This window comes from Flavobacterium pectinovorum (assembly GCF_022802975.1).
Lineage (GTDB): Bacteria > Bacteroidota > Bacteroidia > Flavobacteriales > Flavobacteriaceae > Flavobacterium > Flavobacterium pectinovorum_B.
The window spans coordinates 1-57,671 of record NZ_JAFEVZ010000013.1; the positions used below are offsets into that span (position 1 = coordinate 1).

The 57,671-nt window shown below is 34.6% G+C and carries 38 protein-coding genes (1 of these 38 running past the window's edge); 13 read left to right on the plus strand and 25 right to left on the minus strand.

Annotation, left to right across the window (positions count from 1 at the left end; genetic code table 11):
• Positions 1-170: 170 nt before the first annotated feature.
• Both FLV_RS16445 and FLV_RS16450 read right to left on the minus strand, forming a co-directional pair.
• Positions 171-782: a thioredoxin family protein gene (locus FLV_RS16445; protein WP_243235306.1), complete on the minus strand. Its 612-nt coding sequence runs from the start codon at positions 780-782 to the stop codon at positions 171-173.
• 11 nt (positions 783-793) lie between these two features.
• Positions 794-1,273: a redoxin domain-containing protein gene (locus FLV_RS16450; protein ID WP_243235307.1), complete on the minus strand. Its 480-nt coding sequence runs from the start codon at positions 1,271-1,273 to the stop codon at positions 794-796.
• 214 nt (positions 1,274-1,487) lie between these two features.
• On the opposite strand from FLV_RS16450, the gene FLV_RS16455 reads away from it, so the two are divergent.
• Both FLV_RS16455 and FLV_RS16460 read left to right on the plus strand, forming a co-directional pair.
• Positions 1,488-3,095 (plus strand): murein L,D-transpeptidase, encoded by a 1,608-nt coding sequence (locus FLV_RS16455; RefSeq protein ID WP_243235308.1) that lies wholly within the window; start codon positions 1,488-1,490, stop codon positions 3,093-3,095.
• A gap of 189 nt (positions 3,096-3,284) precedes the next feature.
• Positions 3,285-4,655, plus strand: a complete 1,371-nt coding sequence (locus FLV_RS16460; RefSeq protein WP_243235309.1) for a GH1 family beta-glucosidase — start codon at positions 3,285-3,287, stop codon at positions 4,653-4,655.
• 219 nt (positions 4,656-4,874) lie between these two features.
• Here the strand turns inward: FLV_RS16460 and FLV_RS16465 are convergent, their stop codons facing one another.
• From FLV_RS16465 to rhaT, 16 genes are all read right to left on the minus strand, one after another.
• On the minus strand, positions 4,875-5,456 hold the full coding sequence (locus FLV_RS16465; protein ID WP_243235310.1) for a DUF4136 domain-containing protein: 582 nt from the start codon (positions 5,454-5,456) through the stop codon (positions 4,875-4,877).
• A 158-nt stretch (positions 5,457-5,614) separates the two neighbouring features.
• Positions 5,615-6,670, minus strand: coding sequence for an NAD(P)-dependent alcohol dehydrogenase (locus tag FLV_RS16470; RefSeq protein WP_243235311.1), 1,056 nt, complete (start codon positions 6,668-6,670; stop codon positions 5,615-5,617).
• Between the two features lie 110 nt (positions 6,671-6,780).
• Positions 6,781-7,188 carry a cupin domain-containing protein gene (locus FLV_RS16475; protein WP_243235312.1) on the minus strand — a complete coding sequence of 136 codons (408 nt, stop codon included), beginning with the start codon at positions 7,186-7,188 and terminating at the stop codon, positions 6,781-6,783.
• Positions 7,189-7,419: 231 nt separating this feature from the next.
• The gene (locus FLV_RS16480) at positions 7,420-8,301 is read right to left on the minus strand and encodes a helix-turn-helix domain-containing protein (protein ID WP_243235313.1); all 882 of its coding nucleotides are present in this window, start codon (positions 8,299-8,301) and stop codon (positions 7,420-7,422) included.
• A 102-nt stretch (positions 8,302-8,403) separates the two neighbouring features.
• Entirely contained in the window at positions 8,404-11,226 is a 2,823-nt protein-coding gene (gene galA, locus FLV_RS16485) for a beta-galactosidase GalA (RefSeq protein ID WP_243235314.1), read from the minus strand.
• A gap of 499 nt (positions 11,227-11,725) precedes the next feature.
• The gene (locus FLV_RS16490) at positions 11,726-13,318 is read right to left on the minus strand and encodes a family 43 glycosylhydrolase (RefSeq protein WP_243235315.1); all 1,593 of its coding nucleotides are present in this window, start codon (positions 13,316-13,318) and stop codon (positions 11,726-11,728) included.
• A gap of 167 nt (positions 13,319-13,485) precedes the next feature.
• Positions 13,486-14,640, minus strand: coding sequence for a mannonate dehydratase (gene uxuA, locus FLV_RS16495; protein ID WP_243235551.1), 1,155 nt, complete (start codon positions 14,638-14,640; stop codon positions 13,486-13,488).
• Positions 14,641-14,667: 27 nt separating this feature from the next.
• Positions 14,668-15,486 carry an SDR family oxidoreductase gene (locus tag FLV_RS16500; protein ID WP_243235316.1) on the minus strand — a complete coding sequence of 273 codons (819 nt, stop codon included), beginning with the start codon at positions 15,484-15,486 and terminating at the stop codon, positions 14,668-14,670.
• A 20-nt stretch (positions 15,487-15,506) separates the two neighbouring features.
• The gene (locus tag FLV_RS16505; protein WP_243235317.1) at positions 15,507-16,094 is read right to left on the minus strand and encodes a lactate utilization protein C; all 588 of its coding nucleotides are present in this window, start codon (positions 16,092-16,094) and stop codon (positions 15,507-15,509) included.
• Complete coding sequence (locus FLV_RS16510; protein ID WP_243235318.1) at positions 16,084-17,487, minus strand: lactate utilization protein B; 1,404 nt, start codon at positions 17,485-17,487, stop codon at positions 16,084-16,086. The genes FLV_RS16505 and FLV_RS16510 overlap by 11 nt, the downstream gene beginning before the upstream one ends.
• Positions 17,488-17,528: 41 nt before the next feature.
• Positions 17,529-18,899 carry a glycoside hydrolase family 28 protein gene (locus tag FLV_RS16515; RefSeq protein WP_243235319.1) on the minus strand — a complete coding sequence of 457 codons (1,371 nt, stop codon included), beginning with the start codon at positions 18,897-18,899 and terminating at the stop codon, positions 17,529-17,531.
• Positions 18,900-19,076: 177 nt separating this feature from the next.
• On the minus strand, positions 19,077-19,817 hold the full coding sequence (locus tag FLV_RS16520; protein WP_243235320.1) for a (Fe-S)-binding protein: 741 nt from the start codon (positions 19,815-19,817) through the stop codon (positions 19,077-19,079).
• A 325-nt stretch (positions 19,818-20,142) separates the two neighbouring features.
• Entirely contained in the window at positions 20,143-21,504 is a 1,362-nt protein-coding gene (locus tag FLV_RS16525) for an FGGY-family carbohydrate kinase (RefSeq protein ID WP_243235321.1), read from the minus strand.
• A gap of 10 nt (positions 21,505-21,514) precedes the next feature.
• Positions 21,515-22,789, minus strand: coding sequence for a TIM barrel protein (locus FLV_RS16530; RefSeq protein ID WP_243235324.1), 1,275 nt, complete (start codon positions 22,787-22,789; stop codon positions 21,515-21,517).
• A 219-nt stretch (positions 22,790-23,008) separates the two neighbouring features.
• On the minus strand, positions 23,009-25,150 hold the full coding sequence (locus FLV_RS16535) for a bifunctional aldolase/short-chain dehydrogenase (RefSeq protein WP_243235325.1): 2,142 nt from the start codon (positions 25,148-25,150) through the stop codon (positions 23,009-23,011).
• Between the two features lie 20 nt (positions 25,151-25,170).
• Positions 25,171-26,241: an L-rhamnose/proton symporter RhaT gene (rhaT, locus tag FLV_RS16540; RefSeq protein WP_243235334.1), complete on the minus strand. Its 1,071-nt coding sequence runs from the start codon at positions 26,239-26,241 to the stop codon at positions 25,171-25,173.
• A 286-nt stretch (positions 26,242-26,527) separates the two neighbouring features.
• Between rhaT and FLV_RS16545 the strand changes: the two genes are divergently transcribed.
• The 8 genes from FLV_RS16545 (at position 26,528) to FLV_RS16580 (ending at position 38,659) form a co-directional block, all read left to right on the plus strand.
• The gene (locus tag FLV_RS16545) at positions 26,528-27,568 is read left to right on the plus strand and encodes a GntR family transcriptional regulator (protein ID WP_031453522.1); all 1,041 of its coding nucleotides are present in this window, start codon (positions 26,528-26,530) and stop codon (positions 27,566-27,568) included.
• Between the two features lie 156 nt (positions 27,569-27,724).
• Positions 27,725-28,324 (plus strand): RNA polymerase sigma-70 factor, encoded by a 600-nt coding sequence (locus tag FLV_RS16550; RefSeq protein WP_243235336.1) that lies wholly within the window; start codon positions 27,725-27,727, stop codon positions 28,322-28,324.
• 67 nt (positions 28,325-28,391) lie between these two features.
• Positions 28,392-29,495, plus strand: coding sequence for a FecR family protein (locus tag FLV_RS16555; RefSeq protein WP_243235339.1), 1,104 nt, complete (start codon positions 28,392-28,394; stop codon positions 29,493-29,495).
• Between the two features lie 12 nt (positions 29,496-29,507).
• Entirely contained in the window at positions 29,508-32,858 is a 3,351-nt protein-coding gene (locus tag FLV_RS16560; protein WP_243235348.1) for a SusC/RagA family TonB-linked outer membrane protein, read from the plus strand.
• Between the two features lie 4 nt (positions 32,859-32,862).
• Positions 32,863-34,341 carry a RagB/SusD family nutrient uptake outer membrane protein gene (locus FLV_RS16565; RefSeq protein WP_243235355.1) on the plus strand — a complete coding sequence of 493 codons (1,479 nt, stop codon included), beginning with the start codon at positions 32,863-32,865 and terminating at the stop codon, positions 34,339-34,341.
• Positions 34,328-35,809: a hypothetical protein gene (locus FLV_RS16570; protein ID WP_243235357.1), complete on the plus strand. Its 1,482-nt coding sequence runs from the start codon at positions 34,328-34,330 to the stop codon at positions 35,807-35,809. Before FLV_RS16565 ends, FLV_RS16570 begins: the two co-directional genes overlap by 14 nt.
• A 1-nt stretch (position 35,810) precedes the next feature.
• Positions 35,811-36,962: a cytochrome-c peroxidase gene (locus FLV_RS16575; protein ID WP_410745977.1), complete on the plus strand. Its 1,152-nt coding sequence runs from the start codon at positions 35,811-35,813 to the stop codon at positions 36,960-36,962.
• Positions 36,963-37,267: 305 nt separating this feature from the next.
• Complete coding sequence (locus FLV_RS16580) at positions 37,268-38,659, plus strand: T9SS type A sorting domain-containing protein (RefSeq protein WP_243235359.1); 1,392 nt, start codon at positions 37,268-37,270, stop codon at positions 38,657-38,659.
• 389 nt (positions 38,660-39,048) lie between these two features.
• On the opposite strand, the gene FLV_RS16585 is transcribed toward FLV_RS16580, so the two are convergent.
• The 5 genes from FLV_RS16585 to FLV_RS16605 all read right to left on the minus strand — a co-directional run bounded on the left by FLV_RS16585 (position 39,049) and on the right by FLV_RS16605 (position 50,489).
• A complete protein-coding gene (locus FLV_RS16585; protein ID WP_262916467.1) occupies positions 39,049-40,899 on the minus strand; it encodes a rhamnogalacturonan lyase in 1,851 nt (616 codons plus the stop codon).
• A 256-nt stretch (positions 40,900-41,155) separates the two neighbouring features.
• Complete coding sequence (locus FLV_RS16590) at positions 41,156-43,351, minus strand: hypothetical protein (protein ID WP_243235360.1); 2,196 nt, start codon at positions 43,349-43,351, stop codon at positions 41,156-41,158.
• 65 nt (positions 43,352-43,416) lie between these two features.
• Positions 43,417-44,415, minus strand: a complete 999-nt coding sequence (locus tag FLV_RS16595) for a TlpA disulfide reductase family protein (RefSeq protein WP_243235361.1) — start codon at positions 44,413-44,415, stop codon at positions 43,417-43,419.
• Between the two features lie 55 nt (positions 44,416-44,470).
• Positions 44,471-46,705, minus strand: a complete 2,235-nt coding sequence (locus FLV_RS16600) for a hypothetical protein (RefSeq protein ID WP_243235362.1) — start codon at positions 46,703-46,705, stop codon at positions 44,471-44,473.
• A gap of 157 nt (positions 46,706-46,862) precedes the next feature.
• Positions 46,863-50,489, minus strand: a complete 3,627-nt coding sequence (locus FLV_RS16605) for a DUF4450 domain-containing protein (protein WP_243235363.1) — start codon at positions 50,487-50,489, stop codon at positions 46,863-46,865.
• 289 nt (positions 50,490-50,778) lie between these two features.
• Here FLV_RS16605 and FLV_RS16610 point away from each other — a divergent pair, with 289 nt between their 5' ends.
• The 3 genes from FLV_RS16610 (at position 50,779) to FLV_RS16620 (ending at position 56,730) form a co-directional block, all read left to right on the plus strand.
• A complete protein-coding gene (locus FLV_RS16610; protein WP_243235364.1) occupies positions 50,779-52,056 on the plus strand; it encodes a rhamnogalacturonan acetylesterase in 1,278 nt (425 codons plus the stop codon).
• Positions 52,057-52,079: 23 nt separating this feature from the next.
• Positions 52,080-54,935, plus strand: a complete 2,856-nt coding sequence (locus FLV_RS16615) for a glycoside hydrolase family 2 protein (protein WP_243235365.1) — start codon at positions 52,080-52,082, stop codon at positions 54,933-54,935.
• Positions 54,936-55,227: 292 nt separating this feature from the next.
• Complete coding sequence (locus FLV_RS16620) at positions 55,228-56,730, plus strand: rhamnogalacturonan acetylesterase (protein WP_243235366.1); 1,503 nt, start codon at positions 55,228-55,230, stop codon at positions 56,728-56,730.
• 173 nt (positions 56,731-56,903) lie between these two features.
• Here the strand turns inward: FLV_RS16620 and FLV_RS16625 are convergent, their stop codons facing one another.
• Entirely contained in the window at positions 56,904-57,080 is a 177-nt protein-coding gene (locus tag FLV_RS16625) for a histone H1 (protein WP_031453507.1), read from the minus strand.
• A gap of 197 nt (positions 57,081-57,277) precedes the next feature.
• Positions 57,278-57,671, minus strand: partial view of a sulfatase-like hydrolase/transferase gene (locus tag FLV_RS16630; protein WP_243235368.1) — the final stretch only. It continues 974 nt past the right edge of the window; the window shows 394 of its 1,368 coding nt (coding positions 975-1,368); its start codon lies beyond the right edge, outside the window; it ends in the stop codon at positions 57,278-57,280.

Sequence of the window (57,671 nt, forward strand, 5' to 3'; positions counted from 1 at the left end):
ACTAGTTAAAGGTCGATGTTTTTTTAAAACTTCTTCTACACAGAGAAGCTTAAACTCATATGAATATTTGACTTTTCGTTCCATAAAAATGCCCCCAAATAGTGTCTAACTTTTTGGGGGCAGTTCAATGAATTGAGGCGTTTTTTTGTATAAATGAAGAGCCAAATAAATTAAGCTTTTGCTTTTCTTTTTACTGTACAGCCAATTTCTTTAGTCTGTGTAATAGTTGGTTTTTGATTGTTTTTTAATGATGCTATAACATCTTCAGCATATTTAATTTTTTCTGTTTTAGTTCCTTCCGGATCATTATCGATTGCACCAACATATTCTACTACATTACCTTTAGCTGTTTTCGATACGATAAAAATATGTGGTGTACGTTTTGCTCCAAATTGATCGGTAACTTTTTGCCCTGCATCAAATAAATACGGGAAAGGATATTTTTTTTGTTTTGCTAAATCCTGCATTTTAGTAAAAGTATCATCTGGCTGGGCTTCAGGATCGTTTGGGTTAATTGCAATTACAGGATACCCCTGTGGTCTGAATTTATTGTCTAAATCAATTATTCTTTGCTCATAAGCAACCGCATACGGACAGGTATTACAAGTAAAAACAACGATAAATCCTTTTGCTTTTGGGTAGCTTGCAAATGAAACCTCTTTTCCATCTACATTTTTTAATTTAAATTCCGGTGCAGCATCTCCGGCTTTAAGAGTTGCTGTTTGCGCCTGAGAAAAAAAGGCAGAAAATGCCAGTACTAATAAAAGAATTATTTTCTTCATGATTTAATAGTTTACAGATTTTTATATTCAGTTAATAATTGTTCATAAGTAAATTCGCTTTCGACAAATTTTCGTTTGTCGCCTTTGATAAAAATGGTTGCCGGGATGCTGCCCGACCACGAAGGATCAATTCGGTCAATATATTCCTGCGGACTGCTTTCATTCAATAATAAAACTTCATTTTTAAGGTTTTTTCTCTTGACAAATGGCTCCACAGCCGAACTCAATTTGGATTTAAAATCGACACTAATCAATAACACGACTAATTTCTCCGATTTGTATTCTGCACCCAGCTTTTCAAAATGTGGCAGTTCCTTAATGCATGGCGCACACCAGGTTGCCCAAAAATTGACAACATAAGTACTGTCTTTTCCTGTCTTTATTCTTTCATTCAGTTGGTCAATATTAATTAGTTTTATATTCTGGCAGTATGCCGTAACTGAAAAAGTCAGAAAGAAAAAAATAACTATTTTAAAAACGTACAACCTCATAGATTTCAAATTTTCATTTTTTGTCTTACAAATATAAATTAATGAAGCTTTGACTACTGTTAATAAAAGTTAAATACGAAAAATTCTTCCGGTATTTTTAATCTTTTCATTACAACTACTTTATCATATTTTTCTTAAATTTAACTCCCAAATAAAAGAATTTGTCATTCGCAAATTTCTCATTAATTGTTTTATCATTCCTAAATTAAAAAAAATGAAAAACTTTACATTCTCCACAGCTTTAGTAATCTGTTTATTAATTGCACCGTCTGTAATTTCTAAAAATATTTTTTCAGATAAAAACACAATTACTTTAGAATACACGTATGGAATTCCTGTTATTAACGATGGTATATTAGCAGCATTTTTTAAAAAATATTCCAGTTTAAAAAAGTATCAAAGCGAAGTTACAGCACTTTATAAAGACAAGGCATATCAGTCAATTTGGTACGAATCTAATGAAATAAACGAACTAGGATATTTATTATATCATAAATTGAATATGATTGATGATGAAGGTGTTGAAATCAGCCTGCCTTATAAAACCAAAATCGATGAAATTTTTGATGAAAGCCCTGAAGAAAAAATTTCTGAAACTGATACAGAACTGCTTTTGAGCAGCATGTATATTATTTATGCCAAAAGTGTTTATGAAGGGCTTGATGCAAAAACAGTTAACAATCTGGAATGGTTTTTACCAAAGAAAAAAATTGCTTATGCAACTTTACTGGATTCCTTAATCGTTAATCCTAAACTGCTTAATAATAACAATCAGGTCCTTTTTAGTCAATACTACAAACTTCATGAGGTTTTAAAAAAATATAGAGCAATCGAAAAAAATAATACCTGGACACCTATCACAATAGATTCTCCTTTCAAAGAATTAAGACCTGATGACACTTCTAACACTGTGGCACAAATACGGCAAAGACTTGCTGTTGTTGGCGATTTGGCAAGAGACTCTAAAAGCAATGTTTATGATGAAGAATTAATGACAGGAGTATTAAAATATAAAAAAAGATATGGGCTGACACTTAATTACAAAATCACCAAAGATCACATCGATCAGATGAACGAACCGGTAAGTGACCGCATAAAAACTCTTATGCTCAATATGGAACGCTGCCGATGGATTCCGCCTTCATTAGAAAAAGGTCATGAGTATGTAATGGTAAATATTCCTTCGTTTATGCTATATTATATCAGAGACGGTAATTTTGAAATTGAATCGAATGTATTTATTGGTACTCCGCTGACCAAAACAGTTATTTTTAGCGGACAGATAGATAAAATCGTATTCAGCCCTTATTGGTATGTTCCAGCCAGTATTATACAAAACGAACTGAAACTAAAAATGGCAGAAGACAAAAATTATTTGGCCGATCATAATATGGAATGGAATAATGGCAAGGTCAGACAAAAACCGGGTCCTAAAAACTCTCTGGGACTCGTAAAATTTATGTTTCCTAATCCAAATGATATTTATTTGCATGATTCCCCCGCCAAGAGCCTTTTTACATTTGAAAAACGCATATTTAGCCATGGATGCATCAACGTGATGAAAGCAAAAGAACTGGCAATTTCTATGCTGAAAGAATATAATGACTGGCCTATAGAAAAAATTAATAATGCTATGAGCGGTGAAAAAGAAATCACTTGCAGACTTACTACAAAAGTTCCTATATACATAGGATATTTTACTGCATGGGTAGACAGAGAAGGTCAAATCAATTTTTTTCCTGATGTATATGACAGAGATACTCATCTGAATAATGTTTTATTTCCGGAAGACAAATCTTTCAAAACAGAACTTATGAAATAAAAAAAGTTAACTATTTGATAACATTTAAGTTACTGTAAATTTATATTTGTTTGCTTATTTTGAATAAAACAAATAGTTATGAAATTCTTTAGCTTACATTTTTTGGATTCATTTAAAGAATGGCTTTTTTTAAGAGCTATGCACTCATCATTCATTCATTAATTTTCATAATAAGGAAAATATATTTGAATGAATAAATTAGAGAAGTCATTTTTAAATAAGGACCAATTTGGAGAAGATTTTCTTTGGGGGGTATCTACTGCTGCTTTTCAAATAGAAGGAGCGCATGATGCTGATGGAAAAGGACCTTCGATATGGGATGTTTTTACCAGTCAAAAAGGTAAAATAAAAAATAGTCATCATGCTATAAATGCATGCAATTTTTACAATTGCTACAAAGATGATATTCATCTAATTAGAGAACTGAATATTCCTAATTTCAGGTTTTCTATCAGTTGGTCACGAATTATGCCTACAGGGCTTCACCCAGTCAATCAGGCTGGTATAGATTACTATAATAAAATAATCGATTTTTTACTGGAATGCAATATTGAACCATGGGTGACACTTTACCACTGGGATTTGCCTCATGCTCTTGAAGTAAATGGCGGATGGACAAACAGAGAATGTGCCACATGGTTTTCAGATTATGCAGAAGTATGTGCACAGCATTTTGGAGATCGTATAAAAAACTGGATGGTTATAAATGAGCCTTCTGTTTTTACAGGTGCAGGATATTTTCTTGGAATTCATGCTCCGGGAAAAAAAGGCATAACCAATTATTTAAAAGCTATACATCACGTAACATTAGCAACTGCAGCCGGTGCAAAAAAACTAAGACAATACATCCCTGATGCAAATATCGGCACTACTTTTTCCTGTACTCATATCGAACCATTTTCAGATAAACCGGGAGATATCCAGGCAGCTAAGCGTGTCGACACCTTATTAAACAGAACTTTTATAGAACCAATTTTAGGCTTAGGTTATCCTCAGAATGACCTTCCTGTACTTAAAAAACTTACTAATTATATTCAGGGCGATGATTTAGACAATTTAGCATTTGACTTTGATTTCATAGGCCTGCAGTGTTATACACGTGAAATTGTAAAAAACTCATTATTAACTCCGTATATTGGGGCCGAATTAGTAAGTGCCGAAAAAAGAAATGTTATATCTACTGATATGGGCTGGGAGATTTATCCTCCTGCCCTATACTATATCCTTCAAAAATTTAATTCTTATAATGGAATTAAAAAGATTATAATTACCGAAAACGGTGCTGCATTTCCTGATACCGTAATAAACGGAAAAGTATATGATATTAAGCGAACACATTATATACAAGACCATTTAGAGCAATTATTTAAAGCAAAACAAGAGGGCTGCAAAGTTGACGGTTATTTTGTATGGAGCCTTACCGATAATTTTGAATGGGCAGAAGGTTACAATGCAAGGTTTGGATTAGTACATGTTGATTTTGAAACTCAAAAAAGAACCATCAAACAATCGGGAATCTGGTTTCGGGATTTTTTAGAACCAAACAAAAAAAACATATAGATTACCTTTTAAATTATACAAAAAAATCAGCATAATTCATCTTTAAATTAGTATTCAATCTCTAAATTAAGAATGGATGTAACAACAAAAATCTCTGGTAGATAAAATTTAAATCATTCAATATTAAATTCGTATATAAAATAACCCTTGGGTATAATTAGATTTTAATAATTACACCCAAGGGTTATAAACAAATATTTTATATCAAAAATCTATAAACTATTTTTTTACAGCATCAGGAGGAAAACCTGCTAATATTTTTTTTATAGCGCTATTGATAAATTCTTCAGGATTTTTAAGTTTACTATCTATTTCAGCATTACCCAATCCTTGCCAAACCAATTTACCGGTTTTAGCAGATACTATGTCAATTATTAAGGAACCATCCAGGTAATCATCGGTATTCAATGTTACGGTATTGTTGTTTAATAACATTGAGCCACTGCCCCAATATCTATATGGACGGTGCATAGTTCCATAATCGTAGTAACTGTTAGCAGTAACCGAAGTTTTATTTTTTAAGATCGAAACCGCATTTACTTTTAAATCAGGATTAGTAGTCGATTCTGTAAAACCTTTAGCGATCATCTCGGCACGTATTGCTTTAGTGATACGATCAGCATTTAATTCGTTTACCTGACCTTCCTGAGCCTTTAAATCATAAACTGTAAAAGTCTTAAATTCACTAAAATTAACTGCATAGTCATAATCTCTCGTTACATTAACTGTTGGCGAACAGCTAAAAAACAAACCCAATAAGAACATTGGAATTATGCGGACATTTTTACTTTTAATATTCATTTATGTTATTTGTTAAATTAACGATTAAATTTAGTTCAATGTGAATTTGTTAAAATTACAATAAATTTTTAATGAATAAAAAGTAAGATTCAAAAATTACATAAAAGCTGCATTTCTTTATTAGAAATGCAGCTTTTATAATATAGTAATCTGTATTTTTAGTTCTTCAAAGATGCCATATCAATTACAAAACGATATTTGATATCCCCTTTTAATAATCTTTCATAAGCATCATTAACATCGTTCACGCCAATTAATTCAATATCGGCAATAATATTGTGTTCAGCACAAAAATCAAGCATTTCCTGCGTTTCTGCAATACCCCCAATCATAGATCCGGCAAAACTTCTTCTTCCTAATATAAGGCTGAAAGATGTTACAGGAAGCGGTTCCATTGGAGCGCCCACTAAAACCAGATTTCCGTCAACTTTTAATAAATTTAGATAAGAATCTATACTATGTTCTGCCGATACACAATCTAAAATAAAATGCAGACTTCGGGCATGCTGTGCCATTTGTTCCGGATCTGAAGATAAAACTACTTCATCAGCTCCTAAACGTTTAGCATCTTCGGTTTTAGACAATGAAGTGGTAAAAACTACTACATGAGCTCCCATAGCTTTTGCTAATTTTATCCCCATGTGTCCTAAACCACCTATCCCTACAATACCAACTTTTTGACCAGGACCAACTTTCCAGTGTTTTAAAGGAGAATAAGTTGTAATTCCGGCGCAAAGCAATGGAGCAACTCCGGCAAGATCAAGTTTATCTGAAATATGCAATACGTAATTTTCATCCACAACAATACTTTCTGAATAGCCTCCAAAAGTTTGTCCTCCTAAATGTGCGTCAGGAGAATTAAAAGTCAAAATGCTTCCTTCATCACAAAATTGTTCCAAATCGCTTTTACAATGCTCACATTCTCTGCATGAATCAACCATACAACCTACTCCTGCAAGTTCTCCAACTTTAAAATTCTTAACATGATCTCCTACTTTTACAATTCGTCCCACAATTTCGTGACCCGGAACTATCGGATAAATTGTTCCATGCCATTCGTTTCTCGCCGAATGAAGATCTGAATGACAGATGCCGCAATATAAAATTTCAATTTCTACATCGTGTGCCTGTACTGTACGGCGTTTGATATCTAGTGTTTGTAACGGAGCTTCGGCAGCTTCTGTACCAAAGGCTTTTATGTTTTTTGTTTCCATATTGTTTTTTATTTGTTTCAGGTTTCAAGTTTCAGGTTTCAAGTTTCAGGTTTCAGGTTTCAAGTTTCAGGTTTCAAGTTTCAGGTTTCAAGTTTCAGGTTTTAAAAAACTTAGTGGCTGCTTAACAGAAAATATTCTCCGTCAGTTACTTTTTCTAACCAGATTCCATAGCCTTTATCTACTTCGGTGATAATGGCAACGTAGGAGAATTTATCAAAAGGAGTTGCTCCATACCAATGCTCTACTCCTGGTAAAATTGTCACAACTTCATCTTTTTGAAGCTTTCGAACGGCGCTTCCTCTTTCCTGATAATATCCAATTCCTTCTTTCGCAATGAGCATGTGCAGACCTGCGTTGCTATGCCAATTACTTCTTGCACAAGGCTCAAAAGTAACTTCCTTAATAACAGTGTTTTCCGGATGAATGTCACTAGTTTGTTTTTTATAGAAAACGTCACCCGTCATATAAGTATTCGGGACTTTTCCTTCTTCGATAACGGCTGCATAATTTGTTGACATAAATTTAGTTATTTTTTTGAGATTAACTTTATTTGAAACTACTTTACAACAGCCAACAATATCATAATCAATAAACTAAATTTAAGAAAGCCAGAAGTTGCTTTGTGAAGTATTATTTAGTCTGTTAAAAACTGAAAAGGATTAATACTGTAATTTCAGAGGCAAAATTAGAATAACAATGCTTCTTAAAAATAACAATATTCAAACAAAAAATTATGAAATTGAAACAATTTACATTCTGAGCGACTTTGGAACTGTTCCAGTAAGTCTTTTAAAGTAATTATTAAAATAACTCGGATAGTCAAATCCAAGCGAATAACCAATATCAGCAATACTCCAGTCTGTATGCTGTAATAAAGCTTTGGCTTCGTTGATAATTCTTTCGGTAATATGTGCAGTTGTCGGTTTTCCTGTAACTTCTTTTACCGAACGGTTTAAATGATTTACATGAACGGCAAGGCTTTGCGCATAATCCTGCGGTGTTTTTAAAGCCAACGGTTCGTTTTTGGTTTCTATCGGAAATTGTCTTTCTAATAATTCTAAAAATAAAGAAGTAATTCTCGAAGAGGCATTTTTATGTTTAAAAAAGTTTTCTGATGGCTGCATTTTCATTGATTCATGAATAATCAGGTTGATGTAATTACGCATTAAATCATCTTTAAAAACATAATCAGTTTCTTGTTCTTCGATCATTTTTTGAAAGAGCGAATCGATAAAAACCTTTTGTTCAGGTGTTAATGTAAAAATTGGAGTTCCGCCTATTTTAAACAAAGGCGATTCATGAAGTGTTTCTGAGCGGTCTTTTACTTTTAAAAATTCTTCGGTAAAAACGCAGGCATAACCTTCATATTCAGGAGAAACTATTTCCCATGAATACGGAATAATCGGATTACCAAAAAACAAAATGGTACCGTCAGTTTCTATTCCGCGATCAGCATAATGTATAAGACTTTTACTTGTATTGATACATATTTTATAAAAGTCCCTTCTGTTATAAGTTGGTATCTTGCTTACGTCACCGCCAACTTCGTAAACTTTAAAACCTTTTAGTTTTAAATCCGAAGTATTAAAATCACAATTTTGATTTTCCTGAATTTCTGCCTGATTACTCATTCTGCAAAGTTATGAAAATCAAACAAAACAATTTTACTCGTTTCAGGTTTCTTTTGTTTCAGGTTTGAAGTTATCGAAATTTCAAAAATCTGAAACTTTAAATTACTTTTTCAAAATTAAAGTTCCTGCATTTAAACCATTGGCTGTAGCCGATAAAACTAGTTCAGCAGCATTTTCCTCTTTTTGAATGATAATCTGAGCGTATCCGTTAAAGAGTTTTCTTTTCCAGACTTCAGCCGGTGTAATCACCTGAATGATTCCCGGATCTGTATTCATTACGTCCCAATCTCTTATTTTTTGTAAAGGCGGTGCAATAATCTGAATGGTATTTGTTCCCTGCTTTAAAAAATTACTATTCAAAACATACTTTTGATCATCCTCTGTACTGGCAGTAATTTTATTTCCGTTTACAAAAACAACTGCATCTGTTCCTATTTTTTTGTAAAAGAAATTAACGGTATTTGTACTTAAATTGTTGCTTAATTCAAATTTACCACGATACACGTATGACGGAGCCTGATTTTTATAATCCCGGTCTTTAAAGGCTTCTTTCCAATTGTTATCATCAGAAGATATCTGATTTGTAGTATTAGCCGAAGCTAATTTCTTTTCTTCAAAATTCGTAATTGGTACAAGCTCAATATTATCTATGAACTGGTCTTTTTCTAAAGAAGTCGGATTCCCGTTTCCAACACCCAAAATCTTTCCTCCTTTTACAGCAAATGTAATTTCATGGTTGGAGGTTGGAACATGTAATCCCTTTTTGTCTGTGGTTTCAACAGTTACGACCACAACATTTGCATTAGGCTGATTTTCTTTATCTGCAGAAAGCTTTATATTTTGAGGAATCTCAGTAGTTTTTTGAACTTCAGAAAGCAGTTTTTTACCATTTTTATACCCAATGGCTTCAAGAGTTCCTGCTGCATATTTTACTTTCCATTCTAAATGGCTGTTTTGTACCATTTTCTTTTTACCAAGACTTTTTTTGTTCAGAAAAAGTTCGACTTCATCACAGTTTGAATGTACCCAGACATCAATTTCTTTATTTTCCATTCCAACCCAGTTCCAGTGTGGCATGATATGTAAAACGGATTTATTTCCCCACCATGATTTTAAATAATAAACATTGTCTTTTGGGAAACCGCAAACATCCATCATTCCAAAATAAGACGTAACCGACGGCCAGCCATAAGGTGTAGGTTCTCCCCTGTAATCAAAACCGGTCCAGATAAACATTCCGGCTAAATAAGGTCTTTCAGCATAAAATTTCCAGCCTTCTTCGATGCTGTAAAATGTTGGACGTGGTTTTTTGTCATAAGCACTTTTATAATGTTTGGCTTCATCATCAAAATAAATACCGCGTGTTGCAAACGTAGAACCTTCTTCTGTGCCCATTCCCGGTTGTTGTTTGAATTGATTTCGGTGTGCATCAATATCTCCGTTACCCAAATAATTATAGCCCATAACTTCGACTACAGAAGATATTCCGCTTTTAAAACCGCTGCTTATTCCAACCGTAACAGGTCTTGTAGCATCAATACTTTTTGTAAATCCCTGCATCACATTGGTAATGCGTTCACCTACAATTCCGCCTTCAATATTCCACTCTTCATTTCCAACCGACCAACAAAAAATACTCGGATGATTGCGGTCACGCTCTATCATTCGTTTTAAATCATTTAGGTGATAATCGTTAATTCCCATCAAACGGGTTTCATCAATAACCAGCATTCCGAGTTTATCACAGGCGTCAAGCAATTCAGGTGTTGGCGGATGATGTGAACAGCGATAGGCATTCGATCCCATTTCCTTTAACTTTTTGATTCGGTAATATTGTAATTCATCCGGCAAGGCTGTTCCAATTCCGGCATGATCCTGATGATTATTCGTTCCTTTTAATTTTACCGGTTTTCCGTTAAGAAAAAAACCTTTCTCAGCATCAAACTTAATTGTACGAATTCCGAAAGAAGTTTCATAGCGGTCAATTAATTTTCCTTCCTGCTTAATTTCAGTTATTAAACGATATAAATTGGGGTTTTCAATATCCCACAATAATGGATTATTGACTTGTAGTTTTGAACTGTAATTCGATGTTTTATAAAAATCCGGAGCAGTTTTAGTTTCAGAAATAATTGCAATTTGCTTGCCCGAAGTGTCTAAAATACTTTGGAGAATTTCAATTTGACCTTTATAATTCCCTTTATTTTCAACATAAACTTCAGTGGTAACTTCAGCAATGTTTTCTTTTATTTCGGAAGTAACATAAGTTCCGTTTGCTACAACGTGAATTGGGTTTGTTTTTTGCAGATACACATGTCTGTAAATTCCGGCTCCTTCATAAAACCAACCTTCTTCCATCGAAGCATCTGCACGCACTACAATTGTATTTTCTCCGCCGTAATTTACATAAGCGGTAACATCATATTCAAATCCATTATAACCACTTTCTTCGGTTCCAAGAAAATAACCGTTAAAGAAGACTTTAGAATTTCTAAAAACGCCATCAAATTTTAAAGAAATGATTCGACCTTGATCGCTTTCAGGAATATTGATTTTTTTTCGGTACCAGCCGATGCTTTTTTCAGGGAAATTTTTTCCGGCAGTTTTAAATCCGTGGCTATAACTCGCTTTTTCGCTAAACGATTGCTCAACCGCCCAATCATGCGGAAGATCTAATTTTCTCCACGCACGGTCATCAAAATTTTGCGCAGCAGGACCATCACCAAATCCGGTTTTGGTTAAATACGAAAAATAGCCTGTCGCATGATTAAAATCTTTCTGGGTATCGTACAAATGACCGAAAGAAAAACGCCAGTCCTTATCAATTAAAATTAAATCTCGTTCAGCCTGCTTTTGTGCCGAAGCTAAAAGAGATATTAAAAAAATAATACAGAGAAAAAATCGATTAAGAGCAATAGATTTCATAAATAATTCCGGTTAATTTGATGGTTATGTAAAGTTTATAAATATACCTTTTTAAAAGCACCGGAATTAATAGTATTTTATCAAAGTTTAATGAATTTTAGTTATTAAAAACTGAATTACAAATTTCACCTTTTAGTCATTTTTAATGGTAATTTTAAGAAGCTGATCCCGCTATCCGTTTCAATCTTTTATGGCGAACCCCGCCACAAAAGGATTTTCACTTCTATCGGGGCTAGGGCAATTATTTTCAAAAGATTTTTTATTCAGTATAGTTTGTCAATTTCGACGTAAGAAGAAATCAGATCCAGAGAGCAACGTACTTTGTGGTTACGTTATGTGATTTCTCCTTCGTCGAAATGACAAGATTGCGCATTTCCCAACAGTTCAAAATCTAATTTAATAAATACTATCACCCTGAGCGGAGTCGAAGGCTTATTTAGAAAGGGCTTCGACTCCGCTCAGCCTGACACCTGTTTTCAATTATAATTAATTAGTTCTCTTATTTCCTAACCAGCATAACATCGTCAACCTGACAAGAAGCATTTGCTTCTCCATCAAACAGAAAACCAATCTCAACTTTGCCAGCCTTAATAGCTATGTTTTTTATGATTATGGTTTTCCATAAGGCATTTTCTTCCTTTATATTGTATGCATTTTTTTTACCATTACTTAAAGCATACATTTCTAAGTTAGTAAAACCTTTGGTATTCCTAACTTTGGCTATAAGCGTATATAAACCCTCTTCGAGTTTTACATAAGGAGACGAAGTAATAGTTTGAAACGTTTTTCTTTTAAAATTAATCTTATCGGTAATATTTAAACTTTTTTCGCCAATCACAATCTTTCTGTCATTTTCAGTATTAAAATAATTGATTACCGGAGAAGTTATAGTATCCAAGCTAATTTTATTTCCTTCAATAACCTCATTAGTCCAGCCTGTTAATTCAATTTGTACAGGTTTAACAGGACTTGGAATATGTCTGCGATCGGCTTCAAAACTTCCGTTTTTAACGTAATTATTATCTTTGGCGACTTTCCATTCGCCTGTTTTAGCATTAATATTCCATGAACTAAGCGAATTAAAATAAGGTGTTTTTCCATCAAAAGACATTGGACACCATTGATTGTATCCTAAGCCGTTACCTGCAAAATCTGCCCATCGGTCTCCGCAATATAGTATGGTTTCCTGCTTACTTCCTTTTACAGAAAAGAAAAAACCGGTTTGTGAAACATGGGCAAAATCATCTGAAGCCCCCTTCATAACCAACATATCATTGACTGGAAGATAGGGCCCTCTGATATCATCGGCAACTAAATAATAGGCAAACGAAGCATCCCAGCCATAGATATTGGATGCAAACATGTAGTATTTATTTTGGTACTTGAACATGCAGTTTCCTTCACGACTCTCGCCTTTAAAAATCTGAGTACAGTCTAAAAGGTTTACTTTACCTTCTTTAATACCAATTTCTGAAACATATATTTTATTCCTTCCTTTTCCGTAAGAATAAATTAAATACGATTTTCCGTTATCTTCATCGGTAAATACCGTCTGATCGCCGGTATTGCTTGTTCCGATCATTTTTTCCATGTTGATTTTCTGATGCCAGATAAATTGCCCTGTTGGAGTATCTGAAAGCATAATCAATACTTCACTATCATGCTGTACAAACATGGCATACTTATTCAGTTCTTTTATGTACGCTACTCCTAAACGGCCAACCCAGGTTTTACCTGATTTATTTACATCCTCTTTGGTTACAACATCTCCTTCAAACGTCCAGTTTACCAAATCAGTTGAACTGTAACAGGTAACCGATTTAAAAGTGGCATTGGGCAAAGTAATATAGGGAGCATTTCTGTAGATATTCGCTTCTTCATACTGAACACCGTACCAGTAATATTTTTGTACTCCGCCAACCGGCTTTGAAAATTTAAAAATACCTCCCCCCTGACTGTTTAATGGCTGTCCGTCTTTTGTATTCCAAAAAACATCATTTTTGATATTGTCTTTTTGTGCATTAACATTCATAATGATGCTTAAAGCCAAAATAGTCATCAATAAAACAGAGGGTGTTTTTTTAATTTTCATGTTTTTATCTTTTAATTAGAATCTTATACATATAAATAAGTCATATAAGTTCATCTATTTTTAAATGTACTTATATGACTTATATTCTAAAATCTACATCAAATGAAGATTTTTTACTTTAACAAAAAGTTTATCGTTATCCAATTATTCAATTGAAAATAAACAAATTAAAGCGATCTGATAATCCCTTCTTCAAGTCCTCTTAATTCGGCTAAACCTCTTAATCTTCCAATAGCAGAATATCCCGGATTGTTTACTTTTCCTAAATCATCCAACATTTGGTGTCCGTGATCAGGTCTGAACGGAATGGACAGATTATTGTTTTTTTGAATTAGCAATAATTCTTTTACTACTGCATACATATCCACATTTCCGTCTAAGTGATCTGCTTCGAAAAAATTTCCTTCTTCATCCCTGCGTACATTTCGCAAATGAATAAAATGTATTTTATCGCCTAAAGCTTTTGTTATTTCCGGTAAATCATTCTTTTCTGATGCTCCAAGAGAACCTGTACAAAAACAAATTCCGTTTGACTTATAAGGCGCTTTTGAAAGAATAAAATCATAATCTTCCATTGAGTTTACAATACGCGGTAATCCTAAGATATCAAAAGGAGGGTCATCCGGATGAATGGCCAGTTTTACTCCAACTTCATCAGCAACAGGACAAATTTCATTTAAAAAGTAACTTAAGTTTTCTCTTAAAGTCGCTCTGTCAATGTTTTTATAAGGTTTTAACTTGGCCTGCATATCGGCAACAGTCATCTTTTTTTCTCCCGGAATTCCAAACATCACCACATCAGACAATGCTTGTAATTGCTCTTCGCTTAGCGAATTAAAGCGTTCTTTTGCCTTTGCAGCGATATTTTCAGGGAAACTGTTTGCTGCATTTTCTCTCTTTAAAATATAAATATCAAAAATGGCCAGATCCACCCAATTGAAATACAAAGCTTCAGAACCGTCCGGCATTTTGTAATCTAACTGTGTTCTTGTCCAGTCATTAACCGGCATGAAATTATAGGTAATAATTTTGATTCCACAAGCCGCAACGTTACGAATGCTCTCTTTGTATTTATCGATATAAAGCTGATAATCTCCTGTTTTTGTTTTAATATCTTCGTGAACCGTAATGCTTTCCACAACATCCCATGTCAGTCCGTATGCTTCAACTTCGGCTTTTCTTTTATTTATTTCTTCAACCGTCCATACATCTCCGTGAGGAACGTGGTGAAGGGCTGTTACAATTCCGGTAGCACCGGTTTGTTTGATATGCTGTAAACTTACCGGATCATTTGGTCCGAACCATCTCCAGGTTTGTATCATTCTGTTCATACTTTTCTTTTCTTAAAATTATACACCACTAAAGATTGTAAAACCACCATCTATAGTTACTTTTGAACCTGTTGCGAATTTTGAAGCATCACTAAGCAACCAGATCAAAGCTCCAATTAATTCATCAGGATTTCCAAAACGTTTGTAAGGGGTATTGGCAATGATTAAATTTCCTCTTTCAGTCAAACTTCCATCAGGATTCGTTAATAAAGTACGGTTTTGTTCTGTTAGGAAAAATCCCGGTACAATAGAGTTCATTCTGATTTTATCTCCATATCGTTTTGCCAGTTCAACCGAAAACCATTTTGTGTACGAATCAATAGCTGATTTCGCCAGACTGTATCCTAGAACTTTTGTGATAGCCTGTTCTGTTGCTACCGATGAAATATTTACGATGCTTCCAATGCTTTCATTGTTTTTAATAACCTCTCCAAAAACCTGCGTTGGCAAAAGTGTTCCGAATAAATTCAGATTCATCACTTTTTGTAAAGCATCCATATTCAGTTTAAAAATATCCTGATCGGACTGAATTACAGCCTCCGGCATATTTCCTCCTGCTGCGTTTACCAAACCATCAATTTTTCCGTATTTTGAAAGTACCAAATCACGAGCTTTAATTAAATCACTTTCAATCGTTACATCTGCAATTAAAGCGATAGCCTCGCCTCCGTTTTTGATAATCAATTCCGCTCTTTCGTTGGCTACTTTTTCATTTCTTCCTAAAACACCAACAATACCGCCTGCAGCAGCGATACCGTTAACAAAAGCTTCACCTAAAACTCCGGTAGCTCCTGTAACAATTATTACTTTTCCTTCTAATGTAAAATCTGTTTTCAATTTTTTAGTTTTTAGTTTTTTTAATCCAGTAAAAATACAATTAATCCTCTAGCACCATGCGCTCCCAACACTAAAGATTGTTCAATATCTGCTGTTTTTGAAGGACCTGCAATAAAAGTCCCAAAACCGTATTCCAGATTTCCAATTCTTTTGTAAGCCTGATGCATCATTGGCAATATGTCATTTTTATTGACAATAATCGCTAAATATTGTGCAATGAAAGGGGCCACACGCTGTCCTAATATATCATCCGTTACCCAGATTGCGCTGTTTTCGGCAACGCCAAAATGACCTTTTACTATTGCTAATTCCACATTCTGAAGCGTATGCGGATCGTCATTTTTCCAGTCCAGAGCAGCCACTTCAGCAAGTTCCGGAATGGTTGTGATTATTCTTTTTTCCAGTGCGTAATTATTTTTTAAGAAATCTATAATTTCATTATAATCAGCAACTTCAACACTTTCTCCTCCAATGTTTTTCAAAACCGTTTTATAGGTTTCCAAAACATTCGGGTTTTCTGATCCTAAAACCTCTAAATCAGGCAAATCAGTCACAAAATCAGGCTGATTTTGTTTTATTTTTTTTAATATTTCAGCTTTACTGCTCATTGTCCTTCGCTTTAGATTCACGTGAATTTTTCTTGTACCATTCTCTAAAAGATTCTTCAGGAACAGCCGGCATTTCACGCTGATCATACCATTTATTCATTTTATTATTTACTGCTGCAGGAACATTTTTCATCATAAATCTTCCTGATTTTCCTGCCAGATTAAATATCGTTGGATTTGCCAAAACCGTTGCCATCGTTTTCATCGCTACTGTTTTTGCAGCTGGCGTATGTCCTTCTTTTACCAATACCTGACGCCATTTGTATAGCTGATCGTGAATATCAATTTTTACAGGACAAACATTGGTACAGGAACCGCAAAGTGTACTGGCAAAAGGCAGATCGGCATTTTTGCTCATGTCCAGATTTGGAGCCAGAATAGAACCAATTGGCCCTGCAACTGCATTGTGATAACTGTGCCCGCCGCTTCGTCTGTAAACCGGACATGTATTCATGCACGCTCCACAACGGATACATTTTAATGAGTTTCTGAAATCTTCTCTTCCTAATTGTGTGCTTCTTCCGTTATCCACGATAACGATATGCATTTCCTGTCCGTCTCTTGGTTTTTTAAAATGGCTTGAGAAAGTGGTAATCGGCTGTCCGGTTGCACTTCTGGCCAATAATCTAAGGAAAACACCAAGATGTTTGCGCTGTGGAATCAATTTTTCGAATCCCATACAAGCAATGTGTACATCTGCAAGATGCGCACCCATATCTGCATTTCCTTCATTCGTACATACAACGAATTCTCCGGTTTCTGCTACGGCAAAATTTACTCCGGTTAAAGCAACTTTACGAGTTAAAAAGGTATCTCTTAAAGTCTGACGTGCTGATTCTGTTAAATATTGCGGATTGAAATTTCCCTTTTCTGTCCCCAGATGTTCATGAAAAGTTTCACTTACATCTTCTTTTTTAAGGTGAATAGCCGGTAAAACAATATGACTTGGCGGTTCTTTACGAAGCTGAACAATGAATTCTCCTAAGTCAGAATCGATAACTTCAATACCTTTTTCTGCCAGATAATCGTTTAAATGGCATTCTTCGGTAAGCATTGATTTTGACTTTACCATTTGCTTCACATCGTGCTTCGCCATTATAGCATGTACAATCTCATTATGCTCTTTTGCATCGGCTGCCCAGTGAACAGTGATTCCGTTTTTTTGAGCATTTTCTTCAAATTCAATCAAATAATCATGAATATTTGAGAGTACATTATGTTTAATTTGTGAAGCTGTTTCCCTAAGCAATTCCCAATCCGGAATCTGGTGCGCGGCCTTATCACGTTTTTCACGAACAAACCAAAGTGTTTCATCATGCCAGTTTACCCGTTCAACATCTTTGTTAAAACGAGTTGCGACTTCGCTATGTGGTATTGTTTTTTTTGAAGACATTTTTATTAGTTTAAAATAACCCGGTCTGGATCAGTTTAGAATCAATTTTTATTTACAAAATTCGAAACATTTTCATGAATGTTCTGGTTTTCCTGAACAACATCAGCAGCAACATTTTTCAGAAATATATTTTCTACCGGAAGTTCTTTCTGACCTGAAATTTTCGAAATAAATTTCACATCTGTAGCTTTTACATTCTCCAGATATACATTTTTTATTGGCGTAAGTCTGCGTTCAATTGTAGGAACCAAAGTTCTCCATTGGTACAAAACATCTGTATCTATACCAAGGATTCCTGCATCAATTTTACCAGAAACAATATTACTCATGTAAATATTGTTTACAAATCCGCCTCTTCGTTCGTTAGTTTTTATGTAAAGAAGATGATTCAGTTTTGCTCCATCAACAACCGAACAATTATCAATAAATACATTTTCTATTCCGCCTGACAATTCACTTCCGATAGCCACTAACTGGTGGCCGTTTTTTACAGTACAATTACGAATAACAATGTTTTTTGAAGGAGTATTTAATAACCATGCATTTTTTCCACAGCCTGATTTTATTGCAATGGCATCATCTCCCTGATCAAAAACACAATTTTCAATTAATACGTTTTGACTCATTTCAGGATCAACTCCGTCATTATTATGTCCGTGTGCATATACTTTTAAATTTCTAAGTACAACATCTTTGGATAAAAAAGGATGAATCGTCCAGAAAGGGCTGTTTGTAATCGAAATGCCATCCATCAAAATATTTTCGCAACGGTTAAACTGAATGAAATGTGGACGAAAGCGGGCAGTATCATTTGCCATTTGTCTTTCTTTCATTGGTTTATTGTACGAAGCCAGATTATACAATTTTTTCAGGCTCTCCATGTGTGATTTTGGACGCGTGAACCATTGTTTCCAGATATCCATTTTAGCTTTCAGTTCACCTTCACCTGTAATGGCAATGTTTTTACATTTGTAAGCATAAATTAATGGCGAATAATTAAAGCATTCGTATCCTTCCCAAGTTGAGTTAACGGCTGGTAAATAATCATTTGGATCTTCAGAAAAAAGTAAAACGGCTCCTTTTTTTAAATGAAGGTTCACATTGCTCTTAAAGTGAACTTTTTTTGTCAGCCATTCGCCTTCCGGGATGACAACAATTCCTCCACCTGCTTTATTTGCTTTGGCAATCGCCTTATTTATGGCTTCAGAAGTTTTGTCTTTATTTCCCTGAACAGCTCCAAAATCAACAATTGAAAATTCTTTACATTTACTAAAATCCGGAATTTTTATAGCCGGCATTTCAAAAGGCGCTTTTACCACTACTTCTTTTAACGTTACCAAAGACGGATCTCTTTTAAACGATAAAAAAATAAGCGAAAGTAATAATGCAAAACTGAGCGTTAATTTTTTCATGAATAAGTTATTTTTAACACATAGAAACATAGATTTTTATAACTTAAAAAAGGCGTTACACTTTGCTAAAAAAAACATAGCTATGTGTAAATGATTTGTCATTTATTTTAATCTTAATTTAAAAAAAAATAAAACTATGTTTCTATGTGTTTAAATTTTTTGGCACAATTTATTAAACTATTCTATTCCTGAATTTAATATCTCAGCAATATGAATGGTTTTTATAGGACTTTTTTGCCTATTCAGAATTCCTTCCAAATGCATCAGGCAAGACATGTCGCCACCTGTAATATAATCAACATCATGCTTTTCATGATCTTTGATTCGGTCCTGACCCATTTTTACAGAAACTGCTTCTTCAGTGACACAAAATGTACCTCCAAAACCACAGCATTCGTCTTTTCTGCTTAAAGAAACCAATTCCAAACCCTTTATTTTACTTAATAATTGTCCGGGTTTAGAGAAAAACGGAGCATTCAATTCGGTCATCTGCGAAAGTTTAAGTCCACGTTGTCCGTGACAGCTTTGGTGCATTCCTACTTTATGCGGAAAATTTCCTTCAATATGGTCTACCTTAAGTACATCAGTAATAAATTCTGTTAATTCAAAAACTTTTTTGCGCATTTCTGCCGCCAGTTCTTCCTGTTTTTCATCATGTAGATGATCCTTAACATGTAAAACACAACTTCCTGAAGGACAAACGATATAATCAAATTCTGAAAAATTAGCTATAAAGTTAGCATCACAGCCTTTGGTTAAATGTGCATAACCGCTGTTTGCCATAGGCTGTCCGCAACATGTCTGTTTCATCGGAAAACGGACATCGCATCCCAATTTTAGTAATAGCTCATAGGTTGCAATTCCTACTTTAGGATAAAATTGGTCGACGTAGCACGGTATAAAAAGTCCAATTTTCATATTCTGGATAATTATTTTTAAACACATAAAAATCTATTTTCTATGTGCTAAATATTTTTTCACGCAGATTTTAAAAAGATTTAAGCAGATGTGAGCAGATTGTTTTAAAATTAATTTGCTGTAATTTTCTAAATCAGTGTGAAACAAAAATCTATATTTTTCTGCGGTAATCTTTTTTACGCAGTTTATTTTAAAATTATATCTGCTTGATCTGCAAAATCTGCGAGAAACAAAAATCTATACTTCTCAATATTAAATCTCTCGCAGATTTTGCAGATTTAAGAGATTTTTTTTCTCTAATCCTTTAATTTGTTGCAATATTTTTTTAATGCTTGTAAAACTTCAAATCAATTAAATCATTCTGTATCGGTTTAGGATTCCAGTTTTGGTGTATTGCTAATGCTGCACCTAAAGCACTTGCCTGTGCCATCGAGGCTGCATAAACTTCTACATCCGGGAAAGCTTCGGCCAGTAAATTCATGAAAATGGAGTTTTTACTAAAACCTCCATCTACAAAAATTTTCTTTACAGGACTGTTATGAATCACTAAATTAGTTGAAAAAACCTGTTGTTCAACGAGATCCAGCATTAACTGATGATACGCGATTTCATAGGTTTTAAAAACAGACAGGTCTCTTTTTTGAAAAGGACATTCCTTAAGAATATCAAAATCGTATTTTTTCGGATAAACGATTTGAAAATTTACCGCTCTTAAATTTGATACAATCTTTTTGTCAAAATAAACCTCTTTAAATGTATCAAATGGTACATTAAAATGTTCTGCCAGTCTTTTTGCCTGCACTTCATGTTCGTTTCCTGAAAATAAACGGGCTGCCTTTACAGGTTTTTCGGTGTATTGCATGTAACACAGACAGTCATTTTTAAGTTCTTCAAACGTTAAGGGCTTATTGTTAAAAGGGTTCAGGGAAATACTCCAGGTTCCGGTTGACAATAAAACGAAAGGCTCGGTAAAGTTTATCGTATAAGGAATAATTGCCGATGAACTATCATGCAAACCAATTCCGACAGCTAAATCATTTTCTTTTTTAATGACATCTCTTCCGGGATGAATCGGTGGCAGTTTTTCTTTTATACCCTCATTTTTAAGCCATTTGTGATACTTCATCTTTTTAAAATTCCAAAGATTTGTATGACACCCAATGCTTGTAATATCGGTATAGGCTTCACCCGTTAAAAGAAAACTTAGATATTGCGGTAAGTGAAGGCAATATTTCACTTTTTCAAATAATTCCGGTCTTTCTTCTTTTAACCTGTAAATCTGCATTCCGGAATTCAGGCTTCCTAAAACAGGAGAAGCTGTTTTTACTGCAAAAACTTCTTCTCCTTTGTATTTTTTGTAAAAACCATTTTTCAGTTCTTCCGGATAATCTTTTAAATAATTGTATAAAGGAGTCAACGAGTTGCCTTCTTTATCAATATAAACAAAACTAGCTCCGTAAGTACTGAAATTAATCGCTTTCAGAACATAGTTGTTCAGTTCTTTTATTTCTGACAATCGTTCGAGAATCCACTCTTTTAGTACATCAATATTTTCGCAGGGAAAACCGTCTTCATCAACGGTTTCGTCCAGATTTACTGATTTTTCCCAAACGATTTTATAATTTTCATCAAATAAAAATACCTTTTTGTTGGTTTTACCAATATCAAAAATTGCAACTACATTCATCTGATATTTTTTATAAGCCTGTAGCTACGGTTTTTAATCCTCTTTCACCAATTAGATTTCCTCTAACGTCAAGACTGCGGTACAGTTCAACCGGATTTAACGCTGCTCCTGAACGCAAACGAGCTTCAGCAACCAATGCACGAACGTCTGTACGGAAAGCATTTTGAAGAATTTCCTGTGCTTTTACCACATCGTTCTCTTCCTGAGCAATTTCTAATGCTTTTCTGTCAACTGAAAGTGCCTGAGCATAAGCAATCATAATTGCTTCAACAGACTGCAATAAATCTTCTAATGGATCTTTTACGTTGTGTGAAGCATCAATCATCCATCCTAAATCTTTAGCATGATTCATTCCTCTTGCATCCATACCTTCAACCAATTCATTGAAAATCAAGAATAACTGGTAAGGCTTTAAAGCTCCTGCAGTCAAATCATCATCACCGTATTTTGAATCATTAAAGTGAAAACCTCCTAATTTATTATCCATCAACAAAATAGAAACAATTTGTTCAATATTTGCATTTGGTAAATGGTGTCCTAAGTCAACAAGTGTTTTTGCTTTATCACCTAATTTCTGAACGTATGAATAAGACTGTCCCCAATCTGCTACAGTAGTAGAATAAAAATTTGGTTCAGCGCATTTGTATTCTAAGAACAATTTCCAGTTTGAAGGCAATGCATCGTAGATTTCTTCTAAACTTTCTAATGTATTTTGGTAAGCGCGACGGAAGTTCAATTGTCCAGGGAAGTTAGAACCATCTGCCAACCAAACCGTAAGCGAGTCAGATCCTAATTCGATTCCGTGTTTGATAACTTCAATATTATGAGCAATCGCCTGTTTACGAACTGCTTTGTTTACGTTTTGTAAAGAACCGTATTTATAAGTATGTTCCGCATTTGCCTGATCCTGAAAAGTGTTTGAGTTCATAGCATCAAACTTTAATCTGTGTTGTCCTGCAAGCGTTTTGATCGCATTATAATCAGTTGGGATATCCCATGGAATATGCAAAGAAATAGCTCCCGAAGCATTATTTAATTTATGAAGCAAACCTACATCTTCAATTTTTTCTTCTAATGAACGAGGTTCTCCTCCACCTGCAAAACGTCCGAATCTTGTTCCTCCTGTTCCTAAGGCCCATGATGGAATTGCGATTTGAAAATCGATCAATTTTTGAATGACAGCTTCACTTTCTGCAATTTCTGAAGCTGTAAAAACTAATTTATTCTGATGTTTTTTTAATAAATCATCATTATGAGATGCGACAGTATTTGATTGAATTAACATACTTATTTATTTTTAAATAGGGTTTACAATATAAGGCTATTTCTATAAACCAAACCCTTGTTATACGTTACTTTTTTGTATTTTTTTGTTTGTTTTTAATGTGTTTAGGAAATTTATTTATAAAATACGATTGTCATAAAAAATCTAACGTCCGACCGAAATCGAACGTTAGAAAACAAAAACCACTTTGTTAAATAAACTTAAAAAAAACTAAACAACTTATCGGTAAAAGCCCATTGTTACTCCGCCGTCTACATTCAGGGCATTTCCTGTTGATTTGTTCAACAGACCTCCTACGAATGCGAAACATGCGTTTGCAATATCATCAGGCAATATAATTTCATTTAATAAGGTACGTTTCGCGTAGTAAGCAGGCAATTCTGCAACGGTAATTCCGTATGCTTTTGCACGTCCTTCAGCCCAACCGCCAGACCAGATATTAGAATCTGATATAACAGCATCAGGGTTCACTGTGTTTACACGGATTTTATCAGCACCCAACTCAGCAGCCATCAAACGTGTTAAATGTGCCTGAGCTGCTTTTGCAGAACCGTATCCAGGATTATTTGGACCCGCTACAACCGCATTTTTAGAAACGATGTTTACGATATCTCCACCAAAACCTTGTTTGCGCATTACTTCAATTCCGGCTTTAGAAACAATAAATTGTCCTTTCACCAAAATATCATATAATCTGTCCCACTCTTCAAGAGTGTGTTCTGCAATTGATTTTGAAATACTGATACCGGCGTTATTGATGATAATGTCAGCTCCTCCAAATGCTAAACAAGCAGCATCCAAAGCTTTTTCTGTACTTACTTCGTCAGTAACATTTAATAAAGTACTTGAAACAGCATCTTTACCAAATAATTTGATAAATTCTGCTTTTGCACCTTCTAAACGCTCTTCATTAATATCATTGATTACTACGCAAGCTCCCTCTTCAGCAAATCTTTTAGCGATAGCTTTACCAATTCCACCGGCAGAACCAGTTACTAAAGCAACTCTTCCTGAAAGTGCTTTTGGTTTTGGCATACGCTGTAATTTTGCTTCTTCCAACAACCAGTATTCGATATCAAAAGCTTCCTGATGTGGCAATGAAGTATATTCAGAAACAGCTTCTGCACCTTTCATTACATTTACTGCATTCACATAATATTCAGATGCCAAACGAGCCATCGTTTTATCTTTGGCAAACGTAAACATACCAACTCCAGGATATAAAATCACCACAGGGTTTGGGTCACGCATTGCTGGCGAATTAGACTTTTTACAAGCATTGTAATAGTCTTTGTACATCGCTCTGTACGCTTCAAAAGCAGGAGTTAATTTTGCTTTAATCGCATTTACATCTGATAAATCTTCGTTTGGATCTAATTCTAAAACCAAAGGACTGATTTTCGTACGTAAAAAGTGATCCGGGCAAGAAGTTCCTAACGGAGCTAATTTTGATAAATCATTAGAGTTAATGAATTCCAACACTCTTGCATCATCTGTATAATGACCAATCATCTGACGCTCTGAAGAACAGAAACCTCTTAAAATTGGAGCTACTTTTGCTGCTTTTAATTTACGATCCGCTTCCGGAAGGCTATCGATTTTCTTACCTCCAAAAACCGGACGTTTTTTTCCGTAGTTGCTTTCTAAATAGTCAGCACACTTTTCGATTACTTCAAGTGTGTTGATATAACTTTCATAAGCAGTATCTCCCCATGTAAATAAACCATGAGAACCTAACATAATACCACGTAATTTTTTTCCTTTTTTCTCTGCTTCTTCAAGACAGCTTCTTAATTGAAGCCCTAAATCGAAACCTGGACGCTGCCATCCTACCCAACCGATTTCTCCGTCGAATAATTCTTCTGTAATTTTTGCTCCGTCTTTTGCTGCAGCAATTGCAATAGCAGCATCCGGGTGCAGGTGATCAATATGTTTAAACGGTAAGAAACCGTGTAATGGTGTATCAATAGAAGGTGCTTTTGAAGCTAAATCAAAAATACAGTGGTTAAACAATTCAACCATTTCGTCTTCAAATTCAATTCCTCTGTACACATTTTCAAGATTGCGTAATCTGTCTAAATATAAAGCAGCACAACCTGATTTTGTCAATGTTCCGATATCTCCACCAGAACCTTTAATCCACATTACCTCAGAGCTAGCGCCTGTCAATGGATCTTTATCTGTAATTTTAACTGAAGTATTTCCTCCTCCATAATTGGTAAGTCTTAAATCTGCTCCTAATAAATTAGAGCGATAGATAAAAAGAGCTACTTCATCTCCTGCTAGTGCTGCAGCTTTAGCATCGTCCCAAAGATAGCTTACATGCTGAAAAGTCATATTGTTTGTGTTTATATTTGACATTTTAATATATTAAGTGATTATTATAAAGAGTTCCCAATTCCGACTACCACAATCGATAACATGATGAGTCCGATGCCCAATAAAAAGGTATTGAACGTTTTTTTAGTTACACCTTTCCATTCTTTCAGGTAGAATCCCCAGAAGTTGGCGGTAAGTATGATAGTTGACATGTGTAAAATCCATGAGCTGGCTCCGTTTCCTAATTTACTTTCACCCATTCCGTAGAAGAAAAACTGAAGAAACCACATGGTGCCTGCAATAGCTGAAAAAAGTACATTTTTTGAAATCGGTGTTTTAGTATCTGTATAATTACTAAAAGTCTTGTTTTTGAAATTAAGATAGATACACCATAAAAAGTTGGTTGTTAATCCACCCCAAAGGATAACTATATAAGTAACATTATTTTGGAATAAGAATTCTCCCTGATTTGGATTCAATGTTTTCCACGCCTCGTTAGCCACATCAGCCATTGGTTTTCCTGCTTCAATTCCGAAGTTAAAAAACGAACTTAGAATACCGGATACAATAGCGATAATTAAACCTTTTACTAAACTGAAATCTTTGTCTTTGTCTTCGTGACCTGTTGCAAAATCTTTTTCTTTCAGCATCCCAGCCTTTCCTAAAATAGCAATACCTATAATACATATAAGTACACCACCCAAAACCATTTGTCCGCCTGTATTTGCAAACATGTCACTAATAGACTCTTTACCTTCTGTTGGACTGAAATTGTAATAGATTGGTGGAATCAAAGCTCCAAAAGCGGAACAAAATCCTAAAGTGATTGAATTTCCTAATGACATTCCCAAATAACGAACACCCAATCCGTAAGTCAATCCTCCTATTCCCCAGATTAATCCCATAGTATAAGCTAACACTTTTATATCTGGAGCAGCATTAGCGATAATATCTGTAAAATTCGGAATTGTTAAATAAGCTGCAATTGGCGGAACAATTAACCATGAGAAAAAACCTCCTACTAACCAGTAGCTTTCCCAGGCCCAGTCTTTAACTTTTTTAAAAGGCATATAAAAACTGCCTGACGAAAATCCTCCTATGGAGTGAAAAATAATTCCGAGTAATGATTCCATTTAATTCTTTTTGTGGTTTAAGTTGATAGTTATTGGTTTGGTAAAATAAGAGAATGTAAAAAAGAAAACTATCCTGTACTGTCCTTTCCTTAATTTATATTTATTTTAAATCATAAATTATTGCAATAAGAATCGAATTATTGTGATTTTTTAAATTTAAAATTCATATTTTAGCAAACGCATGCGTAATCAATATTTTTTAATCCTTTTTAAAGAAAATTATTACATATAATGCAATTTATAATACCTTCTCAATACAATTGAGAAAGACTTTACTATACCAACCATGATTAAATTAATTAAAATAGATGAAGATTCAAGAGTACCTAAGTACAAGCAAATTGTAGATTCAATTCTGCAAAATATTGCCAATGGTAACCTGAAAATAAATCAAAAGATTCCGTCCATAAATAACTTTAGCGAAGAGTTTTATATGTCAAGGGATACTGTTGAAAAAGCTTATAATATTTTAAAAGAACGTAAAATTATTTCTTCCATAAGAGGAAAAGGATACTATATTACCAGAACAAAATTAGAATCGAAAGTGAATATTTTGTTTCTTTTTAATAAACTGAGTGCGTATAAAATGAAAACTTACAGCTCATTTATTAATACATTAGGAGCAAATGCGCATGTAGATTTGCACATATATCATTGCGATGAAACCTTATTTTTAAATCTGCTGGATAAATTTGAAGGTGCGTACGACTATTATGTAATCACGACACACTTTAAAACAGACGAATTAAAACATTTGAGTTTTACCGATGAAGTAGCAAAAGCCATCCAGAGAATACCACAGGACAAGCTGGTAATTATGGATAACATAAAAATTGGATTAGGAAGCGAGGTTATCAAAATATATCAGGATTTTGAAAATGATATTTACAATGCCTTAAAAGAAGGACTTACAAAAATCAACAAATACAAGAGGTTAATTTTAATATATCCGGAAAAAGCTGTTTATCCTTATCCAAGGAGAATTTTGCATGGTTTCAGGAAATTTTGTGTAGAACACGAGATTAATTTTGAAATTTTAAGTGAAGTTTACGATGATATGATCCTTAAAAAAGGAGATTTATTTATCACTATAGAAGAATCTGACCTGGTTAATTTAGTCAAACAAATCAGGGACGAAGAATATGTATTAGGAAGCGACATCGGTATTATATCCTACAATGATACTCCGCTAAAAGACTTGTTAGGTATAACTGTTATGTCTACTGATTTTAATGAAATGGGAGAAATTGCAGCAAGAATGATTTTAAACAAAGAAAAAGGAGAAGTAAAAGTGCCTTTCAATTTTATTGACAGAAACTCGATTTAACAGCACTACTATATAAAGGTCTTTAATGTTAATTTTTAAAACTTATTTCTTTTATTTAGAATTAATATAAATAATATTTTATCTTTGTCACCAACTTCTGGCCTAATACCACTTTAGGATCATAATTTGTAATCCTTTACCAGAGATAAAATATAAATGAATAGTAACACCAGCTTTGAATCCGAAACATTTGAATCTTTTAAAAAGGGAAAGGAAGCTGCGTTTACCTATTTTTATGATAAATATTTCTGCCGGATTACATCCTTTGGCATTCAGTTTATTTATGATAAGGATGAAGCCGAGAATCTTGCTCAGGAAGCTTTTATCAATTTATGGCAAAACAGAGAAAATATTGATTCTCTAAACGGAATACAATCCTTTTTATATACTTACGCCAAATCGAAATGTCTTAACTTCATCAGACACAATAAAGTTAAAGACAAATTCAAAAACGACCTATTAAATCATAAAGAAAGAGAACTCGACATCGAAGTCTTAAATTCGATTCAGTTTGACACTTTAGAATTGACCGAATTAGAACGTATCATTAACGAATCTATAAACGATTTACCTCCCAAAACCCGTGAAGTTTTTATCAAAAAACGTTTTGAGAATAAAAAAAATGCAGAAATTGCAGCAGAAATGCAGGTTACTCTAAAAGCCGTTGAAGCCCACATGACAAAGGCTTTGAAGATTTTAAAAACAAAATTATCCGATTATTTATTTCTGATTTTTATCTTTATTTGTAATAATTAAAAATTAAACATAGGGTTTTTCATTTCTGAAGTGTACTTACTATAACACGACGTTTAAAACATCAGTTATGGCATCAGAAATAATTTATAAGTACCTGTCTAATGAAGCCTCAGAAAAGGAAATTCAAACTCTTTTTGAATGGATTGATGCTTCTGAAGAAAACAAAAAACAGTTTATCTCTATAAAGAAGACGTGGGCTCTTTCAGCTTTAACAGAAAATATTTCTACCAATACTACTCCGGTAATTAAAATTAAACCAAAAAATAAAGCCGCTAAATATTTAAAATATGCTGCCGTATTTTTAACACTGCTTGGCTTAGGAAGAATCGCTTTTAACTTTAGTCAAAAAACAAAATCATCAAAAGAAATTGTTCTTGAATTAGGAGACGGACGAACAGAATTTATCACCAAAACTAATCAAAGCAATTTAGTAAACGATAAAGGCGAATTGATTGCCAGAAAACTACCCGGTCAGATTGTTTATTTTGGAAAAGCAAAAGATGATGAAGTTATATACAACTCACTTAAAGTTCCTTATGGTAAAACATTTAAACTTACACTTTCAGACGGAACGGTTGTAAGTTTAAATTCCGGAACCACTTTTCGATATCCTGAGCAGTTTGGTATTAACGGAAAAAGAACTGTTTTTTTAACCGGAGAAGCCTTTTTTGAAGTCGCCAAAGACAAAGAACATCCTTTTATAGTAAACGCAAATCAGGCAGCTATAGAAGTTTTGGGAACTAAATTTAACGTAAGTGCTTATCCTGAAACCCCTACAGTCAATAGTGTTTTAGTTGAAGGAAGTATTCAGATGTATGAAGCCGAAAACATATCGAATGCTGTTTTGCTGAAACCAAACCAAATGGCTACATGGCAAAACAATTCAAAAAAAATCACGACAAAATCTGTAGATCCTGATTTTTACTCAGCCTGGACAAAAGGCGAACTTACTTTTAAAGACACTCCATTTTCAACCATTGTTAAAATAATTCAGCGAACTTACGATGTTGAAATTATCAATGAGAATTCGGATTTAGCCAGACAGCATTTTACCGGAACAATTAAAATTAGTGAATCGAGCGTTGAAAACATTTTAGAACTTCTAAAACGTGACACTCCATTTGAATACACTATTAAGCAAAGTACCATTACCATTACCAACATCCAGTAACCACCTAAAAACATGAAACTTACTGTAAAATTTTCAAGAAAAATAATATTTTTCTTAGCCATTGTATTATCCGGTTTAAAAGGTTTTTCACAAAACAAATCGATTACATTAAATATAAATAATGAGCCAATCAGTTTGATTATCAAGTCTATTGAAGAACAAAGTGATTTTAGGATTATCTACAATGCAAAAAAAGTAAATACGGATCAAAAGGCCAGTATCAATGTTAAGAACGCTTCCTTAGAAACTGTTTTAAAACAATTATTTAAAGGCAAAAACATTTCGTTTTACATTCAGAAAAAACAGGTTTTATTAACGAGCTCTGCTCCTGCTCCGACAGATAGTTCAGAAGAAACAGAAAGAACAATCAAAGGAGTTGTTCTGAATGCTAAAGATAAATCACCCCTTCCGGGAGCGACTGTAATGGTAAAAGGAACCGGAAGAGGTGCCATAACCGATTCTGACGGAAGATTTATTTATCTGTTGAAAGAAAAAGACATTGATAATGTTGTACTTCAGGTTACGCTTCTGGGAATGGTAACTCAGGAGCAGGAAGTCGGTAATAAAAACACTTTTACTTTTTATATGGAAGAAGCTGTAGATGAGCTGAATCCGGTTATTATTACATCTTCTTATGGGACAAAAAAGTTAAAAGAGGAAATTGTAGGGAGTATTTCAACGATAACTTCAAAAGACATCCCAGTACAGCAGGCGTCTGAAAGTATTGATAAAATGCTGGAAGGACAGGTTGCAGGAGTTTTGATTGAAAACACTTCTGGTGTGGGCGGGCCTGTAAAAATTAATATTCGCGGAGAGGGAACTATAAAGCCTATAGGAACTAATGTTACAGGAACTTCAACTCAGCCACTTATTATAGTTGATGGTGTTATTATGGCTGAAGAAACACATATAGATAGCTCATTCTTTAATGGCCAAGGCAATTTTTCTGAATCTTTATCAAACCCTTTAGCTCAAATTTCTCCTGATAATATTGAAAGCTTTACAGTCCTTAAAGATGCCGCAGCCGTTGGTATTTATGGTGCTGATGGAGCTAATGGGGTGATCTTGATTACAACAAAAAAAGGAAAAGTCGGGGAAGCTAAATTTACCTTTTCAAACCAATTGGGAGTTTCTACAGCTATTAATCAAATAAAATATTTAAATGGAGAACAATATAATGAAGTTAGAAACGAATATCTAAAAAACACTTCTCAGTCACATATTAATATTCCCTACAATGGTATAAATACTGACTGGTTTGACTTATTGAACAATTCCGGAATTTACAATAAATATAACTTTAGTGTTTCAGGAGCTAGTTCTAAGTTTTCTTATCGAACCAATATTACTTATTTAGATATTGAGGAACCGCAATTAGGTAATAAAACAAAACAATTCAACGGAGGAATAAATTTAGGTTACAGAGCATCAAAATGGGATGTAAACTTATCCTTAAATCCTAGTTACATTAAAAAAAATGCTCCTAATATTTATTATACGCATGCTTATATCCCAACATTATCTCCTTTTAACCAGGATGGATCTTACACTATTACTGGAGTAACCGGAGTAACCGGAGGCAATCCGTTAGCCGCTATTGAACAAAATAAAAACCAAACAGATACTTATGGTCTTTTAGGAAGCATAAACTTAGGATATGAATTGAATAAGTCTATAAAGTTTTTGACTCTTTTTGGAATCGACTATAAAGACAAAAATCAGGATCGTTATTTTTCAGGAGAAAATGAAAGTGGAAGAACCAGCGGAAGTTTTCTTTTAGATGGCATAAGTTATTCTGATTGGGGAAGACGAGCTATCAATAAAAGAAACTCAACTAAATGGAACTGGCAGGGACAAATGTTATTTGATAAACAAATCAATAAAGACCATACAATAGATGGCGTATTAGGATTTGAACTTTCAGAAGAAAACGGAAAATTTCGTTATGCATCTGCCACAGGGTTTACAAATCCAAATATTATCAACGCTGTTCAAGATGCCATACAGGATGATGACCCTTTAACAGCTGTTGATGAAACAAATGCAAACCAAACTTATCGAAATGAGATTAGTTCCAGTTCAAGAGTCTCCTTGTTTTCACAAATTAATTATAATTATAAAAAGAAATATTATTTCTTAGGAAATTTTAGACGTGATCAAAGTTCTGTTTTTGGTGATGATACCAACGTTGCTTTAAATAGCGGAGCAGGCTTAGCCTGGATAAGCAGTAATGAAGACTTTTTAAAATCAAGTTCCTGGATTGATTTATTAAAATTAAAAGTTAGTTACGGTTCAACAGGTAATTCAAGAATTGGTTCTTATCGCTCAAAAGGTTTGTATAACATTTCTCAAAATGGTTATAATGGACAAGATTATGCAACCGTAGCTGCTGCCCCAAATGGCAGGCTTAGCTGGGAAAAAAATGTAAAATTTAATGCTGGCATTGATTTTAACATATTTAAAGCTATTGAATTATCGCTGGAATATTATTACGATGATTTGTCTGATTTAATTGTTGCCAGAGATATTCCTTCTGAAAATGGGTATGGAACATTGGAATTAAATGCAGCCAGCATGTATAACAAAGGTTTTGAATTCACAACCAGAATTAAATGGTTTCAAAAAGGCAAATTTAAATGGACAACCTCTTTTAACATTTCTACAATTGAAAATAAAGTAACTGAGTTAATAGGCTTGGGAAGTGAATATTCAATATCAAACAGAGCACTTGCACAAAAAATTGGATATAGTACTACTACCATTTGGGGAATAAACTGGATTGGGATCGATCCGGCAACCGGCAGGGATCTTATCCGAAAAAATGGACAGGTTTATGATTCCAGAACTTATAGAAGTTTATTTACTGTTGCAGATTGGGAACCAATTGGAGATACACAACCAAAAGCTTTTGGAGGTTTCGGCAACAGGTTTTCATTAAACGACAATATTACATTATCTATAAATGGTGCTTTTCAGTGGGGTGGTGACAAACTTGTTTCTGACGAAATTATTGCAAAATACAGCACGACATCAAACCGTAATATGACTGTAAATGCTTATGATTATTGGAGAAAACAGGGCGATAATGTAACACAGCCTTCTCCGGGTGATAATCCTATAATGCCCAATTTGAGTAAGTATGTTTATGACGCCACTTACATCAAAATCAGTAACATTAACCTGAGTTATAATGTACCTGTAAAAAATACTTTTCTGGATAGTTTAACTGTTTTTGGAGATGTATCCAATGTCCTTTATTGGTATAAAGAGAAAAGCCCTTCAGGAATGAATGGGATTCGGGAACTTAATTATACTTATCCTCAGGCGAGAACTATTTCGTTAGGAATTAATACTAAATTTTAAAGAGATGAACTATTATAAAAATATAAAACAATTTAAGTTTCTGACACTTTTGGCAATGTTGTTTTTGTTTCAAAGCTGCAGTGATTTTTTAGAACAGGAACCAGGTACACAAACGTCTATAGATGAACAGCTGGAAACAAAAAAAGGGGTTTTGCAAGCTTTGAATGGTATGTATGGTGATATCAGGGATATTGTAAATGGTCAGGCCTACTTAGTTTATTCTGATATTCAGGGTGGAAATTTAAAACTAACACCTTCTCTTATTGGTAATCAAAAAGGAGGATTTCGTATTCACTCAGATATTACAAATTTCTATTCTTTTGATGATTCTGCAGATAAATCTAACTTTTCTGCTTTTTATGGCTATGCATACGAAGCTATAAATGAAGCTAACCTGATTTTAGAATTTACAGATGCTTTAACAGACGCAACAGAATCCGAAAAAAATCAGATTAAAGCCGAAGCTTTAACAGCAAGAGCTTATGTGCATTTTTTATTAAACCAATTGTACAGTCAGAATTACAGTTACACAAACGATGCATCACACCCGGGAATTGTTTACAACACGAAGTCAGTAAAAAACGGGCTGCAATACCCATCAAGAGAAACGGCTGCAAATACTTACAATTATATCATAAATGATATAAAAAAAGCATTAGACCTTTATTCAAATAGTACACTTCTAAACGGGCCTGCTTATTCTTATTTTAATAAAACAAATGCAAAAGCTTTATTATCCAGAGTTTATTTATCAAAAAATGACTGGAACAATGCTTACGAAACTGCAAATGATGTTATTACAAATTCTGGGATAAATTTAATAAGTTCGGACAATCTCATTGCTCAATGGGCACAACCGGATCTCCCTGTTTCTGAAATTTTACTCGAATTTTCAATATCAAGAACTACGGAGGGTGTAGCGAGTAATTCGTTATCTGCCTATTTTGGATATACATCTTCAACCGCTTATAGTGATTATGTTGCTTCAGAAGATTTGATAAATCTATACGAAACATCTGATATTCGAAAACAGCTATTTTTGGTTGAGCCATTACAAACCCTCGTTAATTTACAATTAGTAGACAGAAATTATTATTTCACTAAAAAATTTCAGGGAAATCCCGGGTATGTTGCTTTTAGAATGAGTGAGCAATATTTAATTCGTGCCGAAGCGGCTTTAAAACTGAACAATACCGTTCAGGCAAAAACGGATATCAATACGATAAGAGAAAGAGCAAATGCAAGCCTCCTGACTGATTCTGAAAATTTAGAAGATGCCATATTTTTAGAAAGACGAAAAGAACTTTGTTTTGAGGGACATTTATTTTTTGATACAACCCGAAACCATAAGAACATTTCAAGAAACGATGGCTGCCAGTCTCTCAATTGCAGTATGAATTACCCATCACTCAAATTTGTATTGCCTATACCACGCAACAATACTAACATTAACGCAAATCTGAAACAAAATGAATCGTATTAGTAAAATTATATCTGTATTAAGTATTATTATAATATTGTTTCAATCCTGTTCAAAGGATGATTACAAATTAGATTCTAAAAGCGTTGATCCGTTTGTGCGTTTCAATTTCTTAATCACTTCTGCAGGTGTACCTCTGGAATATCCCAAGATAAATACAGGTTTACTTCCGGTAAGTTCATTTGAAAACAAATCGGTCAAAACCTTAAAAGTGCCCGTTACTTTAACTTCTACTACTTTAAAATCACCGGTAACGGTTAGTTTTAGTTCAGTAACTTCAGGTGATGCAAACAGTTACAGTATGAACCCGGAAAGCGAATTAATTTTTGAAGGAAACAAACTAACGGATACTATTTTTGTTTCTTTTGATAAAAGATGGAAGGATCAGCAGACTATTACCATGAAATTAGAAAACGCTTCTGACCCTTTGGTACATATTGGAAATTTAAATACTCAGGCACCACACAATATTTTTACCGTTACGTTAGGAGAAGCAGCTACAAGCTATACATTTCCGGAGAATCAATTCACTATTAAAGGCCTGGCCGGTGAAAAAATCGATTTTAAAGTAAATTTCCCTAATGGATTTATTCCTTCTGAAATTGAAAATCTTGAAATATTCAGTTTTTTAAATGGATTTGATTATTCTTTAACTCACGATGACTATGGAGATAACAGAAGTTTTATTACCTATCATTTGACACTTTTAGAAAATTTGAGTAATGAAGATGTGCGCTATCAGACAAAAATCACATTAAAAAGCACTCCTAATTATATTGCAAACGGAAATACTATTTTAACAATTGAGAAACCCGAAAAATCAACACGGGATGTTTTGGCCAATCCGGCTTCTAAGTTCTATAATTTAGCCAATTCAAATTATCAAACCTATGGTGTAAACTGGTTTGAAAGGAGCGATGCTTGTGTGTGGCAGGCCTTTAATGTCTTTACATTCCCGGTTGTAGTCACAAAAGACAATCAAAATGCAATTTTATACAGTGATAAAGGAACCGCAAATACTAATGACGATGTGTATCATGATGCTTTCAAAATTGGTTTTAATGTTGTTGCCGGAAGTTCTACAGTAAATTCATTTAACTTAAAAAGATGGTTTCCTAACGCCAGTACAGCTGCTGCCATTTCTCCTGGTTTTAACATAAAATCTGCATTAGAGTTTTTTCCCGAAAACGGAAACAGTAAAACCAATGGTATTGTACTTGTGATTCCACAGGATATTACAATTGGAACATCAGGAACAAATGCAAAGAGTTACAGCATCGCTATCGAAGGGGAAGGAACTTACAAAGAAATAAGTCCTGATTTATTTGAAATTTCATTTGAATTGAAATTAACCAATACAGCATTATTTGGAGGAACAGTGACTTCTAAATACAAAATTTATAATAAAAACAGCTTCCCAACTGTAGTACCGTTAGATGAACCTTGTCGAAAAGCAATTATTGACCTATAAAATGATGAAAGCAAAAAAATTGATACTCCCTCTTTTATTACTGTTGAGTTTAACAGCATACAAAAGCATAGAAGAACCTGATTATATTGATATTCCGGAATTGCGAAAGCTATATTCCAGCGGAGATGCCTCAAAATGGCCTGCTGCAGAATTGCATGAAAGCATAGACAAATCTAAATTTCAGGATATCGGGGTACTTCCTGCTGTTCCTTACCCTGCTTATAATCCGTATTCTAAGGAGAAAGAAAGTCTGGGTAAAGTACTATTTTTTGATCCAAGATTGTCCCTGAGCGGACAAATTGCCTGCGCTTCCTGCCACAATCCGGAATTGGGATGGACAGACAATCTAACGCGTTCTTTTGGTCATGACCGCCAGACGGGAAAACGAAATTCGATGACCATTTTAAACTCAGCTTATGCCACTTCCCTCTTTTGGGACGGTCGTGCGAAGAGTTTAGAAGATCAGGCACAATTTCCGGTGAGTGATCCTTTAGAAATGAATGAAAAACTAACGATTGCAGTAAGCAAAATTGGAAAAATAAAAGGGTACAATCCACTTTTTGAAGCTGCTTTTGGAGACAAAAAAGTCACTCTTGAACGAATTCAGTATGCCATTGCTACATTCGAGAGATCAATTAATAGTCCGAAAAGTAAATTTGATCATTTTGTTAGCGGTAAATCAGATGCTTATACCGATCAGCAAGTAAAAGGATTGCATTTGTTCAGAACGAAAGCACAATGTATCAACTGCCATAACACACCTTATTTCAGTGATAACCAGTTTCATAATGACGGACAGGTTTTATTTGGAACAAAAAATGAAGATTTCGGACGCTACAACGTAACAAAGGATGTTAAAGATATCGGCAAATTCAGAACGCCTACACTTCGTGAAGTGGTTAATACAAGACCATGGATGCATCACGGACATTTTCCAACTTTACTGGACGTAGTAGAGCTTTACAATTTAGGCAACCCTTCTCCTGTTCAGAAAAAATACCTGGGAACCCCACGTGATTCTTTAATCCCGAAAGTAGATCCAATGCTTAAAAAGTTAAACTTAAGCAAAGAAGAAATGAGTGACTTATTGGCTTTTATTGAAACTTTAAGTACGCCAACGAGAAGGATTATGGCTCCGGATCTTCCAAAATAATTTTAGTAAAATTTAAACAAATAGACATTATGGATCAATTAATCAACCAATTTGAAACAGGCTTATTTCTATATCAACTTTTTGTTTTATTACATCTGATACTTACACCTATTGCAATATTCTATATTATAAAAAACCAGCATAGATTTAAACAGCCTTATATCTTAGTTTTTTTTGTAATTACATTTCCTTTTATAGTCTCAATACCCGTATTAATTGCACTTAAGATCAAAAAAACAGAAGTCTAATAATTTTATTAAAAATTTCAATTCTTTATAAATACATTAATTTAATAACAGTAAAATATGAAAAACAAATACCTTTTTTTATTATTAATTTCTGCCTTGTCGTTTGGGCAAATAAGTCTGGTGAAAGATATAAATAATGGAACAGGAAACTCTTCGCCAGAAAATTTAATAGTCTTTAATAATAAAATATATTTTGGAGCCGATGATGCTACTGGAACAAATAGCCCTGGTGCTGTAGATTTAGGAAAAGAGTTATGGGTAACCGATGGTACAGCAACTGGAACCACCTTTGTAAAAGATTTAAGACCCGGTAGTAACAATTCAACTCCAACAGGCTTTTTTAGCTACAATTCAAATTTATATTTTTCAGCGAATGCGGGTTCAGGAAATATTTTATTTAAAACCGATGGTACAGAATCCGGAACGATAGCCACAGGTAATTCTTTTATATTTAACCCTATAGAATTCAATGGTTTAATATACTATGTAAATACTGTAGATTCTAATAGATTGTATGAATTTAACGGAACCACAACTGTAAAGGTAGCTAATGTAGGCACAGGTGCCGAAAGTGTTACAGGAGGAATATTTATGCCTTTTAATAACAAAATCTTTTGCTATATGAGTTATACCACTGATGCTTTAGGTTTGAAGTTATATGCTTATGACCCAGCAAATGATACCTTTACGCTTGTAAAGAACATCACAGATTATGGAAATAATGCCGGCATTAGCAACTTTACCGTAGTGGGTAGCGAATTATATTTTGAAGCCGGAGCTGGTATTTTATGGAAAACAGATGGAACTACTGCAGGCACTGTAGCTGTAACCGCTGCAGCATCACTTACTGGTGCTACAAGTTTATTTAATTGGAATGGTAAATTATATTTTGAAGCTGATAACGGCACTTCTGGCGATCAACTTTGGGTTTACGACCCCGCAGCCAATACTATCACAAATTTAAGCAATATAACTGGCGACCACAATCCTTCGGATTATACTGTTTTAAATAATTATTTATACTATTCAGGTCAAAATGGTACTTTGAAATATTTATACAGAACAAATGGTACAATCATTGAACGAGTTGATGATACTATTTTTGATATTGATAATATTGCTGTTTTAAACGGAAAGTTATTTTTTGAAGGTGATAATGGTACAACTGGAAATGAACTTTTTACTTACACGCCATCAGTACTTTCAATTGATGATAACAATGTATTAAAATCAGTAGCCGTTTATCCAAACCCTTCAGATGGAAATTTATTCATTAATAATGCTGATAATGAAACCATACAATACGAAGTGTTTGATGTGCTAGGAAAGAAACAAACTTCAGGTAAAACAAATGATAATTCACTTCATTTAAATTTAAAAACTGGTTTGTATATCTTAAAACTTACTAAAAACAGTCAAACTTCTGCAACTAAAATAATAATCAAATAGTTTTATTATTGGAAATCTGATTTCCAAAATTAAAACGAGGTTTGTTTTTTGCCCCAATAAAAACACAAATCTAAAAAGTCCGTTTCATGTATTTGAAACGGACTTTTTTATTACTTTTTGATAAAATTATTATCCAGTTGGTGCAATAGTTTTTGATGATAATTTTCGTCAGTTCGAGTGATCCCGATTTTTCATCGGAATTGTATCGAGAACAGAATATTATTCTTAAAAACGGTTCTCGATACAAATTTTCTGAAAAAGCTATTGCATTTTCAGAAAATTCACTCGAACTGACGAGAGGTTGCAACGTCATCTTATATTGCTTTTTTGTAAAAAAAATTAAACCTCGAACTGACGTTTTTAATAAATAAACCCAACGAATTAAATGATTACCTCTTAGAAACCAAAACAATATTAGGTTTTGGAGCCGGCTGCATCCCGCTTCCAAAATAAAATCCGGTATGAGGTGGCTGATTATACCCTACATTTTGCCAGGCAATACTCAAACGGTACTGAGGATCATGCATCAAAGTATATTGTCTCACATCGGTTGGAATTGTAGTCGAATAAATTCGTAACTCTTTATTGTCTTCGCTTCTTAAAATCAGTTCTTCCCGCCAGTCTCCCAAAATATCCGCAGCAAGAGCCGGAGTCGATTTTGTTCCGTTATTTGACACGGCTCCAACAGCAGTAAACAATCTGCCTTTACCATATTTGTCTATATAATTTGAATTCAGTAATTCTCTTGAAGTATCTCCATCCCAATAAATAAGGAAATTAATTGATTTTGGCGCATCCCCTATTTTATTTCCTTTCATATCATATAAAAACGGAGAGCCTGACCACCAGCATTGTGCACCTTTTCTGGTTGGATCGATATTATCTGCCACTCCCCTGCCAACATCTTCGTTTAGGGAATCGGTAAACAAAACTTTTCCGTCTGCTGCTGAAAAAACGGCTACACCCGGACCGGTTGTTTTATTTTCAATTTCATGGATTCCAAATGCTTCTAAGCCTGGAACATCCAAATCCAGATCAGAAACGTGCAGCGCATCTCCGTGCCTGAAGCCTGTTGTGTATAATCCTTTGCCATCATCATCAACACACATCGATCCATAAATGATTTCGTCTTTTCCGTCATTATCAACATCAGCCACAGTTAATCCATGATTTCCCATTCCGGAATACGGATTTTCAGCATTTTTACTATCAAAGACCCATCTTGAAGTCAGTTTTTTATTTTTAAAATCGAAGGCTGCCAAAACAGTTCTTCCGTAATAACCACGACACATTACCACGCTTGGGTGAATGCCATCCAGATAAGCAACACAGGCTGTAAAACGGTCAATTCTGTTTCCTTTGGTATCATTTCCTCCGCTACCTCCATGTCCGCCCCAGCCAGCCAAATCACCTCGCTCGGGAATATAATCTGTGGTTGTAACCAGTTTACCGGTTTTTCCATCAAAAACGGAAAGATATTCAGGTCCTTTTAAAATCTTTCCATAAGTTCCCGAATTAGGGTCTCTGTCAACCCAGTCTTTTGAAGCATCTCCAACCACATTTCCCTCACTGTCCGTAGTTCCATCAGCTGTTTTGCAAACCAGTTCTGCAATTCCGTCACCATCCAGATCATAGACCATAAACTGTGTATAATGCGCACCTTCACGAATGTTTTTACCCAAACTAATCTGCCATAAAAATTTACCCTCTAAAGTATACGCCTGAAAAATAGGTGGGTCAGTAATACCGGTATGTGAATTGTCATGGCCTTTCCCGGTCATGTGAACTACCAAATCGTATTTTCCGTCTCCGTCTAAATCTCCGGTTGAAAGATCATTTGGCACATAACCTTCAATCGGTTTTATAGCAATTGACAAATAATCTTTATCCGGACTTGAAGCCGGAATCGTAAAGCTTCCTTTGGCTTCTGTTTCTTTTTCTTTTAATACCGTTTTTACAAACCATGTATTTTCTTCGTTCGGATTTGCTTTAGAATCAACAAAATTCGTAGCCCCGGTTACAGGCTTTTCGTTTAATTTTACTGCTTGTTTTGTACCGCTCTTTCGATACAAATTAAACCCCAGATCATCAGCATCAGTTCCTAAAACACGCCAACTGATAAAAAACTGGCCTTTGTTTTTTATGGCAATGACGCCACGGTCTAAGCTTTCCATCTGTCTTTGCGCAAGTAAAATTGAACCTGACAAAAAGAGTAATAGTAATAAAATTTTATTTTTCATGATTGGTTTGAGTTGGTACAGTTTTATGCATACTTAGACTGATTTTATCAAGAATGGTTTATTTTGAAATACTATTAATCTATAGTTTTCCTGTCATTTCGACGAAAGGAGAAATCACACTAGAAATTCCACAAAGAAATGGTCAATCTTTGTCGAGTTACGTGTATGATTTCTCCTTTCGTCGAAATGACAAACTGGGCTAAAAACCCAGACTTAGTATCTCACAACCTTAGCAACTTAGCACCTTTTTAAATAATTAAAACATCTTCTTAAATCCTTCGCTTTTCACTTTCCATGTCCCGTCTTTAGGAAACCCAGGATTCTCGATTGTATTTCCTTCCCAGCCGGCACACATCATCGCAACAGCTGTCAATAAACCACCATTACCAGGAAGATAAAGCGTTAATCTTGGCGATTGGTAATTGTGACCGTTTTTTAAATACGTATTGGTTACTACATTCATAAAAAGGGCATCAATCGCTTTTTCAGGCATTTGCAAACGGGCAGCCGACATCGCTGTCATCGGGAAATCCCATCCCCAGGTTTTGTTCCATGACCAGGTATCCCAAACCAAGTCAAACGTATTTTTCATGATTTTTTTATCCAGAAGAGACGTTTCCGGAAGCATTCCGAAAGTTCCTAATACCGATGGATGATCTGTTTTAAATTCTGGATTGGTGTACGAATCTGTAGCGCTTTCTGTTGCCAGATACACCTCTTTTGCAATTGGCAAAGGCGATAATTTAGCCAAAACAGTTTCCCATCTTTCAGGCACTTTTTGGTTTAATTTTTTCTTCCAGCTGATAGCCGTTTTCAAAGCCCAATTCCAATACGCCAATTCATACGTTGGGTTAAAAGTTTCGATTGCCTTGAAACGTTCCTGCGCCGGAATTACGCCTGGTCCTAAAACATAACGATCATTTTTAGCGTCATAATTTGCAAAAGAAGCCATGAAATCTGCTGTCGCAAAAACACGTTCACTGTATAAATTTAAAGTTGCTGTTGTTGGTTTCGCTTGGTAAATCAAATCGGCATACGTGATAAAATGTGGCTGCTGCCAAATCAGGAATGCCCCAACTGATGATGGACTTTCATTACCGTCGTAATCTGTCATTTTTTGCCATCTTGCCCCTTCAAAACCTTGTCTTTTGGCGATATTTTTAGCCTTTTCAAAAACTTTCTGATACCACGGAAGGCTTTTTTCCAGTAATTCCGGTCTGTCCCAAAGTGCAAAATGTACACCGTGCCACCAATGCATTTCTAAGTGCGGTTTTCCGTACCAGCTGTTGTAGGTTAAACCGGTTTCTTGTGGCGGAACTTTCCCTGTACACTGCAATTTGGTCAGGTATTGCGAAAGAATCACACGACGCTCCAATTCCTGCGCACGTTTATCGGTACTTCCTGAAAAATCTACTGCCGCACCGCTTTCCCAAAAACGTTTCCATTCTTTTATACTGCTGCTTTCAATAGCTGCGAAAGAAGCAACTGCAGATTTATTTTTATCTGTTTGAACGAACGAACAACTTAACTCGATTGTATTGCTTTTTGAAGGTTCTACAACAAAATAGTGCTTTGCTTTTTCTTTAATTGATGCAGTGCCTTTCCATTTCAAATTAATATCATACGAAATACTGTCCATTATGTGTGTAATGGTAGCTTCAGATTTATTTTTGATTTTCAGATTGCTTTTATAATCTTGTTTTCCTCCCCATTTTTTCCCCATATCTGTACCCTCAATCGCAACCTTTGAAATAGCTACATCCTGTTTTTCTTCCCATTTCGTACCCATATCTCCCCATAGTCCTGTTGGAAAAGGGATTCGGACACGAATTTTCAAACGCCCTTGTAGAATTAAATCCGATTCTACTTTAAAGCCTAAAGCATCTTTTGTCTGATCGCAAGCCGTTATCACTTTTACAGGAGTTCCTTCTACTTCAAAATAACTCTCAATTTTTCCTGTCCATAAATCCAGCTTTTGATTGATGGCTTTAATATCTTCCGGCTTAACCAAACTGCCATCTTTCCTTGTGATTTCAAAACCTATATTTCCCAATTGCAATAAATGGGGGTTCTGACGAAACCATTCGACTGCTTCTTTTTTTCGTGCAGGTTCTTTAATTTGTGTTGAATATGAAATCTTGCGGCCATACTGATCTACATCTTTTAAAGTCTCAGAAAACTTATAATTCTCTGTGTTTTTATAGCTGTCCCAACCCCATTCTGATTGTGTTCCGAGCGGTATTCCATTTTGATATTTTTCCGGAAAACTTTGCAGACCCGTAGCATCAACCGTAAAGGCAAAAGTGCCATTACCAACGGTTAAAGAAGCTAAAGTATCTATTGCGGTAATTTGAACATTATGCCTTGTTACCAATGCTTTCCTGTCTATTTTTTGCTGGGCAATAATTCCAACAGAAAATAATAAAAAACAAATAATAGAATATTTTTTCATGATTTTTAATTTAAAATAATTTGTATATGTAACTGTATTTATGATCTTATTAATTAGCTTTTTACTTACTTTATTAGTTCAGCTAATTTCTTGTTTAGCTGTTCTCCCCGAATATTCCTGGCAACAATTTTTCCGGTTTTATCAATAAGAAAATTTTCAGGAACAGCATAGACACCATATATCAGTGCTGTTTTACTTTCCCAAACCTTAAAATCGCAAAAATTTGTCCACGCCAGTCCGTCTTTTTCGATTGCTGAGAGCCATTTTTCTTTTTCTTTGTCTAAGGATACTGCTACTATTTCAAACCCATTTGGTTTATATTTTTCGTAGGTTTTTACCAAATGAGGATTTTCTTGTCTGCAAGGACCACACCAGGAAGCCCAAAATTCTAAAAGTGTCACTTTTCCAAGTAGTTTTGATAATTCTTTTGGATTTCCATTTTTATCATTCATTACAAAATCTGAATATTGATCTCCAATTTTGACATCTCGATTCAATGTAATATAGTTTAAGATTCTTTTTCCATATTCTGTTTTTTTTATGTCTTTGGAAAATCGTTCGTAACACACTTTTGAGAAATCCTTCCCCCAGTCTGCAGAAAAGACAGAAAGGATAAAGGCGCTTACAATACTATTTGGATTATTTTCTACGAATTTTTTCTCAAGCTCATTTCTTTCTTCAAAAGACAATCCGCTTGCATTTTTGTAAAGCTGTTGAGACAAATCTTCGGATTGGGAACCTGTTACTTTGGCACTTTTAAAATCACTTTCGGATGCATCAAAAATCATTTTATTGTTTTCAATCCAAATATCCCTCCATTGCGAAAACTCTTTATTGTACACCAAAACCCTTACCGGAAATTTGGATATTTTCGTTCTGAATACAAATTGGTTATGAGTAACAACAGCCGAGTCAATAATTTTTTCAGATAAGTTATCTTTTAAATAAAGTACTTTTCCGTTTTCGAAATTATTTGTTTTTCCCGTTAAGGAAAAGGCAGATTCTTCTTTTTCAGTAAAAGAAAGCATAGCAATTACAACCAGTCCAAATAGTATTTTCTTCATATTCTTTTGTTTTCTTTTATCAATAGTTTTTCATGACTTCTGAGTAATAATTTAATTACTTTCTCACCAAAAATTGAAAGTTTTCAGACCCAAACAAGCCATTACCGCTTACTCCTTCAATATTTCCTGTGAACTGGCTATTAATATCTGAACAGAAGAAGGTTACGTTAGCTTCTCCTTGTTTATTGGTAATAACATCCGGTTTCCAAAACAAAGTATTACGATAATCCGGAGTTGAATCGGTAATAGTTACATCATCATAAACGGATTCATAAAACACTTTCTTGCCATAATATCCCTCAACCATAGCAATGTTGAACATTTCCAGAAGTTGTTCTTCTGTTAATTCAGGATAACGGTAAGTAATTTTTTTCATAGAGGTATAAGTATAAGGACTACATTCACCATCAGACCATTTGAATCCTTCATATTGTTCATACTTATCTCCTTCAACAGGTCTCTTTTTTTCGCCACCATGACAATCCCAAACCGGACAATTTAGAACTCCATGACACACAAAATCATTTGTAAAATACTGTGCTCTGGCCAGACTATCCAGTTTTCCGATATACTTATCACGAAATACTTTATTCTTTTTTGTGGTAATTAAAACTTCATTTAGTTTATTTATTTCTTCACGACCTTTGAATGGAGAATTTTCTTGGGCAAACACTTTTTCAATCTCTGGTAAAGCATAAATCATCGTTTTATTTTTACGATATTTATTTATTTCATCAAACGAAAAATCCTTTACTTTCATAATATATTTTGGTTCAGATGAAGTCATCAACTTTAGGTACGTATAACCATTTTCTCCTTTTTTTAAATGACCCGGTGTAATCGTAAAATCTCCGGCTGTATCTGTCATTACAAAATCATTACCTCTGGAATCATCTGCCGCAAATATTACGAGCCCTTTTTGTCCTATAACTGCTGTTGTTTTCTTATCTGGTTTTTCTAACTGAACTTTACCTTTCAGATCATCAAAAACTATAGGTGTTTGACTATTTAATTCTCTTAAATTATTTTCATTCCACACATAATTTCTCCATCCCTGAGTAAGCATTAATAAATCTAGTGCCTGTTTGCGATCTTTATTTTGCACATCAAAATAATAAGCCGGATTATAAATATTTCCTTTTAATTGTGCAGAAAGCAAAAAATGACTTTGAATGTTCTTGGCATCCTGTTTATTTTGGTACAAACCATCATAGACACTTACTCCTAAATGAGCCACTACCGCCTGATCGTTTTGATCTGTTACTTTTATTTTTAGATTTACATGTTCTCTGTTAGTGTAACTGTTTTTGTTTAGTTCTGTTTTAATTTTTAATTTTTGATCCTGATTGACATATACCAACCGTTCTGCTATTGGCAATAAATCTTTGTTAAAAAGCGTCACTTCTGCGATTCCCTGCGGTACGTCTTTTAAAGGAATTTTGATTACCAATTCTTTATTTAATACCCCAACGGCAATGCTATAAACGATTCCTCTCATTTGTAATCTCAGGTATATTTTTTCTTCCTGTAAAGCATCACTTTGTGAGATTTTAAAGACCAATGTTTCTTTAGTATTATTCATTAAACGGATTGTCTTGCCATTTAAATCAATCTCTCCAACTGAAAAATCTTGCACATAAGCAGGTTCATTCAATCGGATGTGATATTTTTTATTACTGTCTGGAGTAAAAATAACCGATCCCATACCCGCATGGTTGCTTTTAAAATTTTGCAAAGGATTATTATTTTCAAACAAAATCCCTGAAACATCCACAGGTAAACCTTTTGAATTTACAGCTTTAAATGCCAGCGTACTCTGAATTCCTGAAATAAGTTTTCCTCCTTCTGGAAAAACAGAAAAATGAACGATACTGTCTTTTTCAGCAGGAATTACAACTGTTTTTTGATTGATTGTTTTTACAACTTTTATCTTTTTTAAAGCATAAAATTCTTTAGATTCTTTAACAAAAGAATGCGAACTGTAGCCTGCCAGTGTATAATTTCCTTCAGCTAACGAACTTTCTAAAAAAAGATGTCCATTGACAAAGCCATTTTCAATTTCATACTTTTTCTCCCAAACTACTTTTTCTGTCTTATCTTCAGTTAGCTGTACAAATAATGTTTTACTGCGTCCGGAATCTATAAAATTTTGCCCATCTAAAACATAGCCTTTAAACCAGACATCTTCTTCCGTTTCATAAATATTTTTGCTGGTTTGTATATAAACTAAATCAGTACTAATATTCTGGGTTAGTTTTTGAAATTTTTCCGCTAATTGGTCGGTAATCAAAGTTTTATTTTGTGAATAAGAGGGTAAATGGCATAGCATGCACAATAGCAGAAATGCGCCTGAAAAGTTAAAAAAACAGTTCTTTTTTGTACCCATTCATTTAATTTTTTGTTTGAACCTACTCTTTAAGTTTATCCAAAACTGCTGATTTAATGCCCTATCTAACTAAGGTCGCACTCATGAGCCCAATAATTACATCATTTGCAATTGCTTTGATTGTAAGACTTTTTAAGGTTTTATTTTTGTTTAAAGGTAAATCCAGAATCGTTCCTGCTCCACCATCAACACCAAAACTGGAATATCCTTTTATAGTGGTAAAATCGTTGAAGGTTCTCGAAATTTCACCCGATTTCAAATAAACTCTTGGCGGTTTTGGGGCATCTGTTGTAAACGCCAGTCCGTCAACAAAATAATCCTGTTCAATCGGCCACCAGTTTTCAGGGTTTTTCAGTTGTAAAATTTCTGAAGTTCCGTCTGTGTAATTTACGGCTATTTCTCCATTTACAATACGGCTTTGCATTGGATTAGTCGTTCCGGCTACCATAAAATAAATGTGTGATGCTTTTCCGCTCAATGGAACACTGATGGTTTTAGGAAAATTATCCCATTGAGATGTAAAAATAATATTTTTCGAATTGATTTCAGAAGGTGTTTTAAATGTAATACCTTCTGGACTAATAATTTCTCCATTTAATTTGGCTTTTTCACGCAATCCTGAATCGTCCAGTTTTACGGAAACATTTGGATAACACCAATTCCCGATTCCGTTTTTTGGTAGCTGTAACGTGACTGTCTGCGGCCTCGGAGATAAATATTCATTATTGAAAACATCCGTTACTTTCGAATTAAAAAAGAAAGAAAGTGCAACTGTTTCCTGTGTTTTTGAATTGTTTAATGGAATATCCCAATTAGTAAAAGTTACTTCTTTTATGGTATTTGAACCTGCGTTAACCGAGAATTTATTGGTTCCAGGAACTAATTTTTCAAACGGAATAACAAGACTTTCTTTCTGATTTGTATCTAAAGAAATCTTTTGCTGATTGTCTTTTGCGGAAGCATCAAAAGCGATATTTCCTTCAATTTTGTTATCCGAATTATTTTTCAGAGTAATCTCTACACTATTATTTTTTAACTGAACAATTTCTGATTCAATCTTAGGTTTTAAATCTACTTCAACAGGCTGCCACCAGGTTACATCTCCTTGTTTTAACTGAACGAAAAAGGTTTTAGACTTGTTGCCATACACAATTGCCTGATACGATTTATTGGTTTTTGAAACCTCACTCAAAATAGATTGCGGGTCATAAACTGAAATTATTTCTGCTTTAGTGGTTGTTATGCTAAAAGATTCTCCAGCAGTTAATGAAGCAACAGGTTTGATATCTTCTAAAACATCTCCTTTCCAGTTAATTTTCACATCATAAGAAACATTATAAGGTACTTCAATCGCAATTTTTGGATCTCCGATACTTTCCTGAATATTTTTCCAGCTAACCGTTTTTCCATTAACTGTTATATCCTGAATTCCGTCAAAAGGTGCATTTACAACCAGTTTCAGATTCATTTTGGCTGGAAACTGATTTTTTATAAGATACGAATCTGTTTTATTTTCTCTTTTAAAATCAATTGAAATATCCGGAATATCTAAAGCTGCGTGGTCCCATTTTGCAGGAAATCCCGGCTGAATCGTTAAAACCTCCGCCAAAGCATCAGGCTGGATACCGAAAAGCCCTTCTACCAAAGTTCTCGAAGCCATTCCAATCGGGTCTGCAAAATCGCGGTACAATTCGCCTCTTATGGCATCCTGATACAAAAGCTGTTCAAAACCACCCGGAGAAGCGCCCAAATACATACTTTCGATCAAAACACTTTCCCACATCTTAAATGCTTTTTCAGATTGTCCGCCCTGCCAGAAAGCCAAAGCAGTATGCAACTGCTCTGCCAACGCCACATTATTAATAGACCATGTATAAGGCTGCCAATTGGTGGTGCTTATCGTATAGAGATCGGTTTTATCAAGTCCTTCTGCCGAAATCGGGATATGCGGAATCTGCTTGTCCACATAGCTCAGCATCTGATAACTCTCAAACGGATTGGACAATTCGGAATCAATAGTGTGATAAATACTCCAGACACCTGGAACATCATGCAATAATCTGTTTCCCATTGCGTCTTTATATTCTGCAAAAATGCCTTTTTTCGGAATCCAAAGCTGGTCTTTCGAAGCTTTTAGGATTTTATCTGCTTCTTTAACGAAAGGATTTTCATCCAGCTGAATTTTTTTAGCGACTTCAGCCACCGTTTTATTTGCATAAAAATTATAAGCCGAAGAATGAATCACACCGCCACCGCTGTACTGCAACGCATCACTTGCCCAGATTGTCGCATAGGCATCGTAAAGTCCGTCATTATCGGGATCGAAATTTCGTTTTTCCCAGTTTAAATGCTTTTGAATCGTAGGCCACATTTCTTTCATGAACGAAGTATCTCCCGTCCACTTAAAATGTCGTAACATCTGATCAAAGAAAACCAGATTCATATCATAATGATGCGCAATTGTATTATTATCCGGCTTACGGCTAATGTAGCCACTACTGAACATTGAGGTTCCTAAGACTTCTTTTTGACGGGCAAAATTTCGGACCGTATCCAAAACAACAGGACCGCTTTCAGGAGCCGTAACCTGTGATTTGCTGTAACTTGTAAAATGAGTTTTCGCACGATCATGCCAGCCTAAAGGATCAGCCGTATAAGCCCCACGCCATGCATTCAGATGCATTCTCCACGCGATTGCACCATGAAGATACGCCGGGCTTTCCCAAATTCCGTCAGCTGCAATGGCAAGTGCTGAGCCCAATGTGTTAATATAAGGGTCAGGAGTTGTTACTTTAACTCTATTGGCTAAAATATGCGTTTCCTGAACCGATTTATCATACAATTGCGATAATCCTTTTTGAGAAACATCCGTTTTTAAATCCTCGCTTGAAAACAGCCAAAACATTTCGCTTTTTGAAATGGCATTTTTTCCTGTAACAAGCGTCAGATTTTCAGGATTAGAACTGTATAATTCCGAAGGTGTTTTTTGTTGTTTTGGATTGGCTAACTTTACATTATAACCCGGAAAATAGCCTGTTAGTTTTTTGTTGTTACCTGTTTTCTCTTTATTGCTTTCAGAACCGTACTCCAACAAGAAAGACTGCTTTTTAATGGTATATTTATTATTGGTACAATATTCAGGCTGTAAATAAAACACCGATTCAGGATCGGCACCAATATCGCCGTCACGACTGAATTTTTTCCCCGTTGCACCGCCGTATGCCCAGACTAAATTTACTTTTTTGGGTACATTTTCGCCTGATACTTTTAAAATAAAGCCTTCTTTTTCTTTAAGTGCAACAACTTTTACAATCAATTTTCCGTTATCTAAAATAGGGTCCTGAATTTCGTATTGCATCGTACCCAATACATATTTTGTGTCAATTTTTGAAGCTTCGGTAATCCATTTGCTGTCTTTGTCATTTATTAAACCCAATTTAAAATTCCCTCCCATTCCCGGCATGTACATCGCAAATTCAGGTAAGTCTCCGGTTTCAACCCTAAAACCTGTATTCGAGCCATAAAGTGCCCTGTTGAATTTTCTGGTACCGTTTTTTAAAACAAAACTATTCCCTTCAGGAGCATAATGAATTTTACGCACAGCTTGTTTTTCCTGTCCTATAGTTAGCAAAGGGCAAAGCAATAATAAGCCAATAAGGTTCGGAATGGTATTGTTTTTGGTTTTCATAAAATTTAATAATTCAGAGGCACATAATCATTATCAAACACCTAATGATTTTGATAATTTAAACGCAATTTCTCTGTTTTTTTACGGTATTGCATCCTGTACCTACCTGATTTTTTCAATATCATAATTTATATTCTTTCACTTTTTTAACATCATAGTACAGGATACTATATAAATAAGTAACCGTTAGTTTTGAAAATACAATAATTTAAATAGAAAAACTTTGATAAACATTAAAACTTCTCTTTGCACTATTTTTTGTTTTGTTTTACAGCTAAATCTGTTTGCTTTGAACAATAATTCTTCGGATAAGAAACTACCACAGAAAGCTGCCGAAAATAAACTGTTTAATTTTGGCAATGCCATAAAAAATAAAAAAGGAATATCCATAAATACTGCTTTGACTTATAATACAACAACAGGTTATGGTTTTGATATTAATTCGGCTTCGAATGCAACGATCAATTCAAATACCTTTTCTGCTGTTAAACCAACTTACTTTTCTGTAAAACTTCCGGAAGGAAATTATCAAATTGAAGTTGTAATGGGAAGTACTGAAAAACAGACAAATATTACCATAAAAGCAGAATCTCGAAGATTGATGCTGGATCAGCTTTCCATTAAAAAAGGCAAACCGGTAACCAAAATTTTTAATGTAAATGTCAGAACTCCAAAAATTGATGACACTCAAAATGTTTCATTAAAAGACAGGGAAAAAGATATTTTTAACTGGGACGACAAACTCACACTGGAATTTTTAGGAGACGTTTCAATTCAAAGCATAAAAATTACTCCAAAAGATAATTTAACTGTAGTTTATCTTGCCGGAGACTCAACCGTTACCGATCAGGATGTTGAGCCTTGGGCTTCGTGGGGACAGTTTATAACCAATTATTTTGACAATACTGTTGTGGTTGCTAATTATGCCGTTTCGGGTTCTGCACTGAGTTCCTTTAAAGGAGGAAATCGTTTAAAAAAGATTCTTTCCTTAATTAAAAAAGGAGATTATTTATTTGTGGAATTTGGACATAATGACGAAAAAATAAAGGGCGAAGGAAATGGCGCCTGGGATTCTTATTCTACGCTGTTAGCCGAATTTGTTCAGTCTGCCAAAGACAAAGGAGCAATTCCGATCCTAGTAACACCTACACAAAGACGCGCTTTTAACGAAAACGGAACTTTAAAGGAAACACACGGTGATTTTCCTGCCGCCATGAGAACTGTTGCACAAAAAAACAATATTGCCCTTATTGATGTTACCAAAATGACAACCGAATTGTACGAAACCTGGGGCGATGAACCTTCCAGAAAAGCTTTTGTACAATATCCATTAAATACTTTTCCGGGTCAGGTAAAAGTTTTGGAAGACAACACTCATTTTAATAGTTTTGGGGCAAACGAAATTGCGCTATGTGTACTTAAAGGAATTCGTGAACTCGATATTCCGTTAAAAAAGCAAATTCAAAAAGAGGTTCCAAATTACAATCCTAAAAAACCAAATTATATTTCGAATTGGACACTTCCGATGAGTGACCGATTTGAAATTACTAAACCAGATGGCAATTAAACCATTATAGAAATACCTATTTTATGTTATTAAAAAACACTATTCAAAACTTTACAATTGCTGTCTTTGCCTTATTTTCTTATCAAAATAGCACAGCACAGCAAACTGATAAAGTTTACCTTTCCGGAAAAGATTTTGAACATCCTGTAAAATGGGATTTTTATTGTACCGGAGGCAACAACAGCAAAACCTGGTCTAAGATAAATGTTCCTTCTCAATGGGAATTAGAAGGTTTTGGCGAATATACGTATGGAAGATGGTACAAAGAACTGAACCAGAAAGAACCAAGCAAGGAAGAAGGTTTGTATAAATTTGAATTTAATGTCCCAGCTGATTATAAAGACAAAGAGGTTCAGATTGTGTTTGGCGGAGCCATGACAGACACCGAGGTAAAAGTCAACGGAAAACTGGCCGGAGCCATTCATCAGGGAGGTTTTTATGAGTTTAAATATGATATTTCATCTTTATTGAAATTCGGTTCTAAAAACACTTTAGAAGTTCATGTCTGGAAACATTCTGCCAATAAATCAGTTAACGCAGCCGAAAGAAGAGCAGACTGGTGGCTTTTTGGAGGAATTTATCGTCCGGTATGGCTGGAGGTTTCTCCTAAAACCCATATTGAACATATTGCTGTAAATCCTAAAATGGACGGCTCGATTACTGTAGATTTAAATCTTAAAAATATTTCTAAAAATGCTGTTTTAGAAGCTACATTGAAAGGTTTAAACGGAGAAAAATTCGAAACTTTTACTTTTCCTGTAAAAGCAAAAAGTACTGCGGCATCAATCGCTGCTCAATGGAAAAACATCAAACCATGGAATCCGGAAAGTCCTAATTTATATGATCTGGAACTGGTTTTAAAACAAAACGGAAACATCATTCATAAATACGACAAACGAATTGGTTTCAGGACTTTAGAATTCAAAAAACAAGATGGAATTTATGTAAATGGTACCAAAATCGTGATGAAAGGGATTAACCGTCACTCATTCTGGCCGGAAGGCGGAAGAAGCACCAGCAAACGTATTAGTGAACTGGATGGAAAACTGCTAAAAGACATGAACATGAATGCGGTTCGCGGGCATTATCCGCCAGATGAGCACTTTCTGGAAGTTTGTGATTCCTTAGGGCTTTTTGTCTTAAACGAATTAGCCGGATGGCAAAACTCTTATGATACCGAAACCGGAACTAAATTGGTTACCGAAATGGTTGTTCGCGATGTCAATCACCCATCTGTAATTATCTGGGACAATGGTAATGAAGGCGGGTGGAATTACAATGTAGATAAAGTTTTTGAAGATCATGATCCGCAAAAAAGAATCGTAGTGCATCCATGGGCCGATTTTAATGGCTGGGACACGCACCACTACCCGACTTATTTAACCGGAATGCATCGTTTTAATAATGGTGAAAATGTATTTTTTCCAACCGAATTCATGCATGGAACTTATGATAACGGACACGGAGCTGCCCTTGAGGATTTCTGGACACGTTACAAACAAAGTCCGTTGTTTGCAGGAGGTTTCATGTGGGCGATGCTGGACGAAGCCGTATTTCGTTCTGATTGGACCGGAGATGCAAAATTTGACTCAAAAGGTTCATTGGCAGCCGATGGAATTTTAGGCCCGCACCGTGAAAAAGAAGGAAGTTATTATACCGTAAAAGAAGTCTGGGCTCCTGTTCAGTTTCAGCCAAAACAGGTTACTGCAAATTTTGATGGTTCTTTCTTAATTACAAACGACTATCTTTTCAGTAATCTGAATTCCTGCAGAATGGAATTTAAAGTACTAAAATCTGATAATGATGTTTTGTACACGAATGGAACTTTGGCAGTAATCAGTTCAGGTAAGATTGAAATTCCGAGCATTGATCCGGGGGAAACGCGTAAAATTAAATTTGCTGTTCCGAATAATTTTGCTGAAGGTGACATTTTATCAATCTCAGCTTACGATCAGTTTAATAAAGAAATTTATACCTGGACTTGGCCTATCCATAAAGCAAAATATTATGCGGAGAAATTCTTAGTAATTCAAAATACAAAAGCAAAAGCTTCAGCAACAAAAAATGGTAATGAAATTTCTCTAAAAGGAAACGATGTAACGGTAACTCTTGATGCTTTGACAGGAGAAATTTCTTCTGTTAAAAACGGTACATCCACTATTCCGTTAACAAATGGTCCACGTCCAATTGGAATGAAAGCTAAACTAAAAGAAGTTCAGGTTTCGCAGGAAGGTGACAAAGCCATCTGTAAAGTATTGTATGCGGGAGGTATATCTTCTATCAAATGGATTATGGAACCGGATGGCCGATTTAAAATGGAATTGATTGCGTTGAAAAATTCAGAAAATAATGGAGGCTTTGATGGCGCTGCTTTTGAAGATAAAATAAACTCATGGGGGATTACTTTTAGTTTTCCCGAAAAAGGAGTAACCGGTATCAAATGGTTTGGAAAAGGCCCTTACCATGTATGGAAAAACAGATTAAAAGGAACTACTTTCGGTATCTGGGAGAAAGATTATAACACTACCATAACCGGAGAAAGTTTTGAGAATCTGATCTATCCTGAATTCAAAGGATATCATGCCAATTTATTAGGAGCAAACTTAAAAGCAGGAACTTCATCGTTTAAGGTTTTTAGTGAATCTGACAATTTGTTTTTAAGATTATTCACACCTGATTTGCCTAAAAATGGTTTCGCAGGAAGTTATCCACAGCCTGCGTTTCCGGAAGGAGATATTTCGTTTATGTATGAAATTCCAGCAATGAGAGATTTTAAACCTTTAGAACATCAGGGGCCAGAAAGCCAGCCAACCAATATTCGTATTAAAAGCGGTGATGACGGAATCAAAATGAATTTATGGTTTGATTTTAGAAAGTAAGATTTTGTTTCAGGTTTGGGTTTGTTTCAGGTTTATTATCAAACAACCTTAACACAAAGCATGTCATTTCGACGAAGGAGAAATCACACCAGAAACTCCGTCCTTAAAGTTGTCAATCTTTGTCGAATTGCGAGTGTGATTTCTCCTTCGTCGAAATGACAAAATTGAGAAAAAAGGGCTTCGACTAAGTTTATTCTGAGCGGAGTCGAAGGCTTTAAAGCAAAAAACGTTATTTGAAACAAAATCGCAAGATCATTTTACAATACACATTTCACATTTTACAACCAACAATATGAAATCAATTAAAATACTTTCTGTCTTATGTCTGACAGTATTATTTTTCAATTTTACGCCAAAACAAAACAATAAACCCACTGTTTACACCGTAGGCGACTCAACCGTAAAAAACGGTCGTGGTGACGGATCCGGCGGACTTTGGGGCTGGGGAGATTATATCGGACAGTTTTTGGATACTACGAAAGTTAAAATAGAAAATCATGCTTTGGGCGGTACCAGCAGCAGGACTTTTCAGGATAAAGGTTTGTGGACAGCGGTTCTGAACAAACTAAAAAAAGGCGATTACGTGCTGATTCAGTTTGGACATAACGATGATGGTCCATTAAATGACACGCTTCGTGCCAGAGGAACCATCAAAGGGATCGGAAACGAAACGCAGGAAATCGACAACATGCTGACCAAAAAGCATGAAACGGTGCACACTTACGGCTGGTACATTCAGAAAGTAGTTCAGGAAGCAAAATCAAAAGGTGCCATTCCGATTATTTGTTCTCCTATTCCACGAAACGACTGGAAGGGAGGAAAAGTACCCCGCAACGACAAATCATACGGATTATGGGCTAAACAAATTGCAGAAAAAGAAAAAGTAACTTTTATCAATCTGAATGATAAAATGGCTGTCGAAATGGAAAAGCTGGGCGAACAAAAAGTGACCGGAACTTATTTCTACAAAAAAGACCATACACATCCATCTGCAAAAGGGGCTGTATTAGCCGCTTCATTAATTACCAATGAACTTAAAACAAGTAAAAACTCTTTAAAAAATTACATTTTAAAAAACCCGAAAATTGTATTTCCGGCCAAGAAAAAAGTCTTTCTAATTGGTGATTCAACGATGGCAAACAATAAGAATGAGAATGCTGTAGGCTGGGGTGTTGCATTTCCGCAATATTGTGACACGACCCGAATTGAAGTAATCAATAAAGCCCGTGGAGGAAGAAGTACCAGAACATTTGAAAAAGAAGGTTTGTGGACTGAGGTAAAAAACCAATTGAAACCAGGCGATTATGTAATGATTCAGTTTGGTCACAATGATGCCGGAGCTGTTGATAAAGAAAAATTCAGAGGCTCTTTAAAAGGTAACGGTGATGAAACTCAGGTTGTCGTTCGTGACAGTTTAACCGAAACTGTACATACTTTTGGGTGGTACATGCAGAAATTCGTTAGAGAAACCAAAGAAAAAGGTGCTATTCCGATTGTTTTGAGCCAGACGCCAAGAAACGAATGGCCGAATGATAAAGTAGAACGCAGAACCGATACTTATGGAAACTGGTCGAAAATTGCCGCCGAAAGAGAAAAAGCGTTTTATATTGACCTGAACGAAATTGTAGCTCTGAAATATGAAGCTTTAGGCAAAGAAAAAGTAAAACCGTTTTTCCCGAAAGATCACACACACACAGGAACTGAAGGTGCTGCTTTTAATGCGCTGACAGTAGCTGAAAGTCTAAAAAAAATAAAAGACTGCGGATTGAGGGAGTATATTGAAATTTCGAAGTAAGTTGTATGGTATCTGTAAAATGTTAGATGTAAAATGTTTTATGAAATTTAAGAATAGTAAATTACGTGAACAGGGAATTTGCAGTTTTTCACTTTTCACTTTTCACTTTTCACTTTTAATACAAAAAAACCTCGTTTAATTTAAACGAGGTTTTTTGCTTCTCTATAAGAATATTATTTTTTTGATTCTTCGATAGAAACTTTTCTGAACTCTTTTAAAAGTTTTTCAATCTCTAAAGATGATTTACGTGCTCTTGCTCCAGCTGCTTTAACACCTTTTTCAGATAATGATTCAGATTCTGTTTTGAATACTTCTAATTCAGCGTTGATTTTTACTAATAGATCTTTCATGCTTATATATGTTAAATTAAGTGGCAAAAATAAAAGTTTGCTCTATAGATAACGTAAGTTTAGTGTTAAAATTATCACAGTTTTTCTGCATTCAGTTACTATTCTTTTTTTTACACTTTTTATTCCTAAAAACCAGTTAATTAGAAAAACAAAAACTTTGTAATTTATAAATATCAATACAACAGAAACGCTCAAAACTACTTAATTTTCTCATAATTCACCTTTTTAGCATCTTTTTTAAATTGATTTTCCAAAGCGATCTCCATTTTTTCGGCTACAGATTTCTCTTCCAGTATCAAATTTTTCTTCTCCCCAAGATCTTTTTCAATATTATAAAGTTCTAAATCTGCAGGAGCATTAGCATGTCTGGTCCTGATTATTTTCCATGGCTTTCTGATTAAAGATTCCTGCAAATGGCCTCTGACATAAATTTCCTTATTGGTAATGGTTTTGTTTTCAGAAACTGTTGTCCATACATTTTTTCCTTCAATGCTTTTCGGCATATCATTATCTCCAGCTAATGACAAAATAGTTGGTAATAAATCTATAACCGAAATGTAGTTATCATTTCTATACTTCTTTAAACGATCT

Bases quoted from the DNA above. Each gene is read 5' to 3' on its own strand.
- FLV_RS16525 (WP_243235321.1), bottom strand. From the start codon at position 21,504: ATGAATGTAGTTGCAATTTTTGATATTGGTAAAACCAACAAAAAGGTA.
- FLV_RS16575 (WP_410745977.1), top strand. From the start codon at position 35,811: ATGATGAAAGCAAAAAAATTGATACTCCCTCTTTTATTACTGTTGAGT.
- FLV_RS16595 (WP_243235361.1), bottom strand. From the start codon at position 44,415: ATGAAGAAAATACTATTTGGACTGGTTGTAATTGCTATGCTTTCTTTT.
- FLV_RS16475 (WP_243235312.1), bottom strand. From the start codon at position 7,188: ATGTCAACAAATTATGCAGCCGTTATCGAAGAAGGAAAAGTCCCGAAT.
- FLV_RS16515 (WP_243235319.1), bottom strand. From the start codon at position 18,899: ATGAAAAAATTAACGCTCAGTTTTGCATTATTACTTTCGCTTATTTTT.
- FLV_RS16570 (WP_243235357.1), top strand. From the start codon at position 34,328: ATGAATCGTATTAGTAAAATTATATCTGTATTAAGTATTATTATAATA.
- FLV_RS16550 (WP_243235336.1), top strand. From the start codon at position 27,725: ATGAATAGTAACACCAGCTTTGAATCCGAAACATTTGAATCTTTTAAA.
- uxuA (WP_243235551.1), bottom strand. From the start codon at position 14,640: ATGATACAAACCTGGAGATGGTTCGGACCAAATGATCCGGTAAGTTTA.
- FLV_RS16455 (WP_243235308.1), top strand. From the start codon at position 1,488: ATGAAAAACTTTACATTCTCCACAGCTTTAGTAATCTGTTTATTAATT.
- FLV_RS16490 (WP_243235315.1), bottom strand. From the start codon at position 13,318: ATGAAAATTAAAAAAACACCCTCTGTTTTATTGATGACTATTTTGGCT.
- FLV_RS16530 (WP_243235324.1), bottom strand. From the start codon at position 22,789: ATGTTAATTCAATCAAATACTGTCGCATCTCATAATGATGATTTATTA.
- FLV_RS16580 (WP_243235359.1), top strand. From the start codon at position 37,268: ATGAAAAACAAATACCTTTTTTTATTATTAATTTCTGCCTTGTCGTTT.
- FLV_RS16560 (WP_243235348.1), top strand. From the start codon at position 29,508: ATGAAACTTACTGTAAAATTTTCAAGAAAAATAATATTTTTCTTAGCC.
- FLV_RS16535 (WP_243235325.1), bottom strand. From the start codon at position 25,150: ATGTCAAATATAAACACAAACAATATGACTTTTCAGCATGTAAGCTAT.
- FLV_RS16545 (WP_031453522.1), top strand. From the start codon at position 26,528: ATGATTAAATTAATTAAAATAGATGAAGATTCAAGAGTACCTAAGTAC.
- galA (WP_243235314.1), bottom strand. From the start codon at position 11,226: ATGAAATCTATTGCTCTTAATCGATTTTTTCTCTGTATTATTTTTTTA.
- FLV_RS16625 (WP_031453507.1), bottom strand. From the start codon at position 57,080: ATGAAAGATCTATTAGTAAAAATCAACGCTGAATTAGAAGTATTCAAA.
- FLV_RS16470 (WP_243235311.1), bottom strand. From the start codon at position 6,670: ATGGAAACAAAAAACATAAAAGCCTTTGGTACAGAAGCTGCCGAAGCT.
- FLV_RS16520 (WP_243235320.1), bottom strand. From the start codon at position 19,817: ATGAAAATTGGACTTTTTATACCGTGCTACGTCGACCAATTTTATCCT.
- FLV_RS16465 (WP_243235310.1), bottom strand. From the start codon at position 5,456: ATGAATATTAAAAGTAAAAATGTCCGCATAATTCCAATGTTCTTATTG.
- FLV_RS16590 (WP_243235360.1), bottom strand. From the start codon at position 43,351: ATGAAAAAATATTCTATTATTTGTTTTTTATTATTTTCTGTTGGAATT.
- FLV_RS16605 (WP_243235363.1), bottom strand. From the start codon at position 50,489: ATGAAAACCAAAAACAATACCATTCCGAACCTTATTGGCTTATTATTG.
- FLV_RS16445 (WP_243235306.1), bottom strand. From the start codon at position 782: ATGAAGAAAATAATTCTTTTATTAGTACTGGCATTTTCTGCCTTTTTT.
- FLV_RS16615 (WP_243235365.1), top strand. From the start codon at position 52,080: ATGTTATTAAAAAACACTATTCAAAACTTTACAATTGCTGTCTTTGCC.
- rhaT (WP_243235334.1), bottom strand. From the start codon at position 26,241: ATGGAATCATTACTCGGAATTATTTTTCACTCCATAGGAGGATTTTCG.
- FLV_RS16620 (WP_243235366.1), top strand. From the start codon at position 55,228: ATGAAATCAATTAAAATACTTTCTGTCTTATGTCTGACAGTATTATTT.
- FLV_RS16510 (WP_243235318.1), bottom strand. From the start codon at position 17,487: ATGTCTTCAAAAAAAACAATACCACATAGCGAAGTCGCAACTCGTTTT.
- FLV_RS16565 (WP_243235355.1), top strand. From the start codon at position 32,863: ATGAACTATTATAAAAATATAAAACAATTTAAGTTTCTGACACTTTTG.
- FLV_RS16555 (WP_243235339.1), top strand. From the start codon at position 28,392: ATGGCATCAGAAATAATTTATAAGTACCTGTCTAATGAAGCCTCAGAA.
- FLV_RS16585 (WP_262916467.1), bottom strand. From the start codon at position 40,899: ATGAAAAATAAAATTTTATTACTATTACTCTTTTTGTCAGGTTCAATT.
- FLV_RS16460 (WP_243235309.1), top strand. From the start codon at position 3,285: ATGAATAAATTAGAGAAGTCATTTTTAAATAAGGACCAATTTGGAGAA.
- FLV_RS16450 (WP_243235307.1), bottom strand. From the start codon at position 1,273: ATGAGGTTGTACGTTTTTAAAATAGTTATTTTTTTCTTTCTGACTTTT.
- FLV_RS16480 (WP_243235313.1), bottom strand. From the start codon at position 8,301: ATGAGTAATCAGGCAGAAATTCAGGAAAATCAAAATTGTGATTTTAAT.
- FLV_RS16505 (WP_243235317.1), bottom strand. From the start codon at position 16,094: ATGAGCAGTAAAGCTGAAATATTAAAAAAAATAAAACAAAATCAGCCT.